Origin of the sequence: Enterococcus sp. AZ197 (assembly GCF_050556405.1) — a bacterium.
Classification (GTDB): domain Bacteria; phylum Bacillota; class Bacilli; order Lactobacillales; family Enterococcaceae; genus Enterococcus; species Enterococcus faecalis.
The window spans coordinates 1,353,874-1,411,544 of the sequence record NZ_CP187873.1; the positions used below are offsets into that span (position 1 = coordinate 1,353,874).

Here is a 57,671-nt window from a genome sequence, read left to right on the forward strand (position 1 = left end):
GGTTGTTTTCACAAGTGTGAAGAGGGTTAATTAAATACAAACAAGATTTCAATTACATTACAGAAATTTTAAAACTCAAAATTTAATACGTTTATTTCTTGTTTCAATAGGAAATTAACGGTAAAATAGAAAAGTGAGACAGTGAGGAGGAAAAATGAATGAGCGAACAGTTAACAAGAAGTAGTAAACATATTCAAAAAGCTCTTAAAAAGCAAAAAGCTTATAAACGTGCTACCGCCGTTGCGGGGACTTCAATGATTTTAGCACCTGTGGTTGGTGCTGCGGTACCTGCCCAAGCAGAATCAAGCCAGCAAGCATTTATTAATGAAATCGGAAATTCAGCAGCAGCCGTTGCCAATAGCAATGATATGTATGCTTCCGTCATGATTGCTCAAGCGTTGCTAGAAAGTAGTTATGGTAGTTCTGGGTTAGCATCTGCACCGAACTATAACTTGTTTGGTGTAAAAGGAAGTTATAATGGACAATCTGTTTATATGCCAACAAAAGAATATTTAGACGGACAATGGGTGACCGTCACAGCAGCATTTAGAAGTTATAATTCTTATGCGGAATCGTTCCAAGATCATGCCAATGTTATTCGTTCCACTGCTTTTGGGGATACATACCATTATTCAGGCGTTTGGAAGAGTAATACTAGCAGTTATCGCGATGCAACAGCCGCTTTAGCTGGAAGTTATGCAACTGATCCAGGCTATGCCGAAAAATTGAATTGGTTAATTGAAGCATATAATTTAACTCAATATGATTGGGGAGCACCAGTCGCTCAAACCACTAGTTATTCAGATACAACGGGAACCGTTGATACAACAATCGATACAGCGGCTTCTGCAACAGCAACAGCAGAAACTGTAGCTAGTCAAAGTTACACTGTCGCAAACGGCGACACATTGTGGGACATTGCTGCACGTTTTGGAACGACAGTTGATAATTTAATGTCACTAAATGGATTAACATTGGATTCTGTTTTATCGGTGGGTCAAACGATCCAAATCGGTTAATTTTGCAATTATTTAGTTGAAGAAGGACCTTACAAAAGCGGCAGTTTTTGTAAGGTCTTTTATCGTGAAAATAGGTAGGGCCAGCAGCAATTATTTGATGAGCATAATCCGTTTTTTTATTTAATTTTTCACAAACTAAAATTCGTTTTTCTGGTAGAAATCGTTTTTTTGAGCTATGCTTAGAGAAAGAATTATTATATTGTTTGTAAAATTGGAGGATGTAGGATTATGACTAAAGGTTATGTAAAATCAGTAACAGAGTTAATTGGTCAAAGCCCAGTTGTGAAATTAAAACGGATGGTACCAGAAGGAGCTGCAGATGTTTTTGTTAAACTAGAGTTCTTTAATCCTGGTGGCAGTGTGAAAGATCGAATTGCTTTAAGCATGATCCAACAAGCCGAAGCAGATGGTCGCCTAAAACCTGGACAAACGATTATTGAGCCGACTAGTGGTAATACAGGCATTGGGTTAGCAATGGTAGGTGCTGCGTTGGGATATCCAGTTAAGATTGTGATGCCAGATACTATGAGTATTGAACGCCGCAAATTAATGCAAGCATATGGGGCTGATTTATTATTAACCCCTGGTGCCGAAGGAATGAAAGGGGCAATTGCAAAAGCCACAGCATTAGCAGAAGAACACGGATACTTCATGCCTTTGCAATTTAATAATCCAGCTAATCCAATGATACATGAACAAAAAACAGGAAAAGAAATTGTTGATGTCTTTGGTAAACGTGGCTTAGATGCGTTTGTTTCTGGTGTTGGCACTGGAGGAACCGTTACAGGAGTTGGCCATGAATTGAAACGGATTTTTCCAGACATTGAAATTGTTGCAGTAGAACCAACGGAGTCGCCTGTTTTAGAAGGTGGCGAACCAGGTCCACATAAAATCCAAGGAATAGGCGCTGGTTTTGTCCCAGAAGTTTTAGACACCACCGTTTATCAAAAAGTTGCCGCTGTTTCTAGTGAAGATGCATTAGAAACTGCTCGTTTAATGGGGCCAAAAGAAGGCATCCTTGTGGGGATTTCAGCAGGGGCAGCAATTAAAGCTGCCATTGATTTGGCAGTTGAATTAGGCGCAGGCAAACGTGTCTTAGCGCTGGTTCCGGATAACGGCGAACGTTATCTTTCGACAGCTCTTTACGAATTTCCAGAATAAAAAACACGCCAAAAAACGAGCATTTCTCTTAGTTTAGTAAAATGCTCGTTTTTTCCACGAGAATCCTACAATAATTCTTGTCAATCGTAATAAGAAATAGTATTATTTAAGAAAGATAGACAGGGGAGGGATACAAAGATGGACAACGTATTGGTTAAAAATGCACTTGCTGAATTAAAAGAAGCCAATATCCGAATTACTCCGCAACGTTATGCTATCTTGGAATATTTAATCGAAAATCATACACACCCAACAGCTGATGAAATTTATCGCGCACTAGAAGATCATTTTCCAAATATGAGTGTAGCAACGGTTTACAACAATCTACGTTTATTTACTGAAATCGGTTTCGTTCAAGAAATGAGTTATGGCGATGCATCTAGTCGTTTTGATTTTAGTTCGAAGAAACATTATCACGTGATTTGTCAAAAATGTGGTAAAATCGTTGATTTTCATTATCCAGGGTTAGAGGACGTTGAAATGGCCGCTAGTAAATTAACAGGCTTCGAAATTAATGAACATCGTTTAGAATTATATGGATTATGTCCAGATTGCCAACAAGCACAACAGGAGAATGTGTAAAAAATTACATACTGTTAAAAATTTATCAAAAGATAAGTCACTTGTCTAGGCAAATTTCACAAGCGTAAGAGTTTTCACTCTTATGCTTGTTTTTTTGTGTGGTTATTGACTTTTAAATTCTTAAAAACAAAAAATTAACTAGCTATTATTAAGAATTAGCAACAGTTTGTGAATTTTTTTATATGCGATTCACAAGCATAGAACTCGAATAAGCTTGATTCCTCTGATATATTTTAAACAGACAGAGGGAGACGTCACCTCTGCAAAACAAAGATTGTGAAAGAAGGGATTTACAACATGAAAGTCGTAGTCGTAGGATGTACCCATGCTGGAACTTCAGCAGTTAAAAGTATTTTAGCAAATCACCCGGAGGCGGAAGTCACTGTATATGAAAGAAATGACAATATTTCCTTCCTATCTTGCGGAATTGCCTTGTACGTTGGAGGCGTAGTTAAAAATGCTGCTGATTTATTTTATTCAAATCCAGAAGAACTGGCTTCTTTAGGAGCAACAGTGAAGATGGAACACAATGTTGAAGAAATCAACGTGGACGACAAAACTGTTACAGCGAAAAACTTACAAACGGGCGCAACTGAGACCGTTTCTTATGATAAATTAGTGATGACAACTGGTTCTTGGCCAATTATTCCACCAATTCCAGGAATTGATGCTGAAAATATTTTATTATGTAAGAACTATTCACAAGCCAACGTGATCATCGAAAAAGCGAAAGATGCCAAACGTGTCGTTGTCGTTGGTGGCGGTTATATTGGTATTGAATTAGTAGAAGCTTTTGTAGAATCAGGTAAACAAGTTACTTTAGTTGACGGGTTAGACCGCATTTTAAATAAATATTTAGATAAGCCATTCACAGATGTTCTAGAAAAAGAATTAGTTGATCGTGGCGTTAATTTAGCTTTAGGTGAAAATGTCCAACAATTCGTAGCAGATGAGCAAGGAAAAGTAGCAAAAGTCATTACACCAAGTCAAGAATTCGAAGCAGATATGGTGATTATGTGTGTTGGTTTCCGTCCAAATACAGAATTATTAAAAGATAAAGTTGACATGTTACCAAATGGTGCAATTGAAGTCAATGAGTATATGCAAACAAGCAATCCTGATATTTTTGCTGCGGGTGATAGTGCAGTTGTTCACTACAACCCAAGTCAAACAAAAAATTATATCCCATTAGCAACGAATGCTGTTCGTCAAGGTATGCTAGTAGGTCGTAATTTGACTGAACAAAAATTGGCTTATCGTGGCACACAGGGAACTTCTGGCTTATATTTATTCGGTTGGAAAATTGGTTCAACAGGTGTGACAAAAGAAAGTGCCAAATTAAACGGACTAGATGTCGAAGCAACTGTTTTCGAAGATAACTATCGTCCAGAGTTTATGCCAACAACTGAAAAAGTTCTGATGGAATTAGTCTATGAAAAAGGAACACAACGCATTGTTGGTGGTCAATTGATGTCTAAATATGATATCACACAATCTGCCAATACTTTATCATTAGCGGTCCAAAATAAAATGACTGTCGAAGATTTAGCGATTTCTGATTTCTTCTTCCAACCACATTTTGATCGCCCTTGGAACTACTTAAACTTATTAGCCCAAGCCGCTTTAGAAAATATGTAATTAATAATGATAGAAAAAGGATGAAGAACAGAAGTTCTTCATCCTTTTTGTTAGTCACTAAGCGCTCCAGTTGTTTGGTTCATTAATGCCATTAATTGCTCTTTCGTTGTTCGTTTGATAGAAAGAGGGGGGAGATTATCTAAAGAAAAATAAGCACAATTCGAGGTTTCAATGTTTTTTTCAAAGGGATGATTTTCTAAAATCTCACAAGAAAAGATCATTTTATAGTACTGAAATAGTTGAGGAATGTCTTTTCGTTTATCTGTATCATAAACAGCAAGCAATTCTTTTGCTGTAACAACTAAGCCAGTTTCTTCCAATACTTCTTTTTCAATATTTTCTTTAGGGGAGCAGCCAATTTCGGCATAGCCACCAGGTAATGACCATTCTTTGGTCCGTAAATCTTCAACTAATAAAAAACGATTCTCTTTTTTTATTAAACCGCGAACATCTACTTTCGGTGTTGGATAACCTTCCTCTTTAGTTAAGATTTTTTCTAAGTCGGGCAAAACAGCCGCTTCGTGTCCGGTTGTGCTAATAAGTTGTAACGTAAGTTCTCGTAGTTCTTGGTAACGTTCTTGATCAAAAGCATCTTTCCCGTAAAAAAGACCTGCATCTGCCAATGCTAGCAACCGCTTATAGGTGTTCAGATAATCCATATACGCACGCTCCTCATAGACTTAATACGTTTAGTTTAACAGAAAAAAACAAAGGAAGGGCAGATTTAGCGAGAAAAGGCGTCGTTTTAAGGAAATAATAAAGAATAAATGACTAACTTACATTTTTAAACTACCTATGCTATTATTTAATAAAAAAGATTGGGTATACAATAATTTTATTATGTAAACAAAGCAAAAAGATTGACGTCATTCGCTAGACAGGTTAATATCATACTATTCGTTTTTACGAATCATTGGGTTTTAAGCGCCTTGAGGTTTTTCCGACATTATGGGAAGCTTGGAATCCTTGTTTAATTTTAATTAAACAGTTGATTTAATCTACAAAGGAGTTTTAGTATGTCAGTATTTATTAGAGAGTGTACCGTCGCAGACGTACCAGAATTAGAGGCCATTTGCCAAGAGACTTTTGCAGATACTTATGGAGATGGAGAAAACGAAGAGGATTTACAGGCACATTATGAGAGGAAATTTAGTCCAGCAGTTTTAGAAAGCGAAATCTTACATAAAGATTCGCAATATTTCTTTGCTTTTTATAATAATGAACTTGCAGGTTATGTGAAATTAAATCACGGTGATGCTCAGATTACCTATCAACATCCACAAGCGTTACAAGTTGAGCGCATTTATATTCGTAAATCTTTTAAGCGTTTAGGCTTAGGCAAACATTTGATTACGAAAGCAATTGAATTAGCAGAAGAAGCAGAAAAAGAGACGGTTTGGTTAGGTGTTTGGGAACATAATCATCCAGCGCAAAAATTTTATCAATCATTGGGCTTCGTAAAAACAGATGAACATGATTTTTATATGGGAAATGAACGCCATACCGATTATACAATGACGAAACAGTTAAAAGAGTCAACGTAAAGCAAAAACAAGGAAACGGACGCAATGAAGCCGACGATTCCTTGTTTTTTTATCTTAAAATTGTGAAGGGGATTTTCCATAATATTTTTTGAATAATTTACTAAAATGATAGGCATCTTCGTAACCAACCGTTTTTGCTACTTCTTTGACACTTAAGGAATCATTTTTCAGCAATTCTTTCGCATGGTTTAAGCGGATTTGAATTAAATAATTGATTGGCCCAACGCCTGTGGCCGCTTTAAAGGTTTTCGACAAATAAGTCGGGGTCACATATAGCATTTCAGCTAACTGTTCCAAAGTAATTTCTTCGTCATGGTGCGTTTCCAGATAATAAATCGTATGATTGACTAAATTTCGTTTTCTTTTTTCCGTTTTCGATAGCCGAGTTTCAATTTTATTTTCTTGATCAACTGCTAAGCTTCTTAAAATATAAACCAATAGTTCAATAACTAAAGCTTTAATTTGTAACGCTGATTCAACTTCTTGATGGTTTAATTCATGAACAATTTGCCAAGCTTTTTCTAAAAAAGCACCATGTAAATGACTTAAATCTAATAAAGCTGATTTATTTGGAAATACGTTTCGCGCTAAGCCTTCTAAATAGAGATTTGAAATGCCAATGTGTAGTTGATGTGAGTAAGTTCCTGCTTTTTGTTGCTCACCATGTTCCGTTCGCGGATTAAAAAGAAACACCGTACCAGCAGTGGCATGGTACTGTTGCCCTTGAACAATATATTCAGATTCACCTTCTAAAAGAATAGATATTTCCAGAAATTCATGATGATGACAATTATAAGGGTGGGTCTCTTCGTTCCAAGGATCGAAGGCATATAAAATTTCAGGATTAAACGTTCGACTATTTGTGTAGTTCATAAAAAATCACTCCTACTTGTATCCGCTTTCTATACTATATTGTACATCAAAATATACAAGAATGCCCATTTCTTTTCCTATAAAAAAACAGTAATCTTATACACGTCCATAAAAACAAGAGAGAGTAGGGGAGAAAATGAATAGTTTTGAATGGATTTGGCAATATGCTAAAAAAAATAAGAATAAGTTACTGCTAGCTGTTATTTTTGTCGTTATTAACGCTATTTTAATTGTTATTATTCCATTGTTATCTGGCAGAATTGTAGACCAAGTAATCAATCAGGGGAAAACTGAAGAGCTTGTCCCAATTCTTGGGATTATGATTGGGGTGACCGTTATTCGGACAGTTGTTCGTTATAGTTATCAAGTCTTGTTTGAATCGGTTGGACAATCTGCGTTATTTGACTTAAGAAAAGATATGTATGTCAAACTTCAAGAATTAGATTTTGATTTCTTTAATCATACACGTGTTGGCGATATTATGGCGCGAATGACAGGGGATACAGACGCTATCCGCCATTTTGTTTCTTGGGTCACTTATAACCTCTTAGAATGTATTTTATGGTTCATCGCAGCCGTGATTGTGATGGGGACGATCAATTGGCAATTGATGCTAGCATTAATTTTAATTACACCTTTGATTTTTCTGTTAACACAAAAAATGTCGAAGGAATCGCATCCGGTATTTTTTGAGATCCGGGAAAGTTTTTCTCGGCTAAATTCGATGGTCGAAGAAAATATTGGTGGAAATCGGGTGGTTAAAGCTTTTTCTCAAGAACCTTATGAAATTGAAAAGTTTAACAAGCACAATGAAGACTATAAAAAATGGAATATGGCTTCTGCAGATGTCTCAAAAAAATATTTACCGTGGTTAGACGGTTTTGCAGGTAGTTTAAATGTTATTGCCTTAGTTCTTGGTGGCCTCTTTGTAATTCAAGGTCGGATGACAATTGGTGATTTAGTTGCCTTTAACGGCTTTCTCTGGATGTTGAACATGCCGATGCGAATGAGTGGCTGGTTGATCAATGATGTGCAACGCTTTACGGCATCGTCCATTAAAATTCGTCAGTTATTAGCAACGAAACCGAAGATTCCCATTGCTCGGGAAAAAGAAGCAGAACCAATCCAAGGTTATGTGACGTTTGATCACGTGTCCTTTCATTTTTCAGATGATCCAGAAACCCCCATTTTATCGGATGTTTCATTTTCAGCAAAACCTGGTGAAACAATTGGTATTTTAGGGGAAACTGGTTCAGGCAAAACCACTTTAGTTAACTTAATCGCTCGGTTCTATGATCCAACAAAAGGCACTGTTTATATTGATGGAAAAGATGCTAAAAGCTATTCTGTTCGTAAATTGCGAGAAAATATCTCCATGGTTATGCAAGATGTCTTTCTTTTTTCCAATACGATAGAAGATAACATTGCTTTTGGTAACACATTGGCTAACTTGGAACAAGTGCAAATGATGGCTGAAATTGCTGATGCCCATAGCTTTATTTCCAGAATGCCCGAAGGTTATGCAACAATTGTTGGTGAACGCGGCGTTGGCCTATCTGGTGGCCAAAAACAGCGGATTTCACTGGCCCGTGCCTTAACCAAAGATCCAGCTATTTTAATTTTAGATGACACAACTTCCGCTGTTGATATGGAAACAGAATCAAAAATTCAAAAAGAACTAGGTCGTTTGACGGAAAAGAAAACGACATTTATTATTGCCCACCGAATTTCTTCTGTGAGAGAGGCCAATTTAATTTTGATGATGGAAAAAGGCCGTGTGGTGGAAAGCGGTACGCATAGCGAATTAGTCGAACAAAGAGGCAAATATTTTGACGTATATCAAAAACAATTAGGTCTGACAAAGGAAGGTGAGTCGCGTGGCTAGAAATACGTTTGATGTAGATGAGACTTTAGAAAAAGAATTTAATTGGTCCCACTATAAACGATTAGGCGCCTATATTAAGCCTTACAAAAAAGCTGTTTTTAAAACATTATTTGTCATCATATTAGCTAATCTGGCAAGTATGTTAGGCCCTTACTTTACTAAAATTGCGATTGACCAAGTAATTCCACAAAAGAATCTCTCGTTACTCTTGATACTAGGGGCTATTTTCCTATTTTCCTTGGTGATTATTGGTTGGTGTATGCGTTATCGGATATATGCCATCACAGAAATTGGACAAGATATTTTAAAAGATATGCGTTTTTCAATTTTTGAGCATCTACAAAAATTACCATTTTCTTACTTTGACAGTCGGCCGCATGGAAAAATCTTAATTCGGGTGGTCAATTACATCAATACGTTAAGTGATTTATTAAGTAACGGATTGATCAATTTAATTTCTGATTTATTTAATGTGATTATTACCTTAATTTTCATGTTATTTATTGATGTGAAATTAACCTTATACAGTTTACTGCTATTGCCTGTGTTGTTCGTGATGGTTCTATTTATTCAAGGGAAACAACGGAAAGCTTACCAAGAGCTTAGCAATAAACAATCAAACTTAAATGCCTATATTCATGAAAGTATTTCAGGAATTAAAATTACACAATCTTTTGCACGAGAAGATGAAAATTTCCAGATTTTTAACGAGGTAAGCGAAGAATATCGTCAATCCTTTATGAAAGCTGTGCGTGTCCAGTATTTATTATGGCCAGCAGTGCAAAATATATCCGTCATTACGACTTGTTTTATCTATTTCGTAGGAATCCGTCAATTAGGTGTGTCCGTTACCACTGGGACGCTAATTGCTTTTATCGGTTATATCAATAACTTTTGGAATCCAGTCATCAATATTGGTAACTTCTACAATTCTCTGATTACTGCAACTGCCTATTTGGAAAGGATTTTTGAAACGATGGATGTTGTTCCAGAAATTCAAGATGCGCCGCACGCTATTGCGTTGCCGCCAATTAAAGGAACCGTCGACTTTCAGCATGTTTATTTCCGTTATGAAGAAGGAAAAAATATTTTGACCGATGTTAGTTTTCATATTGAGCCAGGACAAACAATCGCCTTGGTTGGGCCAACAGGTGCGGGTAAAACAACAATCATCAATTTGTTAAGTCGTTTTTATGATGTGAATGAAGGGGCCGTTAAAATTGATGGTTATGATGTTCGCGATGTGACACTCCGTTCGTTAAGGAAACAAATGGGGGTAATGCTTCAAGATACGTTTATTTTTTCAGGAACAATTATTGAAAACATTCGGTACGGAAATTTAACAGCCACAGAGGAAGAAGTTATCCAAGCCGCAAAAATTGTTCGTGCGCACGACTTTATCAAGGATTTAAAAGATGGCTATGAAACAGTTGTGGAAGAGCGGGGTAGTACACTCTCGGCAGGACAACGCCAATTAATTTCATTTGCTCGTGCTTTACTGGCAGATCCCAAAATTTTAATTTTAGACGAAGCAACCTCCAGTATTGATACAAAAACAGAAGAATTGTTACAAGAAGGACTACAACAACTTCTAAAAGGACGGACATCGTTTATTATTGCTCATCGACTTTCTACCATCAAAAATAGCGATAAAATTTTCTATATTGATGGTGGTCGTATTGTGGAAGAAGGATCTCATGATCAACTAATGGCAAAACATGCGTTATATCATCATTTATATCAATCGCAATACGACTTATTAAAGAGTTAGATGATACAACAGAGAAAATTCTTAGTTGAATCTTTCTCTGTTTTTCTGTATCGTAACCTTAACAAAGGAAAAAATTATGAGGTGCCAAATGAATCGGAATTTTGAAGTAGAATTAACAACATTATGTATGATTAGAAATCAGAAAAATGAAATCCTTGTGCAAGAACGACAAAAAAAGGATTGGCCTGGTTGGACGTTTCCTGGCGGACATGTTGAAAAAAACGAGGGCATGGAAACAGCCATGGTTCGCGAACTCCTTGAAGAAACAGGATTAGTGCTGAAACCACAATTAGTAGGTGTTGCAGAATGGCTGAATGATTGTTCAGGTGCGCGGGAATTAGCCACATTATTCATTGCAGAAACAGCGGATGAACTACCAGAAGAAACGGAACAACCCTTGTTTTGGGTCACTGAAAAAGAATTGCGAGAAGGTCCTTTAGCTGGCAGTTTAGCAGAACTTTTCCCAGTATTTTTTGGCGAAAAGCAATTTTATTTTAAAAATAATACAGCTTAATGATTCAAACCTAAAAGATTAAATCAATCCCACTTATTAAAAGAGAGGAAATCTAAAATTAAACATTGCTATTTATAAGCAATGTTTGCTATTCTTAATAAAAGGGAATTAATTTTTTATATAATGAGGGGGAAAAAGTGTGTTAAAAAGAAAAGTGGGGATTGTCGCAGGCGTTTTCTGTTCAGCTTTGTTACTGACAGGTTGTGGCAAAAGTGCGAAAGATGAGTTCATTCAAGGGATTGGCAATCAAAACGCACAAGAATCTGGGGTTTGGGATTTCTCTATGTCAATTAGTGACATGAAATTTTCACAAGAAGATAGTGCACAAACGAATCCTATGATTGGGATGCTCATCACGCAAATCAAAGACGCATCGCTTTCTGGGAAGATTCAAGTAGATGCCAAAAAAGAAAAAGCATTCAACTTAGAGATGAAATTAAAAGCGATGGGAATGGATGTACCGATTTCATTGGTTGGATCGTTAGATAACGAGGGCAAAGAGCCAAAACTCTATTTAGCAACAGATATGATGGAATATATTGTCGCTGTCGCAGACTCAATGACTGACGGTGCTATCGATAGTTCTCAGTTAGATACAGAAAAACTAAAAGGAAAATACATTGATCTTTTAGCCATGAACGAGGAAAGTACGAAAGAATGGCAAGATACAATCAAAGAGTATCAAGAATCGGAAAAAGAACGAAAACAGTCTGCTAAGGAATACAAAGAGTTTTTAGAAGGATTAGACAAGGATACGTTCGAGAAAAAAGGGGACACCATTACCCATACGTTTACAAAAAAAGAATTACAAAAGTTAATCAAAATTACGACAGAAGCATCTGAGAAAGGTAAAGAACAAGATCCTTTCGAAAAAATCAAAGATGTTTCTGCTAAAGTTTCTGTTAATACAAAAGAAAATAAAACAAATATGTTGATTAATGTGAAACCGCAACAAGACAAGAACGTTGACATGGGACTTGAATCATTATCTAGTAAAATTAGCATTACACAAAAAGCCAAAAAAGCGACGATTTCAATGCCTAAGAAAGAAAATATTTTATCAGAACAAGAAGTTGAAAAAATTTTTTCCGATAGCACCTCTATGACAGGTCTATCGACAGAAGACACGACTGTTGCGATCAATCAATAACGCTGAATGACCAATAAAAACGGTCGCTCAAAAAAAGTAACGAAAGACCTAGCATGATTGGGATGCTAGGTCTTTTTTGAATAAAAAAACAGCATTTTAGTTTTCTTTGAATTATTGGTTGTTATTTTAGATGGTGTAAACAGTTTAAAATTAATACATTTGTTTTTGATTTAAATTCTACTGCTATTTTTAATCATTCTATTAAATAACAAATGTTTTCGAGTGTTTTTAAGCATTATTTTTGTTATGCAGAGTGTTTTTTTTTATACAATGAGTATAATTTTAGATGAAGGAGTGTTTTAGGTGAAAAATCAACATTTAACTACGTCACAAGGAAGTCCAGTTGGCGATAATCAAAATTCGCTAACTGCAGGAGAATTTGGTCCTGTCCTAATCCAAGACGTTCATTTATTAGAAAAATTAGCTCATTTTAATCGTGAGCGCGTGCCAGAACGGGTTGTTCATGCCAAAGGTGCTGGTGCTCATGGGATTTTCAAGGTGAGCCAATCAATGGCACAATATACTAAAGCCGATTTTTTATCTGAAGTTGGCAAAGAAACACCTTTATTCGCTCGTTTTTCAACTGTAGCTGGAGAATTAGGTTCATCAGATACATTGCGTGATCCTCGCGGTTTTGCGCTTAAATTCTATACAGACGAAGGAAATTACGACTTAGTTGGCAATAATACGCCCATTTTTTTCATTCGTGATGCAATTAAGTTTCCAGATTTTATTCATAGCCAAAAAAGAAATCCACGGACGCATTTGAAAAGTCCAGAAGCTGTTTGGGATTTTTGGTCTCATTCACCTGAAAGCCTTCATCAAGTAACAATTTTAATGAGTGATCGTGGCATTCCGTTGTCGTTCCGTCATATGCATGGTTTTGGTAGCCATACATTCAAATGGGTCAATGCTGCTGGAGAAGTATTTTTTGTTAAATATCACTTCAAGACGAATCAAGGAATCAAAAATCTAGAGAGTCAATTAGCAGAAGAAATTGCTGGGAAAAACCCAGATTTCCATATTGAAGATTTGCATAATGCAATTGAAAATCAAGAATTTCCTTCTTGGACATTATCTGTGCAAATTATCCCGTATGCAGATGCGTTAACAATGAAAGAAACTCTTTTTGATGTAACAAAAACGGTTTCTCAAAAAGAGTTTCCGCTGATTGAAGTTGGCACGATGACTTTAAATAGAAATCCAGAGAATTATTTTGCAGAGGTTGAACAAGTAACCTTTTCACCAGGGAATTTCGTTCCTGGTATTGAAGCTTCTCCAGATAAATTATTGCAAGGACGTTTGTTCGCTTATGGGGACGCGCATCGTCATCGCGTGGGCGCTAATAGTCACCAATTGCCGATCAACCAAGCAAAAGCGCCTGTAAATAACTACCAAAAAGACGGCAATATGCGTTTTAACAATGGCAATAGCGAAATTAATTACGAACCAAATAGTTATACTGAAACACCAAAAGAAGATCCTACAGCGAAAATTAGTTCCTTTGAAGTTGAAGGAAATGTTGGTAATTATAGCTATAATCAAGATCACTTTACACAAGCAAACGCTTTGTATAATTTGCTGCCAAGCGAAGAAAAAGAAAACTTAATTAACAATATAGCGGCATCTTTAGGTCAAGTGAAAAATCAAGAAATCATCGCGCGTCAAATTGATTTGTTCACTAGAGTAAATCCAGAATATGGAGCACGTGTCGCACAAGCCATCAAGCAACAAGCATAATTTATATAACGTATGTGACAAAACCAGTCTAGATAAACTAAAGACTGGTTTTGTTTGCTTTTCAATGCTTTTTACTCTACTTTGTATAATGTATATTATGTTAACTAGAATAGAATAAAAAACTTTAGCCGATAAATTGCACTTCTCTTTCGACTAATTAATTTGCCCAACTAACCTTACAAGTTGTTTGCCAAGCTAGTTGGGTTTACTGTTTATTGAAACCTTGGATTGTTCATTTCTTGATGAATTTCTTTGCTCGCTTCATAATGCATAATCGACAATGGGTTTTGGATAATTTTCTCCTAAATGTACATGATATTGCGTTTGTAAGGCTTCGTTCATTAGATTTGGTTGATGAATATACTTTTGTGGCACTTGCTTAAGTTCTGGAACATATTTTTTGATGAACTGGCCGTCATTATCAAATTTTTTTGACTGGATAATTGGATTAAAAATCCGAAAATACGGGACAGCGTCCGTTCCTGTCGAAGCAGCCCATTGCCAGCCACCGATATTATTGGCGGCATCATAATCAATCAACATTTTTTGAAAGTATTTTTCACCCCAACGCCAATCGATGTGTAAATTTTTAACTAAAAAAGAGGCAGTAATCATTCTTAAGCGGATGTATGGTTTACCACCAAATCTAAAATAACTTTTATGTTTCGTTTTTTTGCTTCTTCAATGAGTTCATCGAAGTCTGCCATTGTACCAAAATCGCTAGAAATACCATAATAGTCTGAAATATCATATCCATTGTCAGCCATTGGCGACGGGTACATTGGACTCAGCCAAATCAGCGTAATTCCTAAATTTTCTAAGTAATCCAGTTTTTGAATAATGCCTTGTAAATCACCAATTCCGTCATTATTACTATCCGAAAAGCTACGTGGATAAATTTGATAGGCCACTTCTTTTTGCCACCAATTTCTGTTCATTCTGGTTCTCCTCACTCTTAAACTAGTCCTGTTAATTTTTTCTGTAACCGTTTTTACATTTTGTATGATACTCGTTTTTGCGTAATATGTCAAACGTTTATCATAAATAAATGTAAATTATAATATTCTTTTGATTTAAATAGATTTATATATGTTATACGTTTGACTTTTTTCTGATTTGTTTATACTATTAGACTAACTACTATTTTCTAATAAAGGAGACATTACTTATGTCAAGCATCATGAACCAATGGACGGATGAATTACGTTATGCGCCTTATTCTTCTTGGACATCTGCTCACCTCGAAAATCTAACTTCTATTATCGCGCAATCTAGTTGGCGTTTTAAGTATCATATTCAACCACAGACAGGACTACTAAATGATCCCAACGGTTTTTCGTATTTCAATAACCAGTGGCATTTATTTTATCAAGCGTTTCCTTTCGGGAGTGTTCACGGACTAAAAAGTTGGGCCCACTTAACTTCCTCCGACTTAATTCACTGGGATTATGAAGGAATTGCCCTTTATCCCGACTCTGAATATGATTCTCATGGCGTCTATTCAGGCTCAGCTTTAACAATAGATAACCAACTATGTTTATTTTATACAGGAAATGTTCGTGATCAAACTTGGCAACGATTTGCATATCAAAATATTGCATGGCTGAATTCTTTAGGTGCGATCACAAAGGAATCAACACCATTCCTACCTATTGACCCCAATTATTCTTCCCATTTTCGTGATCCGATGGTATTTCCTTATCAAGAAGGACTTGTTTTATTAATTGGTGCTAGTGATTTAAATGGACAAGGAAAAATTGTGGTCTATTTTTCTAAAGATCGAAATGTACACAATTTTCATCAACTTGGCGAATTGACGTTCACCAACCAAGAATTAGGCTACATGGTTGAATGCCCCAATTTGGTATTTATTGATGGCCAGCCTGTCTTATTATTTTGCCCACAAGGTCTATCTCCATCTGTAAAAAGTTATCAGAATATCTATCCGAATATGTACACATTGGCCGAAACGTTTGATTTGGAGAATCTTTCTTTAGTTCAGGCTGGGCCTTTTGAAAATTTAGATGAAGGATTTGATGTCTACGCCACTCAAGCCTTTAATGCGCCAGATGGTCGTGCACTTGCGGTCAGTTGGATTGGGTTGCCAGAAATCACTTACCCAAGTGATGTGGAGGGTTGGGCAAATGGCTTAAGTCTGGTTAAAGAACTCACAATTCACAACGGGAAACTATTTCAATATCCAGTTTCTGAAACAGAAATGCTTCGTCAATCCGCTACTACTTTATCAAATGGCTGCCATTTCTTATCTACTGCTTCTTTTGAATTAGAAGTGGATATTCCCAAAAATGAGATTGCTTTTATTCGGCTTTTAGCGAACGAAACGGGTTCAAAAGGACTTTTAATTACAATTGATACGATTCATGGTAAAATAACCCTTGATCGAACATTTGCTGGCCAATCTTTTGCTGAAAAGTATGGCACAATTCGTGAAACTAAAATTAGGAAAAATAAGTCAGTTCAGTTAACTATTTTTGTTGATTGCTCTGTTGCAGAAATCTATGTAAATAAAGGTGAAAAAACGATGACTGGTCGCTTCTTTCCAGATAAAGCGCAACAGTATCTTCATCTATCCAAGACGGCAAAAGCTTGTTTTTATGAGCTGGAAAATACGAATAATTAGGAATGATGGTGAATTTTGATGGTGGTTAAATTAACGGATGTAGCAAAGCTTGCTGGGGTGAGCCCGACAACGGTAAGCCGCGTGATTAATAATTATGGTTATCTTAGTCAAAAAACAATTGATAAAGTTCATCAAGCGATGGAAGAATTAAATTATCAACCTAATGGATTAGCCAGAAGCCTCCAAGGAAAAAGTACGCAGCTGATTGGTTTAGTCTTCCCTTCTGTTAGTCATCCATTTTTTGGTGAATTAATTGAAACACTGGAAAGAAAGCTCTTTGTTCAAGGATATAAAGTGATTTTATGTGATAGTGAAAAAGATCCAGAAAAAGAGCGCGCCTATTTACGAATGCTCGCTGCAAATAAAGTGGACGGTGTAATCACTGGTAGCCATAACTTAGCTATTAACGAATATGAAAATGTTTCACTACCTATTGTTTCCTTTGACCGTTTCTTGGCACCTGGCATTCCAATTGTCTCTTCGCAAAACTTTCAAGGGGGCCAAAAAGCCACTGAAGCCTTATTTGCAAGTGGTGCACAAAAGATTGCAATTATTACTGGTGCTAATAACACAGGCGCACCTAGCGATTATCGATTGGCTGGTTATAAACAAACAATGGAAAAATATGGCGCAGAAAAAACGATTCTACAAATTGATAATGGGACCTCAACAACATTAAAAAATCTAGAAATCGAACGTTTGCTTCAAAATAAAACTGTAGACGGCATCTTTTGTACAGATGATTTGACAGCAATTACAGTTATGAATATTGCTCAAAAATTGAAGATATCCATTCCTGAAGAATTAAAAGTAATTGGTTATGATGGGACAAAATTAATCAAAAGAATTGCCCCACAACTATCAACCATTGTGCAGCCAATCGACGAGATGTGTGACGTTATGATTGACTTACTGCTTCGTAGAATGAAGGATCCTGATGTTGCACTTGAGGAAAATTATCCTATTCCAATTCAGCTATCATTGTCTGAATCCTGTTAAAAAAGACACCTGAAAAGGTGTCTTTTTTTATTCTTAATTCCTCATTTGCCCATTTTCCCTTAATTCCAAAGCACAGAGATTAAATAATACAACAACATGATCCCTACAAATACACCGAGCATTAGTAAAACATACCACCAATTTTTGGCGCTATAGGTTTCATTTTTATCTTTTTCGGTTCGTTTCCCGGCAGCCCATTTCCATAAATCGTAGTTATTCATCTCTCTCACCACCTTTAATGGGTTTATTAACTTAAGCCTAACACGGAACGACAAAACTTGAAAACAAAAGGATCACCCGCTTATGCCAACGGATGATCCTTTTTGGTCATTATTCTTCTGGTAACCCATTATTTTTAATCACTGATTGGTACCAATAAAAACTATCTTTTTTAATGCGTCGTAAATCTTTTAACTCATGGTCTTCACGATTAACGTAAATAAAACCGTAGCGTTTTTTGAATCCTTGATGGGAACTTAAAATATCCATGACCGACCAAGGGCAATAGCCAAACAACTCAACACCGTCAGAAATAGCCGCATGACAAGCAGCAATATGATCATGCAAATACGCAATTCGATAATCATCATGAATTTTTCCGTCCTCTGTTAGGTGATCTGGTGTGCCTAAACCGTTTTCTGTAATGATTAACGGCAAACGGTATTGACGATAATAATCATTTAAAACTAAACGTAGACCAGTTGGATCAATTTGGGCACCATACTTAGAGGTTTTTAAATGTTGATTTTTTTCGATTTTAAAATAACCGTATAGATCAAAATCAATGTCCTTTTCTTTCGTACCCAATGGGTGTTGTTCATCTGTCGGTAAATAGCTAGCAACTAACGTCCGATAATAATTAAGGGCGATAAAATCTGGTTTAGCGGCTTTCAGAATTGCTTGATCTTCTGGCTGTGTTTCGGGATAAATGCCGCATTTGGTCAAATACTCTTGATAGTAACCAGGGTATTCGCCAAAACAATACATTTCTAGAGCGTAATTCGTTTTAAAGTTATCATTCATACGAGCTGCCCAAACATCTTCAGGCTTATTGGAACTAGGATAAGTCATCGTTGAGGAAACAGAGGGACCGACTTTTCCCCCAGCAACCAATTGGTGACAATCATTCGTCGCTAACGCATGGGCAACAAACATATGGTAATCCATTTGTGCACGAATTTTTTCAACATTTTCTGGTGCAACATCGTACATATTCATTCGTTCATCAACACGAATCATTAAGTTTTGTTCGTTCGTAACTTGCCAATTTTTGACTCGATCACCAAACGCTTGATAACAGACTTGCGCATAGCGTTGAAATGCGGAAACGCAGCGACGATCCGCCCAACCATTGTATTTTTCCACCAACGCAAAAGGTAAATCAAAATGATACAGTGTGACAAACGGCAAAATATCGTTTTCTAAAAGTGTATCAATGACAGAATTATAAAAATCGATGCCGGCTTGATTGATTTCGCCATCACCTGTTGGAATGATTCGTGCCCATGAAAGAGAAAAACGATAGGTTTTTAAGCCTAATTCTTTCATTAACGCAATGTCCTCTTTGAAACGATGGTAAAAATCGCTGGCGACTTTCGTATCTGCTTGTACAGCTGACTTTTTAAAAGAATTGTAATCAGCGACTGTTAGGCCTTTGCCGTCCTCATTCCAAGCGCCCTCAATTTGAAAAGCGGAGGAAGAAGCTCCCCATAAAAAATCGTTCTTAAATTGTTTAACCATTAGTTTTGCTCCTTTACTTGCATGAAAAATAAATTTGTTTGTGGTGTAATCTCTGTTTGTTTGGTTGTCTCAATTATAGCCATTTCCGCAGTATTTGTTACGATGACTAAGACGGTTGGATCATAACCAGCAGCTTGGATGATTTGTTTATCAAAAGAGAGCAGTTTTTGTCCTAGTCTGACCCTTTCTCCTGCTTTTACGAACCTCTCAAATCCTCGTCCTTTTAATTCAACTGTATTGATTCCAATGTGAAGGAGGATTTCAGCACCATTGTCTAACTTTAAGCCAATTGCATGATGAGTTGGATATAAAGCCGTCACCTGCCCATTTCCTGGAGAAACAATTTGTTCCTCTATCGGATAAATAGCTAGTGTTTTTCCCATTTGTTGAGAAGCAAAGACTTCATCGTTGATTTGGTCTAAAGATACGAGTTGTCCTTGAACAGGTGCTTGAATCCGTTGTTTTTCTTTGACTGTCCCTGCCTCTGTCTTGAAGCCGGGTTCTTGACGTGACTCGTCAAGCGGTAAATCATTAAAGCCTAGAAAAATCGTTAATAGAAATGCACCAAAAAAAGCAATGCCACAACCTAATAAATAACAAATAAAGGCTTTGGTTCCTGCTTCTGCGTAAACTGGGATGGTCAAGAGTCCTTGGTTAGCGAAGGCTGTCCCGTAGGAACCGCCCCAGCCCATTAAGGCCCCACCTGCTGCTCCGCTAGCCACCGCATAAATCATCGGTTTTTTTAGCCGCAAGTTTGCACCATAAATGGCTGGTTCTGTGATACCAAATAATGCAGTCACTGTTGCAGATGCAGCAACGGCTTTCAAGTCTTTATTTTTTGTGCGGACAAACACGCCAAATGCGGCGCCCGCTTGAGAAAAGTTTGCTGCACCAGCAAACGCTAGCAAATTTTGCCGCCCTGTTCGAGCGACATCATTAATCCCAATTGGCACAAGTCCGCGGTGAGCCCCAAAAATGACTAAGACACACCAAATTCCGCCGATAAAACCGCCTAACAAGATGGGACTAAAATTCATTATATAATAATACAACCAATTCACGCCGTCACCTAAATAAATCCCTATCGGTCCAAATAATAATAAAGTGGCTGGAATCATTAAAAGTAATGATAGCGTAGGAACCATAATAATTTTTAGAACTTCTGGAATAACTTTTTCCAAAAAGCGTTGCACATAAGCTAACATAAAAATTGCAAGAATAATAGGAATTACTGTGGAAACGTAATTGGCTTTGGTCACATGTAATCCAAACAAGGTAACCGCTGATTCTTCAGTCATTAATGAAACGATGGTTGGATAACATAAGGTGGCACCAATTACCATGGCGATATATTCGTTTGTTTTGAAAACCTTAGCAGCTGAATAACCTAAAATAACTGGCATAAAATAAAAAAGTGCATCGGAAGCGGCGCTTAAAATAATATACGTATTCAAAGGTTTTAAATCGACCTGGTAAAAATTGTTTGCGACCATCACAGCAATAGCTAGAATTCCTTTTAACATGCCAGAAGCGGCAATTGCTGGTACGACAGGCGTGAAAATCGCGGCAACAGTATTTAAAATTCGATTACCTAATGAATTTTTTTCTTTTGTAGATGTTTTGGTCGTAAGTTGCTGAGCCAACAAAGGTTCTAGAGCATTATAAACATGCGCGACTTTATTGCCTAAAACCACTTGATACTGCCCGCCACTTTCAACAACAGAAATGACACCTTCTGTTTGTAGTAAGGCTTCTTTGTTCGCTTGTTTCGTATCTTTCAATACGAAACGCAATCGTGTATAACAATGTGTGACATCCACGATATTGTCTTTGCCACCTACGTCTTTCAAAATTTCTTTTGCTATTGCTTGGTAGTCCATGGTGACCACTCCTTATCTATAAAATAACAGCTCAATAAAAAAGACCAAATCACACATGCACGTTTCAGCAAACACACTCAATATTTGCTCGTCGTGAATGTCCCTTTGATCTGATCTACGTAATAACTATGTTTCTCACGATAGAATAGCTGATTGAATTTATTTTTAATTTACCATTATTTAGAGGGATTATCAATGAATTAGGTGTACGAACCTAAAATAAGCAGATGAAGATGAAATTGTCGTGCACTACACTCTATTTTAATCTTTTTCCACATAGCAAATACCATAGCAAACTGATTTTTTATGACCAGTTACTATGGTATGTTATTGTGTAATTATAAAACAGAGCTATCTATCTGCATGTTTAATTTAGCTAATAGTTTGTCTGTTCTATAATAATTTACTTGAAAATGGGTAAACCGACCTTTGTCAATAGAATATAGGTTATAGCCATAATTTTCTTCAAACCTTACAATCCCCTGACCTTCATCTTCGCCAACAAAAGACATGCCAGCTACCGTATAATAGGGAATCCCGTTTATGTGGTGTAAATACGGATGATGTGTATGGCCAGTTAATACACCTAAAATATCAGAACCTTTTAATAATTGAATGGTTTCCTCTGCTTCTGGCAATGTCGGCATACTACTTTGTTCCCTTAACAAATGATGATGCATGACTAACAGGATAGGCTTATCTGACAATTTTTTTAAAGTTGTTTGTAACCAATCTTTTTGTTCCTTATTCATATGGCCATCAGGATTGTCATGTTCTGAATTATCTAGACTAATAATGTGAAATTCTGGATAAGTTTGTACAACGTTATACGGTCGTTCAGTTCCTATTTGATTAAGCCAACCAATTCGAAAGTTTTTCTTTATATCATGATTTCCTAATGTCACAATCATCGGAATTCCCTGTAAGATAGTTTGTAACTTTTGTTTTAAAAAAGCGTAGTCTTCTGGCTCACCGTCTTCTGTGAGATCACCACTGATAATTACTAAATCAATTTTTTTTATTTTTAATAGACTGGTTAAAGAGGACTCTAAGCGAATCAACGGATTTTCCATTTTGGTTAACATTCCTTTATAACCATCTTTTGCTTTTTCATAATTTCTACGAAAATGAATATCTGATAAATGTAAAATATCCATACTATCTCAATTTCTTTCTAATTAATTCTGTTACTTGATCTAAAACAAAAATTGTCAATACAACACCTATTAATAGAATACTCACTTTACTCCAATTTCTTGTTTGGATCGCAAAAATTAATGGTGCTCCAATGCCCCCAGCACCTACTAAGCCTAAAGTAGCTGCACTTCGAATAGCAATTTCAACATGATTTAATATCAGAGAGCTATAAATAGGTAGTAAAGAAGGGATTCGCACATAAAATAACTTTTGCCAAAAATTTGCCCCCACAGCATCCATACTTTCGATCAATTTTTCATCCATACTTTCTAATTCTTCTGTGAACAACTTACTCAACATCCCAATTTGGTGAACACCAATTGCCATTACTCCAGCAAATGGGCCGGGCCCCAAGACTTTTACAAAAATAATTGCTAAAATTAATTCTGGAAAAGCGCGTAAAATATGGCTACCAAGCTTGCCAATCTTTGTTAAAAAAGGTGCAGATGGCCACAAATTAACGGCACTAAATAAAGTTACTGGTATTGCTAATACAGTTGCAAAAGAAGTACCCAAACAAGCAATTGCAACCGTTAAAATAAGTAAACTTACTAAATCTTCCCCACTCCCATCGTAGACAAAGGACCAATCTGGATGCCCCAATCCAATAAATACATCTATCGCCATTTTTAAAGAAAATGTTTGAAGTCCTGTATAATCGATTCGTGTAAGTGTAATGAAAAATAGTAAAATTAGTACTACTGTTGATACTATTTTCTTTTTACTTATTTCTGTTATGATCATAATAACGTTCTCCTAACATATGCACTCAACCAATCAACAACTATTTCCATTACCAAAATGACTAGAATGATGATACCCACGCGATCATATTTAGCTAAAGAAAGGGAGGTGTTTAAAATAATCCCAATGCCTCCAGCACCTACATAACCCAATACTGTGGATGCACGAACATTTACTTCAAAGGCGTAAAAAGCATACCCAAAAAATTGACTGGCTACTTGCGGGAAAATAGACCATACAGCAATTTGTAATTGAGTGGCTCCTGTTGCTTCGGTAGCTTCAATTGGCCCTAAATCAATTGTTTCAATTGCCTGAAACATTAATTGTGATAACATACCAAAAGTAAAGATGGTAATTGTCAGGACACCTGTTGCTTCACCAATACCAAAAATCGCCACCATTAATGCCGCAAGTAAAAGTGTCGGAATTGTCCGAATCAAACTTAGAAAAAATCTTAATATTAACAACCCTATTCTGTTTTTTGTGACAACATTTGAGGCTAAAAAGCTAAAAGGAACTGCTAAAAGGAATCCTAGTATCGTGCCTAAAAAAGAGATTTCCAATGTCTTGATTAAAGGTGTAATAATTTTGGGTAAAAATGAAAAGTCTGGTGGGAAAAATTGCTGCAAAAAGCGACCAATTTGGCTGAAATTAGTAAGAATTTCAGTAAAATCCGCACCAGTAACAGCAATACTACTTTCTATACAAATAAATATAATAAACAATATAAATAGTTTTTTATACCATAGAAAATGGATAGTATCTTTTATCTTCATACGTTGTTCTCCGCCATTTCTACTTCTTCAAAGATTGCCATGCCGTAAATTTCTTCTAAACGAGTATCAGTCAATTGTTCTGGAATCCCATCAAAAACAACTTCACCACTTTTTAAAGCAATAATTCTTGTGGCATACTCCCGTGCTAAAGAAACAGAATGTAAATTTATAACGATAGTTTTCCCTAGTGTCTGATTAATCGTTTGTAAATCGTTCATCACTTTTTTTGTCATAATAGGGTCCAATGAAGCTACGGGTTCATCTGCCAAGATGATCGGCGCCTGTTGAACCAACGCACGTGCAATAGAGACACGTTGTTGCTGTCCGCCACTTAATTCATCACTACGTGTATGCAGTTTATCCACAAGTCCGACAGCATTTAAAGCTGCCGTTGTTTTTTGATAGTCATCCTTAGTAAATAAGCCAAAGATACTTCTCCAAGTAGAGTAATAGCCCAAACGCCCAGAGAGAACATTTTTTTGTACAGAGCTGCGTTTTACCAAATTAAAATTTTGTGAAATAAGACCAATTTGTCGGCGAATCAAGCGCAGCTTTTTTTTCTTAGCCTGAGTAATTGACTGATTGTTTATATGAATTTCACCTTCCGTTATTTCCACTAGTCGATTAATCGACTTCAAAAAGGTGCTTTTCCCAGCACCACTCAAACCAATAATGGCAATAATTTCGCCTTCCTTAATTGTCAAGTTAATATTTTGTAATCCTTGTACCCCGTTTGGATAGGTTTTAGATACATTAGTAAAAACAATCATTTTGATACTCCTTTAATTGATTAGATTAGTCTTAGTGATTATTCTGCTGCTTTTTCTGTATATGCACGGATTGTATTATATGCATCATCTGCTGCTTCTTCATAACCTAAATGCCCCCATAAATTCATAGCTTCTTTTCCTTCAGGGTCATTTTTCATCTCTAAAAATGTTTCTTTGATCTTTTCTTTTAGATCAGTTGACATTTTTGGATTGACTGCAATTGCATCGTTAGGGATATCACCTTTTGTTAAATAAAGGACACGTAATTCTTTGGTTAAATCTTTATCTGGAAAGGCTGCATTAAAAACATTTCGCGCTCCTTCAAAAACAAAGGCTGCATCCATTTGGCCGTTTAAAACGGCAGTAATTTCGCTGGGAATATCATTTACCGTCGTTAAAGTAGCTTCTTGTACGGGATCAATTCCTAAATCTTTTAACTCAGCGACAGGATAAATATAGCCGCTTGCAGAATTAGGATTCAATGTTGCGATTTTTTTATTTTTTAAATCTTTTAATTCTTTTAAATTACTATCATTACGGACTAAAACTTCACCTTTAAAGGTTGTCGCTAAAACATTGTCTAAAGGCTTCCCTGTTTTTTGATCATAATCTTTCAACTGTGAAGTTAAAATCGCTTGCGCCGCGTGCATATCTTTTGCACGTACGTAGGCTGCAGGTGGCATGATTCCTAAATCTACTTTTCCAGAATCCATTGCTTCAGAAATCGTCGAGTAATCTGTTGCTAAGGTTACTTCCACTTCACGATCTAATTTTTTTGACAAATATTCTGCAAAAGGTTTTGTCTTCGCTTCCATACTGCCATCATTATTCGTAGGCACAAATTGAACAACTAATTTATCTGATGTTACTTCTTTTTTCTTTGCTTGACTCATGCCACAACCGCTTAACCCTAGAATAAGTAAACTTCCCAAAACAATTGATGTCACTTTTTTTAAACGCATTTTTTCTCCTCCTAAAAATAAATGTTTCGTTTACAAAGGAAATCATAGCAAACTTTTAAAGTATTAAATAGAGACACAAGTCCTTATTTACACTTTATTTACATACAATTAACAAAAATAACAAAAAAATATTCGTTTTTTATCTAGAAATATTTTATAATGAAGCTAACAATAAATAAAGGTGCTGACAGTTTTTATGAAATATTTGAAAAATAGACAGAAATTACAAGAATATATTGATTTATATCAATTGCAGAGTTACATGGATACACCATTAGCAGAAATTGGCCAATTAGTAACATTTGAAAAATCCGAACATTTAATTGAACTCGATCAATCCTCTAACCATTTATACTTTCTTTTGGAAGGAAATGTTATGATTTATACGCCTACATTAGAAGACCAGAAAGTTTGCATCAGCTATACTCACCCAATTGCGCTCTTAGGCGAAGCCTCTTCTTTATGGAAAAAATCACCAAAAAGTAATGTTTTGGCTAATACTGCGTGTCTTTGTTTATGTATTCCGTTAAATGAACACCGCACAGCGTTACAGAATGATTTACTTTTTTTACAAACCATTTGTCTTACCTTAAGTGAGCGACTTAACTCTGGTGCACTTCTGGCTTCCTCTTTGATAGAGCCTGTTGATGTTCGCTTAGCAAAATATATTTTGGCGCATCAAAAGAATAGTTATTTCAATTGTAAACTAACCACTTGTGCAACCACATTAAACGTTAGTTATCGTCATTTAACACGCCTCATTACACAATTTAAAAAAGAGGGCCTCATTCAAAAAGAGCAACAAGAGTACCTCATCCTTAATCCAGAAAAATTGACAGATATAGCAAAAATGAAACGATAAAAAAAACTAAGAAATTAGATTTTTATCTAATTTCTTAGTTTTTTATTAGTTAATCATTCTTTGACTAGCGTACAGCTGTTTAAAAGATATTTTTTACAAGACTGGGGACAACAAGCGTGAAAAGTTTTGCTTGAAACGTAGCCAGTACCCTTGTTTTTTAATTATCTCATCGGTTAGTAAGACACTTTTTTCTATATCTTCTTCAAAGACTTGCGCTAACATCCACGCAATGTCGGGATTGTAAATAAACGTACTTACCTCAAAATTCAATGAATAACTGCGAATATCTTGGTTTGTTGTCCCAACCATAGCTAATTCATCATCAATTACCATTGTTTTTGCATGAATAAACCCACTATCATAAATATAAATTTTAATGCCGCGTTTGTGTAAGTAATTCGCGTAATATTGTGTTGCGCGGTAAATAAAGGGATGGTCAGGCATGCAAGGAATCATAATTCGCACGTCGACACCTGAACGAACCGCCACTAACAACGCATTAATCATACTATCGTCAGGGATTAAATACGGTGTTTGAATCCAGACACTCTTTTCTGCAGAAAAAATCATCCGAACAAACCCGCTTTTCAAAATTTCTTCTTCTGAATCAGGACCATCTGAAACAACTTGTAAGGACAAATGCTCCACTTCATGATCTTCTGGTAATTTAAAATATTTTTCATGATACGTCATACGTTCTTCAGGATATTTGACTGAAGCATTCCAATCCATGATAAATATCTCTTGCAATGAAAATACGGCCGTCCCGACCAAACGAATATGGGTATCTCGCCAGTAACCAAATTTTTCGGTGACATTCAAATATTGATCCCCAACATTGAACCCGCCGGTCCAGCCAATTTTCCCATCGATGACAACAATTTTCCGATGCAAGTGATAATTTAGACGTGTTTTACGGATCATATCGCGAGAAGTAATAAAGGGAGCTACTTTTCCTCCAGCGTCAACGTAACGAGCAAAAAACTTTTTATTTGCGCCGGGTGAACCCCAAGGATCGTAAATTAAGTAAACTTCCACGCCTTCATGCAACTTTTCGATTAATACATCTAAAAATTGATTGCCAATCGTGTCATTAAAAAACGCATAATATTCCACATGAACGGTTTCTTTCGCTGCACGAATATCTTCAAATAATGCTTGGAATTTTTCTTGGCCATCTGTGAATAATTGCAAACTATTTCTTTTGGCCAACGGTGATGCGTCCATATTCCGGAAATAACGATTTAAAACTTTCGCATCATAAAGTAAATCATAACGTTTATCGCGCCCTGCTTTTTTGTTATCGATGTCCACTTTTTCTTTAATTCGTTGAACCATTTGTTTTTCATCATCAGACAATTTAAAAACTTCTTGTCCATCGATACCTCGCCCACAGAATAAGTAAATAATAAAGCCGATACCAGGCAAGAAAATCAACGTCATCATCCATGCTAAAACGCTGGAAATACTACGAGGTTTTCTAAAAACAGTAATTAAGGCAGCAATAACGTTAATTACTAATAAAAATAACAAAATCCAAACAAAAATTTTCATCGCTTACCTCCTTTTTACTTCATACTAAGATTATATCAAATAACAGTTAAATTAGGCGAATAATATGAGCGAGTATTCAAAAAAGAATTCATTTCTATAAGTGTTTCGCCTTTGATTCTCAGTTTTTCTGTACTATAATGAGGGCTGGATGTAAAGATTTTGAAAAGAGGTACTTATTTTATGGTCGTTGATTTGAAAATGTTAGCTATGATTTTTATCATTAATTTTGCGTATATTACCTTAAATACTATTCGTTTTATGTTAACGATGAAAGGTTATCGGGTTATTGCACCGCTGGTTAGTATGGCTGAAATAACAATTTATGTCTTAGGGCTAAGTATGGTTCTGAATCGGTTAGACAATCCTTTAAATTTACTTGTTTATGCGCTTGGTTACGCTGTTGGCATTAGTGTAGGAATTAAAATCGAAGACTATTTGGCCTTGGGTTATATTATGGTATCAGTTATCCTCCCTTCTACTACTGAACAATTTCATTTACCAGAAACACTTCGTGAACACGGCTATGGTGTTACGCAAAGTGTCGCCTACGGACGCGAAGGAGAACGAATGGTTTTAGAAATTCTTTCCCCAAGAAAAAACGAACGTACATTGTACAAATTAATCAATCAATTAGAGCCGAGAGCATTTATCATTTCCTATGAGCCTAAGTTCATTTCCGGTGGTTTTTGGACGAAAAAAGTTCGCAAAAGAAATGACGCCATTTCTCACTAAGAAGCGGCGTCATTTCTTGTTATTGATTTTTAGTTTACATAATAAAATTATCGTAACTTTAATTTATTCTAAGATAACTTAGAGAGTTCGTACCTAGTTGCTCAATCAATTGTTGCATAAAAACTAAGCGTTCGATGGCCGATCGGTTAGCAATTTTTTCATAATAAAATGCTAGAATATTCGACTGTGCTTCTAAAGGCTCGGCTTGTTCCGTTGCTACTGGTAAAAGGAGTTTTAAGTGGTCCTGGTCAATCGTAATCACTTGGGTCAAGTGCAAACTTTCTTGAAAAATATTAGGCACAGTACTGACTTTGCGGCCTCGCAGAGCTTGTTTAATGACTCTTCTCGCTTGCGAAAGATAGTATTCAGGATTTACGTCCCCTAGCAAGTCATATAAAGCGCTGAAGGCTTCTGGCAAGGATTGCTCTTTGCCCAAGTAATCAAAATAACGAGGCATTGTTGGAACCTCTGTCTTTTCTTTTTCAAGCGTAATTATAGATAGTTGTGCCGAGGCCAATCTTTGTTTTTGATAAAATGTGAGGCCACCGCTCACGCCAAAAAAATAGTCTTCCTCTTCTGGAAACACTTGTGGCCAAAAAGATTCAGCTAGCCAAAATAATTGCTCTGTTACAGTTCCTTTAAACTTAGGAAGTTCGTCTTCAGCCAAGGGCAAACTCGCAACTTCAGCTGCCGTATAGATAGGAAAATTCAAACGATATTGACGATTTTCCCGAATGATTAACTGACAATCAATCATTTCTGATAAAAATTGTTCTAACTTGGCTTCTGTTGCAAAGGCCGCTTTTAATTGTCTTAAAATGACTCTTTCTTCCCGATGTTCATACATAAAAGTAACAAGAGGGAAAAAAAGTGATTGGTTGAGCAAATGATTGTATTGTTTCGTTTGTTGCGGAGAATGATAGTAAATTGCTAAATCATTCATGTTAACGCCCCTTTACTATTGAAGCGCCTAAGCAACAAGGAATTTATCGCGTTGCTTAGGCGCTTACGGTTTTAGTTAAAGACTTCTGTTAATTGTGGTACTACTTGTTTTTTACGAGAAACAACGCCTGGTAAGAACGCACGATTGTTAACTAATGTTACATTAAACGCTGCTTCAATTTTGGCTTGTTCCGCACCAATCGCTAATAATTCAGAATCACTGTCTAGGATATTCGTAATAATTAAGACAAACAAGTCATAATTATTGGCTGCATTTTCTGCGGCCATAGCTGCTTCTAATTCAGCTTGACGATCTAAAACTTCTGCTAAGTCGACGGTATTTACTTGGGCAACGCGAACTGTTTTGCCGTTCATTGGGAAGCTCTTAGCATCTAAATCTAAAAGAACTTCAGCTGATTTATCGCTTAAATTTGTTCCTGCTTTTAATAAGTCAAGACCATAGCCTTCTAAATTAATTTCAGCAATATCAGCTAGGGCGTGCGCTGCATCGATGTCTTCTTGTGTGCAAGTTGGTGATTTAAATAATAATGTATCAGAAATAATCGCTGAGACCATCATACCAGCAATTTGAGCTGGAATTGTCACGTTATTTTCTTTAAACATTTTATAGATGATTGTACTGGTACACCCTACTGGTTCTGCACGATAATACAATGGATCTGCTGTTTCGAAGTTGGCAATCCGGTGATGATCCACTACTGCTAAAATGTTTACTTCAGCGATATCTGAAATGCTTTGTTGGAATTCGTTATGATCCACTAACATGACTTGGTTTGTTTCGCTAGCTGCTTCAGTGACAACACGTGGTGCTTCAATATTGAAGTAATCTAAGGCATATTGAGTTTCTTCACTTGGTGTTCCTAAAGCGACAGCTTCTGTCTCTTTTCCTAATTCTTTTTGTAAGTAAGCAAAACTAATTGCTGCTCCGATAGCATCTGTATCAGGATTTTGGTGTCCAAAAACTAAAATTTTTGACATAATACACACTCCTTGGTTTTGATTCACTCTTAATGATAACAAAAAATAGAAAAGAAACAACAAAAAAATTGTCTTCTTTTCTATTTTTTCGTTTGTTAACGTGCTAGATAACCTTGATAGTCCTCGACATGTAGTAGTTTTTTCGCATTTTCAACACGATCATTTTTAGGAGGCTCAATTCCTTCTAATGGATAAGGAATACCTAGTTCTTCCCATTTGTACTTGCCCATCGTATGATAAGGAAGCACTTCAACTTTATCTACATTGTTTAATGTTTTTATGAAGGCATCCAGACGGATTAAATATTCGTCGTAATCACTACGTTGAGGCACCAATACGTGGCGAATCCAAACAGGTTTGTCAATTTCAGATAAATAGGTAGCCATTTCCAAAATATTATCATTTGATTGCGTTGTTAACAGTTTATGCTGCTCGTTATCAATATGTTTGATGTCGAATAAGAGTAAATCTGTGTACTTCATCAATTCATCAAATTGACTAATGAAGGGTTCTTCCCGAGTAAAAGGTTTGCCACACGTATCTAAGGTTGTATGAATGCCTTGTGCTTTGGCTTTTTTAAATAAATCGATTAAAAAGTCCATTTGCAATAGCGGCTCACCACCACTGACAGTGATACCACCCTTTTCGCCCCAATAAGAGCGAAAACGTAATGCTTCCTCTAATACTTCGTCAGTCGTCACCACACGACCACCGGAACCAATTTTCCAAGTATCTGGATTATGACAGAATTGACATCTCATGCGACACCCTTGTGTAAATACGATAAAACGGACACCTGGACCATCAACGGTACCAAAATTTTCTGTTGAATGAATTCTACCTGTAACTGGTGTTGTCATAATGATCCCTCTTCTTTCAAACGAAAAGGATGACACGTTAAATGTCACCCTTTCAGTTAAATAATGTAAATGTTTTTTATAGTCTGTCGTGTGAAGTTCTTGAAATAACGTCTGCTTGTTGTTCAGGAGTTAAGTCACGGAATTTCACGGCATATCCAGATACACGGATAGTTAAGTTTGGATATTTTTCTGGATGTGCTTGTGCATCTAATAATAATTCGTTTGTAAATACGTTTACGTTTAAGTGGTAACCACCTTTATCGAAGTAGCCATCTAATACGTTACGTAAGTTGTTAATTCTTGTGTCGTCGTCTTTACCTAAACCATTAGGGTTGATGGTTTGTGTATTAGAAATACCATCTAAAGCGATTGTATATTCTAAACGAGCTGTTGAGTTTAATGAAGCTAATAAGCCATTTTTCTCACCTAAGAATTTACCGTCTTGATAACTTGGGTTCGCACCTGGTGCAAGAGGTTTGCCGGCACGACGTCCGTCAGGCGTGTTCCCTGTTGCTTTACCATAAACAACGTTTGAAGTGATTGTTAATAATGAAGTCGTTGGTTTAGAGTTACGGTATGTGTGTTGACGTTTAATTTGTGTCATAAAGTAATCTAAAATCCAGTTAGCCATTGCATCGGCTTCTTCGTTATCGTTTCCGTATGTTGGGAATTCTTTTGTTGGTACATAATCAATTGCCATACCATCTTCGTCACGGATTACTTCTACTTCACCGTGTTTAATTGCCATGATACTATCAGTCGCATGAGAGATTCCGGCAATACCAGTTGCGAATGTCCGTTGTAAATCAGTATCCATTAAAGCTAATTGTGGTGCTTCATATGCATATTTATCATGCATGTAATGAATAATGTTTAATGTGTTAACGTACAATTCAGCTAACCAGTCTAAGATGTCTTTATAGCGTTCCATGAATTCGTGGTAATCTAATTTGTCACCAGTCATTGGACGATATTTTGGTGCTACTTGCATTTTAGTTTTTTCGTCGACCCCGCCGTTAATTGCATAAAGAACAGCTTTCGCTAAGTTCGCACGAGCGCCGAAGAATTGCATATCTTTACCCATAACTGTTGCAGAAACACAACATGCGATTGCACAGTCGTCAGAACCCCAGTTTTCACGTAATAAGTCATCGTTTTCAAATTGGATAGATGAGCTTTCTTTCGCGATTTTAGCTGCATATGTTCTGAAGCCTTCTGGTAAGTGAGAAGAATACAATACAGTTAAGTTCGGTTCTGGAGATGGTCCCATGTTTGTTAAGGTGTGTAAGATACGGAAGTCATTTTTGGTAACTAATGAACGACCGTCAATACCCATACCAGCAATAGATAATGTTGCCCAAATTGGATAACCAGAGAATAATTGATTGTATTCTGGTGTCCGTGCAAATTTAACCATACGTAATTTCATGATTAAATGGTCAATCATTTCTTGTGCTTCAAATTCAGTGATTAAACCAGCTTCTAAGTCACGTTGGATATAGATATCTAAGAATGCTGAGATACGACCAATTGACATTGCCGCACCATTTTGAGATTTAATGGCACCTAGGTAACCAAAGTATAACCATTGGATTGCTTCTTGCGCATTTGCAGCAGGACGAGAAATATCGAAACCATAAGAAGCAGCCATTTGTTTTAAGTCATTTAACGCACGGTATTGTTCAGAAATTTCTTCACGTAAGCGAATAACATCGTCTGTCATTTCTTTGTTACCAGTGTTATCATGATCTTTTTTCTTTTGTTCCATTAAGTAGTCGATACCATATAATGCGATACGACGATAGTCACCGATAATACGGCCACGGCCATAAGCATCTGGAAGACCAGTAATGATTTTGTTTTTACGTGCTAAACGCATTTCAGCTGTGTAGGCATCAAAAACACCTTGGTTATGTGTTTTTCTGTATTCTGTGAAGATTTTTGTCATTTCTTCGTCAGTTTCATAACCATTTGAAACTAAGGCATTGTTCGCCATTTTAATACCACCGAATGGCATAAATGCTTGTTTTAATGGTACATCTGTTTGTAAACCGACAATTTTTTCTTCTTCTTTGATTAAGTAACCAGGTTCATGTGACGTAATAGTTGCTGGGATATCGCTATCCATGTCATAAACGCCATTTTTTTCATGTTGGATTTCAAATAATTCTTGTAGTTTTGTCCATAATTTGTCAGTGCTCGGAGCGATTGGTTCTAAGAAACTGTCGTCGCCTTTGTACTCTGTGTAGTTGTTTTGAATAAAATCACGAGTGTCAACGCTTGTTCTCCATTTGTCGCCTTTAAAGCCTTCCCATTGTTTCATGAAGTGTTTGCCTCCTTAGTTAACTGCTACTTGATTGTATGTAACAGCTTTATGTGATTAGTATAACACATAACCTTTTAGATGCAAGCGTTTTTTTATTATTTATTGCACTTTCTTAATAAATAAATGGGGATCAAAGATTCTAAATGCTGATATATAAACATTTATACTTGTGAAAATAAGAACGATTTATAGTTGTTATCACTTGTGAAATATGTACTTCTGTATTAAAAACAGCAGCCATCTGTATTAATACAGATGGCTGCTGTGGAGATATTTATAACACAGTTTAGTTTGTTTGTTCTTCTTCAATCACTGCAGAATGCATCTCATGGACTTCCATTACTTGGCCATCTTTTTGTTCATCGATGACAAAGGAACCGTTGGATGTTCGTTCACTGATTGGATAGTTTTTCGACTGAATAACTTCTTGTGTGCCTTTTTGCGTAGTAACTAATAAATCTAAATCGGTACTTTCAGACATAAAGACAACACGATGTGGATTTTTCTTCAATTCCCGTAAGACCATTAATCCACGTTTTGCTCGTCCTAATTGTGTTAATTCTTGGGCTAACATGCGTTTAACACCGCCACGTTGGGTAACGATGACAATCGGTGTATCCCCTTCAGAATGAACCAGCAAACCATTAACGACATAATCGTCTTCTTTGAGGTTCATTGATTTAACTCCAGCCGCTTTACTACCCACGACTGGTACTTCATATAATGGATAACGTAAGCCAAAACCGCGATTGCTAACGAGGAAAACATCCAATAAGTCTTGATCATTTGTTAAATAAACATTGGTAATTTCATCTTGGTCTGATTTTAATTTCATACAAGATGTCGGGCGGCTCTTATAAGTGCGCCAAGGCTCAAAATCAGCCATTTTGGTTTGTTTAATCATGCCAGCTTTTGTAATGAAAACAAAGGTTTTTGTCGGACTTAACTCTTTATAAGGATATACAGCAATAATCGATTCATCGATAGCAAGATTTAAAATGGTTTGAGAAATATGTTCGCCAATTTCTTTCCAGCGTAAATCTGGCAACTCATGGACGGGGCGATAGATCATATTCCCTTTATTTGTTACTAGTAAAAGATGATCTAATGTATTGACTTCGCCAGCATATAATAAAAAGTCGCCTTCTTTCATGCCGATTTCTTCTGGTTTTGATGCTGTATAAGAACGAATACTACTCCGCTTGATATAGCCTTCGTGCGTCACGGTTACGACCACGTCTTCCTGCGCAACTAACACGGCTGTTTCAATCTTGATTTCTTGGATTTCCTCTTCAATTTGAGTTAAGCGCGGATTGCCATATTGCTTTTTAACTTCGCGAAGTTCTTTTTTCATGACTGAGAATAGTTCTTTTTCATTGTTTAAAATGTTCAATAACTCAGCAATTTGTTGTTCTAAAGTTTTCGCTTCTTCTTGTAAATCAGTAATATCCGTATTGGTTAAACGGTATAGCTGTAAAGTAACGATTGCTTCAGCTTGTTCTTCAGTAAACGCATAGTCGGATACTAAGTTCTTCTTCGCATCTTTTTTATCTTTACTGCCACGGATTGTTGCAATCACTTTATCTAAGATAGACAATGCTTTAATTAAACCAGCAACAATGTGCTCACGTTTGCGAGCTTTGTCCAACTCAAATTGACAACGGTTAATGATAACTGATTTGCGGTGAGTAATGTAACTTTCTAAAATCCGTTTTAGGCCCACTTGTTGCGGGGTCATGTTGTCGATGGCTACCATGTTAAAGTTGTAATTGATTTGCAATTCAGTGTTTTTAAATAGATAATTTAAAATACCTTCTGCATTGACATCTTTTTTTAGTTCAACAACAATTTGCAAGCCAGTTCTGTCACTTTCGTCACGAACTTCGGCAATGCCGTCTACTTTTTTATTTAAACGGATTTCATCCATCTTCTTCACTAGCGTTGCTTTGTTGACTTCATAAGGAATTTCAGAAATGACAATTTGTTGTTTGCCGCCTTTTAAGGGCTCAATCTTTGTCTTCGCACGTAAAATTACTTTACCACGGCCGGTTTCGTAGGCTTTTTTAATTTCTGCTTTTCCTTGTAGGATCCCACCTGTTGGAAAATCTGGTCCTGGAATGTATTCCATTAATTTCTCTAAACTTGCATTAGGATGATCAATTAAATACACGGTTCCATCAATAATTTCCGCTAAATTATGCGTAGGAATTTCTGTTGCATAACCTGCTGAAATCCCCGTTGAGCCATTTACCAATAAATTAGGATATTTGGCTGGTAAAACAGTGGGTTCTTTTTCTGTATCGTCAAAATTCCAGACGAAATCGACGGTATTTTTGTCGATATCTTTTAACAACTCACCACTTAACTGTGATAAACGAGCTTCTGTATAACGCATCGCCGCTGGTGGATCGCCATCCATACTTCCGTTGTTTCCGTGCATTTCAATTAGTACTTCCCGTAATTTCCAGTCTTGACTTAGACGGACCATCGCTTCATAAATACTACTGTCGCCATGGGGATGATAATTCCCCATAATGTTTCCGACAGATTTTGCTGATTTACGAAAGCCTTTATCAAAGGTATTGCCGTCTTTATTCATTGAAAAGAGAATGCGGCGTTGTACTGGTTTTAGCCCATCTCGAATATCTGGTAGGGCCCGTTCTTGAATGATGTATTTGGAATATCTTCCAAAACGATCGCCCATTACTTCTTCAAGGGTTAATTCTTGAACTTCTTGGCGTTTTTCCAAAATTGTCACTCCCTACTCTATGTCAAACAAACTGATTTCAGTGTCATCGGTTTGTTCTGCTTCTTTTGTTTTTTCCGCATCTAAAAGACTTTCTCCTGTTGGTGCAGAAGTGTCTTCTTCTGAACGATCTAAAATACTGCCATCTTCTTCCAACGTAAATTGAACATGTTGCTCAATCCATTTTCGACGAGGTTCGACTTTGTCGCCCATTAATGTGGTCACACGGCGTTCTGCTTGAGCTGCATCATCAATCCGAACACGAATTAAGGTTCTAGTTTCAGGATCCATCGTTGTTTCCCAAAGTTGTTCTGCATTCATTTCCCCCAGACCTTTATAGCGTTGGAGCATATAGCCTTTACCAACTTTATCAATCACTTCTGCCAATTCACCATCGGTCCAAGCATACTCAATGACTGATTTTTTTCCAGTTCCTTTAGAGACTTTATAAAGTGGTGGTAAGGCAATGTAGACTTTGCCGGCTTCAATTAATGGTTTCATATAACGATAGAAGAACGTTAATAGCAACACTTGAATATGGGCACCATCGGTATCCGCATCGGTCATGATGATGATTTTATCATAATTACAATCTTCAATTGAAAATTCAGGACCGACGCCTGCGCCAATTGTATAGATCATAGTATTGATTTCTTCGTTTTTCAAGATGTCTTGCATTTTCGCTTTTTCCGTATTAATGACTTTTCCTCGTAGCGGTAAAATGGCTTGAAACTTCCGGTCGCGTCCTTGTTTTGCTGAGCCACCGGCCGAGTCTCCTTCGACAAGATATAGTTCATTTTTCTTAGGATTTCTAGATTGAGCCGGTGTTAATTTTCCAGAAAGTAACGATTCACCTTTTTTCCGTTTTTTACCGTTCCGGCTTTCTTCACGAGCTTTGCGAGCCGCTTCACGGGCTTCACGGGCTTTAATCGCTTTCCGAATTAATGATTGACTCATTTCACTGTTTTCTTGTAAATAGAAGCCCATTTGTTCGCCTACGACGTTATCGACAACGGTTCTTGCTAAAGGTGTACCTAATTTTCCTTTGGTTTGACCCTCAAACTGTAGTAAGTTTTCTGGTACTCGAATAGAAAGGACGGCTGCTAAGCCTTCACGGAAGTCGCTACCTTCTAAATTTTTATCTTTTTCTTTTAATAGTCCTACTTTACGTGCATATTCATTGTACGCCTTTGTCATTGACGTTTTCATACCGACTTCGTGGGTACCGCCATCTTTTGTGCGGACATTGTTAACGAAAGATAAAACATTTTCAGAATAGCCATCGTTGTATTGATAGGCTAATTCAACTTCAATACCTTCTTTGGCTCCTGAAAAATAAACAACGGGTGTTAATGTATCTTTTTCTTCATTTAGATAGGCAACAAATTCTTTAATGCCTTCTTCGTAGTGAAAGACTTCTTCTTTGGGTTCTTCTCCACGTTCATCTGTTAAAGTAATTTTGACGCCTTTTAATAAGAAAGCTGATTCTCTCAAACGTTCTGCTAAAATTTCGTAAGAAAAATTTGTCGTAGAGAAAATGGTGTCGTCAGGTAAAAAAGTAACGGAGGTGCCGTTGCGTTTTTTTGTTTTGCCGATTTTTTTTAAGGTACCAACTGGTTTACCGCCGTCCTCAAATCGTTCCATGTATTCTACGCCATCACGAACAATATGAACTTCTAACCACTTAGATAAGGCATTAACAACACTGGCACCCACCCCATGGAGTCCGCCTGAAGTTTTATAGCCACCTTGGCCAAACTTACCACCCGCATGTAAGACAGTAAAAATTACTTCTACTGTTGGGATACCAGAAGCATGCATCCCTGTTGGCATTCCGCGGCCAGAGTCTGCAACACAAATACTATTATCTTTTTGGATAGTTACGTTGATTTCATTCCCGTAGCCAGATAACGCTTCATCGACTGCGTTATCGACAATTTCATAGACTAAGTGATGGAGTCCACGGCTATCGGTTGAACCGATATACATACCAGGTCTTTTCCTCACTGCTTCCAATCCTTCTAGGACTTGGATAGAGGCATCATTGTACTCATTGTTAATTTTTTTAGCCAAAGAAAAAACTCCTTATACTTAGATTCTCGTTTAGTTAATAAGCGTACATTAACTATTTCTTAAAGAATTAGAAGAAGAGTGAGCCGGTTTCTTGCGTTTTCCGTTCGCTCCTTCTAAAACCATCATTACAATAATACTCTATCTGGGTCAAAAAAAAAAGAGCTTTCCGTTCAGGACGCTCTTTCTTTATAAAATTACACGTGTTTATTCAGCATCTGCCATTTTTGCCAATTCAATTTTAATACAACGGTCCATAATAACTTGACGACCTTCATTTAATAACAAGTTCGCTGCCTCTTCGTTTTCCAAACCTAGTTGGGCCCAAAAGACAGGCGCTTCTGTTTTCAATGTTTCTGCGGCCACTTCTGGCAAAAATTCACTCCGCCGAAAGACGTCAACAATATCAATCTTTTCAGGAATCTCTGTTAATGTCCCATAAACCGTTTCGCCAAGCACCGTTTCACCTTTTAAAACTGGATTGACAGGCAATACACGATAGCCATGTTGCTGTAAAATTTCCGCAATTTTGTAACTCGTGCGGTCGGGCTTGTTACTCAAACCAACTACCGCAATATTTTTTGCTTGTTTTAAAATATCAAAAATTTGATTTTGACTTGGATTCTCAAATGTCATTCACTCAACCCCTTTTTTCGTTCTTATTTATTATAACGCTGAGTAAAGGGTTTTGGCAAAATTATTCTCTGAATACCGACAAAATAATTATTGGCTTTGCCAATCTGCTGGATAAGTCACGTAGACAAAGCGGGCATCACCCGTCACTGAAAATTGAATTTTGCTACTTTTCGGGATTAAAATAATTTCACCGGCTGTTGCAGAAATTTTACGTCCGTCAATCAGTATATCCAGTTGTCCTGAAATAATATAATCAATTTCATCGTATTCTAGTGTCCAATCGAAGGTGGTATCTTTCATCACCATTAAACCGCAACCAAGGCGCGGGCTTTCTTCTAAAGAAAACAGATCTTTTGTGTAAACAATGTCCGCTGGGTTGCCTGTATCTAAACGATCGTCTTCTGTTACGTCGATTTCGGGTAATTTGATGGACATAATTCCACTTGGATCCACTTGTTTAGTCGGCATTAATTTTTCTGTGACAATTTGTCGAACAAGCGTTTCAATCATTTCACGATTTAATTCTGTCATATTTACACCTCATTATTTCACTTCTGTTTCGGGTTTCCCTAGCATTCGATTTGCCATAAAGATAGCCACAAAAATGGCGGTAATCCCTCCAACTAATTTGCCAACAATCATTGGAAAAATCATTTCTTTTGCTACGCCTGCAGTAAAACCAAGGTGGTCACCTAAAACGAAAGAAGCCGAAACAGCAAAAGCGATATTAATAATTTTTCCTCGATTATCCATGTCTTTTAACATTTGGAACATGGGAATATTGTTAGCTAATGTAGCAACCATTCCTGCAGCCGCTACTTCATTCATTCCTAAAACTTTTCCTAGTTTCATCAATGGTTTATTAAAGACTTTCGTAATCACTGCTACTAAACAGAAAGCGCCAGCTAAAGTTAAAGCAATCCCACCAACGACTTCAATTCCTTCAGTAACTGGTGCAATACCAGGAATCACTGTAATTCCTAATAATAGTTGAATCGCCCCCACAACTAAACCAAAGATAGCGACAATCACTACGCCTTGACCAAAAATTTGGAAGCCTTTAATCATGCCCTTTGGCGCTAACCATAAACCTAAAATAATTAAAGCGGCAACAATAATAATTGGAATTAAGTTAGGAATAATCAATGACAATGGCATGCCAGCTGTTAAACCACCTGCTAATAAACCAAAAGGAATTGTAATAATCCCGCTCAAAACACCCGTTGCTAAGAATTGTTGGTCGTCTTTTTGGATAATGCCAAGCGCTACTGGAATTGTAAAGACTAACGTTGGCCCCATCATTGCGCCTAAGATTGCCCCCGCAAATAAACCAGCTTGTGGATCATTGGCTAATTGTTGCGCTAACGCAAAGCCGCCCATATCATTAGCCAATAAGGTTGTGGCAAACATTGCTGGATCAGCCCCTAGTAATTCATAGACAGGAACGACAATCGGGCTTAAAAGATTGGCTAAGACAGGCGCTAAAGTGATAATCCCTACCATAGAAAGCGCTAGAGAACCCATAGCCATAATCCCTTCCTCAAATTGCTCCCCTAAACCTAGTTTGTTGCCAATACATTTATCGATTCCTCCAATAATCATGAAAAGAACCATAATATACATAATAATTTCATTAATGCTCATGTCTCGTCCTCCCTATTCTTCCTCTGTAGAATCAATGACACCAACAATCATTGCATCAATTGGGACATTCGGATCTTCTGCCGAAATACGGGCAGCATTGCCTTGACTAATTAACACTTTGTCCCCGACACCAGCTCCAGCGTTGTCAGCAGCAATTAAAAATCCTTGCTTTTCGTCCTCTTGATTCAAAATATCAACCATCATAAATTTCCAGCCATTTAATTTTTCATCTTTTCTTGTTGACCAAAGGCTACCAGTCACTTTTCCTAAAAGCATCGTTTTTCCTCCTTACGTCAGCAATTGATGTTTCCTAGCATAATCTTTCGCTAACGGGGTTAAATAGGCGTTTTTACTTAAAGAAACACCTGATTCTGTCATTCTTATCAATTGTTTTTCAGTAATGTAGGTTCGTTTGGTCTCAGCTAAAGAACGAAGTTGTTTTTGACAGGCCGCCTGAAACACAGCGTAATTTTCTGAATCATGATAAAAAATCATCCCAAACTGTTGGCACGTGTCCACGTTTTCCTGAATCGTTCGTTTCAAACGATACTTCAATCGTGAATTTTTAGTCACTGAAGGTATTGGGGTTAAAACCAATACCGGCTTACCTTCAAATAAGAATGCTAAGATGTTTTTGACTAATTCATCCGTTTCCTGTAAATGCGCAATCGCATTTACTTGGGAAATCGTTAGCCTCTTTACAACCAAGCCTCGTGCTAGCTTCTGCTCCTTGGTTACCCAATTTACATCAGGAAAACGAACAAACATTTCTTCAGGAAATGCTTCTTTTGCTTCTGCTAAAGCCACTGAATAAGACGACGACAGCAATTGTTGACAAATTTGATCAGTAATCTGTTGAATCAAATTTTCCATTTCAGAAACGTTCATTGTCCTTCCTCCTTTTACTTAAGAATATAGCCACGAGCTCCTTTGGTTAAGCCGCAAGCGTTGGCTTCATCGTAGTCAATGTGCATGTACGTTGCAAATCGCGGACTGATTCGCACAACTACATCATCAAAGATTAACGGACGTGTGCCTTCCACTTTGACTTGCACAATTTGGCTATTGCTTACTTTATTTTTTAAGGCATCTTCTGGTGTCATGTGAATATGACGTTTGGCAACAATTAAGCCGTGACTTAATGTCACAACTGCTGATCCGTTCATCAACGTGACGCCGGGTGTCCCTTCTGTCTTGCCACTCTCTCTAACCGGGGCGTTAATTCCTAAAATACGTGTATCCGTCATAGAGACTTCAACTTGTGATTCGCTACGTTCAGGGCCTAAAATAACCACATTTTGAAAAAGTCCTTTAGGTCCAGCAACCGTAATTCGTTCTTTACAAACGAACTGTCCAGGTTGTGATAAATCTTTCACTTTTGTTAGTTGATATCCTGGTCCAAATAATGCATCAATCTCTTGACGAGACAAATGAACATGTCGGCCAGAAGCTTCAACTTCAAAAGTATTTTGTTGTTGTTGCTGAATTCGTTTAACAACTTCTTCAACAATTTCATTCATTGAATCCAATTTGTTCATCTCCTAGTTTCGTGATATTTCAGCCATGGTGCTAATTAATTCTGTAGCCCAAGCTTGAAAAAGTCCGAACAGTTGTGATTCTCCTTTTAACTGGAGAATAATTTTATCTAGTTGTAATTGAATTTCTTTTGAGGAATAGCGCCATTGTCTCTGTTGGTTAGTTAGAATAGTTACCTTTGATTCCAAAATGACTGGTTCCATTACAAGCGACTGTTCTAAAATAAATTTCTCTAACCACTGTTGTTGTTGTTCGAAATATAACCAACCTTCTGTTGATAACGCTTCATTCGTTAAGAAAGGCAAATACAATAGATGGCTTAAGTGCCGAATCTCATAAATTGTTTCTTTTGATAAATGTTCTTGTTTTTGTTTTTGTGAGGAGGCCTTCACTGAATGAACCTCAGAAAGCAATGGGTTTGTTGAAGAGAAGCTGCTATTAATCCGATGCTCGCGTAGATAGCTTTTGGCGGCTGGCGTCAGAAAACTGCCTACAGGAAACACAAAATCCGTGCCATCTTCTAGTTCTTTTTTAAGCCTTTTGATGCGAAGCATATCTTCTGTAATAACTGTCATAACACCCCTCCTCAATGAAAGTTTAGGACAGAAGTAATGAACCTACCTCTGCCCCAAAAAATCAAAATTATAATTCAGTTGTTGCGTGTGGTAAAATAGCGTCTACTTCTGTATGTGGACGTGGAATTACATGGACAGATAATAATTCGCCAACACGTTCTGCTGCAGCAGCACCAGCATCTGTTGCTGCTTTTACAGCACCAACGTCACCGCGAACCATTACTGTAACTAAACCGCCACCGACTTGTTCTTTTCCAATTAAAGTAACGTTTGCCGCTTTCACCATTGCATCGGCTGCTTCAACAGCACCTACTAAACCACGAGTTTCGATCATTCCTAAAGCATTTGTACTTGACATTATAATTTCCTCCTAAGATGTATGTTTTATTTTTAAAAATTTGGGACAATTAGCAATTTGACTTAGGTCCCAAACCCTAAATCCAATAATTTATTTGTTTTACTCTTACTCGCTCGTTTCTTGTTAGTTTAAGCGAGCTAAAACTTGAGCTACCACGGCATTTACTAGTTCTTCTTGATTGGTTGTTTCGCAAGAAGTAGCCACAGATGTGGTTGATGTTTGACCAAATTCTTGACGAATCTCTTCTAAATCACGCACGCCATATGCAACACGACGTAAATTGAACAGATTTTCAACCCCAATATTATCAGAAGTTGAGCTGCCACCAACTGCGCCACAGCCAAGTGTTAATGCTGGCACTAAGTTAGTTGAAGCACCAATGCCGCCAAGTGTACCAGAGGTGTTAACAAGCAAACGAGAGACGGGTTTTCTTAAGCCAAATTCACGAATGACTTCTTTGTTTTCTGTGTGAATGCCCATTGTATGACCCGCACCTTCACCTTTCAAAATTTCAATTGATAACGCGCAAGCTGCTTCCCAGTTTTCAACTGTATAGAAAGCAATAATCGGTGCCAATTTTTCTCTTGAAAATGGATATTTCAAGCCTACATGTGTTTCTTCGGCAACAATTAAGCGGCGATCTTTTGGAATAGATAAACCAACTAATGAAGCAATATGTTGAACGGAACGTCCCACGATTTGCGGGTTCATTGTACCGTTTGGTCGTAAAATAAATTTAGCTAATTTGTCGGCTTCGGCTGGACTTAAGAAATACGCTCCCTGCTTAATTAACTCTTCTTTGACCGCTTCACGGTTGACAGTTTCAACAATAATTGATTGTTCCGATGCACAAATTGTACCGTTATCGAAAGTTTTTGAATCCATTATTTGTTTCACTGCATGAGGAACATTTGCGCTTCGTTCGATGTAGGCTGGTCCATTACCAGGCCCAACACCGATTGCTGGTGTTCCAGAAGAGTACGCTGCTTTAACCATTGCGTTTCCACCAGTAGCTAAAATTAAATTTGTTTCTTTATTTTTCATTAATTCGCTGGTCGCTTGCATGGTTGGCGTTTTGATGACCGAGACACAACCTTCTGGTGCCCCTGCAGCAATAGCCGCTTTTTGGATAATTTCCACTGTTTCAATAATCGATTTCAACGCATTGGGATGTGGTGAAAAAACAATGCTGTTGGCAGCTTTTAATGAAATTAATGCTTTGTAAATGACTGTTGATGTCGGGTTGGTAGAAGGAATTAATCCTGCAATTACACCCACTGGGACAGCAATTTCAGTGACTTTTTTGGCAGCATCATCATGGATCACACCAACTGTAGCTTTGTCCTTCATTTCGTCATATACTACTTTTGAAGCGAAAGCATTTTTGATAATTTTATCTTCATAGATACCAAATCCTGTTTCTTCATTGGCCATTTTCGCTAACTTTTCTCGTTGGTTAAATGTAGCCTCTGAAACTGCTTGGACAATCGCATCGATTTGTTTTTGCGAAAATGTTGCTAATACTTGCTGTGCCTCTTTGGCTTTTCTGATTAAATTTCTTGTTTCTTGGATGGAACGTAAGTCTTTATCTACTAATTCCACTCGTCTTCACTTCTTTCTATTTCAGCCATGATTGCTTGAATTAAAGCTTCTTTATTGGCAAATTTAATCTCACTTTTCTTTAAACTACTTAGGTTCATTTTGTAGGCTTGTTTGCGTAAATCAACCACGCGTTGTGTTTCTAATTTTTGGCGTGTGCCAGTGTGTTCTTCCAAATCTGGTGTTTCAATCTCTTCTTCAATTACTTCTATTTGTTCCATCGGTTCAGGTGCTGACTTGGGTTCTGGATCTGATAAAATTACTTCCGTTTGAGCATCAACCCGTGAGATCACATGATGAGCAATTAAACAATTTAATTCTTTAGCTACTTCCGTGCCTACTTCAACGGCAGCTTGGACCGCGGCAACGTCACCAATCAGTTCCACAGTTGTTAAACCGCCATTAATAATTTCAGCTTTTAACAAAGTAACGTCGGCGGCTTTCAATGCCGCATCGGCCACACTAATGGCACCTAAAAATCCTTTGACTTCGACCATTCCTAATGCTTTCATTCAGGTCACATCCTTAATAACTCAACGGATTGTCAGCGATATTTTGAATGACTTGTTCAAACGCACTGCAAGCAGCTTTACATGCAGATTGACTACCTGTCAATAAGGCGCCGCCAAAGTTCGTTTCAGAAGGTGGGCCATAAAAGACACCCATTTGAACATCGGCAGCTTTCATTGCTGCATCTAAGCCAACCATTGCTTCTAGCGGTGGTGCAATCAGATAAGCAATCGCTTCACCTTCAGGAATATTCGCTTGTTCAGATAAAAAGCTACCCGTTCTTGATACTACATGTGCAAAATAAACAATGCTGTCATCTTCGTTAGCACTATAGAAGCTGGCTTCTTCTTCAATGACTTGCGTAATGACACTCAAGCCACTATTGACTTCGGCAGGACTCGGACCAGCAATAATGCCAATCACTTCACCGGCTAATTTGGTTGAAGCATTTGCTGCGCCAGCATACATACTTTTACCGTAAACTACAGTAACATCGGCGGCTTTGGTTGCTTCATCTAATGCAACATAAGTGACATCATCACAATCTGAAGTAACAATTCCTAATGAGCGATGTTCTGGTTTCAATGATAATTCTTTTGCTAATGCCGGATCGACATTGGGAATGACTTTCATACTTAGGACATTTGCGCCTAGACGATCATTTTTCATGAGAAATCCTCCTTTATTCAGCTTCTTTTAAATCAATACCAGATTTTTTCTTGTCTAACATTTTTTTGATAATTTCGGCAATGTAGGCCCCTGCTTCAACAGCCGGTGTCCCACCTTTGTGAATATTTGAAATAACTGTCCGCCGTGCTTCTGGCATACCGACAGTTGGTTTGTAGGCAATGTAGGCACTCATAGATTCTGCTGTTACTAAACCAGGACGTTCGCCAACTAGCAAGCAAACAACATCAGCATCAGTGATTTCACCAATTTTATCCATTGCTGGCACACGACAATATTTAACAAAAACTACATTGTCGAAATCTAAGTTGTACATGTTTAATCCTTGTTTAATTGCTGGTAGGACTTCTTTAATATTCGCTTCGATAGCAGCTGAACTAAGGCCATCCCCTACGACCATTTGGATTTTGGCTTTTGGTGTCGTATTTTTCCGAATGATTTCACTATTTTCTTCATCAAATTGACGACCATAATCTGGACGTGTTAAATATTCATCTTTACTGTTACAGATTGTTTTTGTAGAAATAAAATTCATTTCTTTTACCAAGTCTTCACTTACGTCTGAAAAGACCGCATCTTGTGCTGCCGCATGGTCTGCTCGGAAACGTAATGTTGAACTAGTCATATAACGCGTCCCTGCACGACCAACGCCTAAACGAGCTGGCGAGAAAGCTTTCATTTTTAATAGTGCTTCAGGATCTACGGCATTTTTCAATAGTAATTGTTTACGTAAATCTACTTCAGTAATGTCAGGAATTAGGCCTTCTTCAATTTCTGTCGTTTCAGTGACGTGTGTTGTGACTGGTTTTTCTTCAGCAGTCACAGTGGCAGTCGAAACCGCTTGATTGTCAGCGACCATTTCTGTTAAAATTCCGGCAATCATTTCTTTTAATTCTTTTTCGTTCATTTGTATTCTCACCTCGTTTATTTAATAAATACAGATGCATCGCCAGCGCGACTTGTTAATTTTCCGTTTTCCATTAAGCCCATTTTTTCCATCCATTCTTCAAATTCTTTAATTGGACGTAAGCCTAATGTTTCACGAATCGTCGCAGTTTCATGGAACCCAGTTGTTTGATAATTTAACATGACATCATCGCCATGAGGAATCCCCATGATATACGTACAACCAGCTGTTGCTAATAACATTGCTAAGTTTTCCATATCATTTTGATCAGCTTTCATATGGTTGGTGTAGCAGACATCACAGCCCATTGAAATTCCAGTTAATTTGCCCATGAAATGATCTTCTAAACCAGCGCGGATGACTTGTTTTGAATCGTAAAGATATTCTGGTCCAATAAAGCCGACAACAGTATTTACAATATACGGATCAAATTTTTTGGCTAAGCCATAACAACGCGCTTCCATTGTGACTTGGTCTGCGCCAAAGTTCGCTTCAGAAGAAAGTTCTGAGCCTTGACCTGTTTCAAAATACATCACATTAGGACCAGCTGCTTGACCACTGTGAAGCGCTAAATCTTGTGCTTCAGCTAAAATTTCTGCATTTAAACCAAATGCTGTGTTCCCTTTTTCTGAACCAGCGATGGATTGAAAGACTAAGCCAGTTGGCGCGCCTTGACGCATGGCTTCCATTTGTGTCGTTACGTGAGCAAGCACGCAAGTTTGTGTTGGAATTTCCCATTCGCTGCGGAACTCTTCAAATTTGTTTAAGATCCGTTTAACACTTTCTGTAGAATCATCAACAGGATTCAAACCAATTAAGGCATCACCGGCGCCATAAGAAAGACCTTCCATAACTGATGCCATAATGCCATCGACATTATCGGTTGGATGGTTTGGCTGTAAACGATTCGAAAAAGTTCCGGGACGGCCAATCGTTGTGTTGGCGGTTTTTTCAATATTGATTTTTTTTGCGCCAACAATTAGATCCATGTTGGACATTAATTTACAGACAGCAGCAATCATTTCTGAAGTTAGTCCACGGGAAATTCGTTTGATATCAAAATCGGTTGTTTCCGAAGATAAGATAAATTCGCGTAATTCTGCGACTGTCCAATGTTTAATACTTTCAAAAATTCGCATATTGACTTGGTCAATAATAATGCGTGTCACTTCGTCTTCGTCATAATCAACGACGGGATTGTTAAACAAGTCATTTAAGGACAATTCCGATAAAACGACTTTTGCTGCCACGCGTTCTTCGGCTGAATTAGCAGCTACGCCAGCTAACTTGTCGCCAGACTTTTCTTCATTGGCTTTGGCTAAGACTTCTTTAACGGATGTAAATTGATAGACTTTGCCAAATAGTTTGGTTTTTAAAATCATCTTTGTGTCGCTCCTTTTTAATTAAATACTAAGGTCTTAACAATGACTGGAAGGACGGCTCCTTCTGCCACTGGTAAACCGATATCTACATAATCACCGTTTTCTACTTTGACCGAATCAAGACAGATAAACGGATAGTCTTTTGGTAGATGGGCACTTAAGGCATGCCCTAAAGCTTTCGCCATGTCTTCATCCACCATAACAATAATTGGAATTTGTTCAGCAACTAAACTAGCTAATCCTTCCACAATCCCTTGACCATAGCGTTGAATATCAGCAAATGTTGGATTGCTCATGCCTCTAATTGCTAGGGCAATCTGGGGTGTTTCTTCAATACGATGCCAATTGAGTTTTTCTTGGATTCGCTGGCCTAATTCTGTCACAGTAAGGGTTTCATCCTCTTGCGCTAATTTTAGAATTGGGATATTTTTTACCGGCAAAATTTGCTCACGATAAGCGATCGTGCTTCCGCTAATTTCAGCAGTGTGTGAACCTGCTCCGACGACCGTCGCTCGGATTGTTTCTGCGCTTTCTAAGACTTCTTTTTCCGAAAAAACCAGTGACTTTCTCAGATATTTTCCTAAAAGCAAGCCGATGTCTCCATATTTAAAGAGATTCGTACTTGTCGTATTTAAGCAATCAGCCACACCACCAGAAAATGTTACAATTGGTAATTCCTCACCTTTTCGTAGTGGATGGTTCGTTACTAATAACTGGTAGAACGGACTTTGTGTCCCCAAGCCAATGCTATTTTCTAACACGGCAACTAATTCCGAAATAATTGGCAGTAAGTTTTGTTCGGTGGCTTGGTCACCAAGGTGCAAGGTTAGCCCTTTTTTATTTATAATTTCTTGAATCTTCGGAGCTATATAGGTGATTTTTTGTTGTTGATCTAATTTAATTAAGCGTCCGCCAATGTCAAAACAAGCCGTGTCAATCACTTCGCCATCTTTAAAGACAGCTAAATTTGTCGTTCCACCACCAATGTCTAAATTAACCACTGGTTTGCGTTTCGTTTCAGAATAAGTTTGAGCACCAGCGCCTTTCCCGGCAATGATACTTTCTAAATCAGGACCAGCCGTAGCAACGACAAAATCACCTGCATAGCCACTAAGTGCTCGTAGCACATTGTTGGCATTGCTTTTTCGAGCAGTTTCACCTGTGATAATTACCGCACCCATTTGAATATCTTGTTTATGAATGCCTGCTTGGCTATATTGCTCCGCTACAAACGCTTTGATAGGTTCTGCATCAATTTCTGATTGGTTAAGTAAGGGTGTAAAGATAATGTCACTTCGGTAAATGACTTTTTTATCAGAAATGCTGATACGTGGTACTGTAAACGCAGAGGCAAAATTTTCAACAGTTAATTCTGACAAGACTAATTGGGTTGTAGACGTCCCTAAATCAATCCCTACGGTTAAAAGTGTTTCCTTCGACATCGCCTGACTCGCCTCCTTTTGCATACAAAAAGGCACTTAAAGAATCGTTAGAAAATTTCTTTCTACTTTTCTTTAAGCGCCTTTGCTTAATCAATGAACAACATCACTGGTGTTCTGTTCGAAATAGAAACAGGTTTTAGTTCCCTGTTTATTGGATTCAATTGTAATTTTTCCTTTTAATTTATCTTTTACGTAGCTTTTGACAATCATCAAACCTAAACTGGTCTCGTTACTTTGATGAACGTCATAGCCTTTACCATTATCTGTAACAGTAATGGTAATCATCTTATTATCTAATGTTCCACTAAGTTTAACAACGCCACTTGTTTGTGGCTCAAATGCATGATCAAAAATGTTTTGTAATAGTTCGTTGACAACAAGGGAAATGGTGACCATTTGTTCGCTAGAAACCATAATGGCTGGATCAACATCCATCATCATCTCAATGGGTTGTGCGCCTTGAAAAAGATGTCTAAAATTATACATCACTGCTTCCAATGTTTGCCGTAAAGCAACGTCATCTTTGACTTGTTTTGACAGCAATTCATGGGTGGCTGCAATCGCCATAATTCGATTGACACTTTCATGAAGGACTTTCTTTGCTTCGGGGCTTTGCGTTCGCCGTTCTTGAATACGCAATAAGGAAACCACCGATTGCAAGTTATTTTTAACACGATGATGAATTTCACGAATCGCAACAGATTTGGAAATAATTTCCGCTTCTTTTTCTTTAAATTCTGTATTGTCTTGAATAATCATAATCAGTTGTTCTTCTGATGCCAACCACACTTTCCGAACCTTAAAATAATAATTAAGGTAGGTCGTTTTGCTTTCAATTGGTTGATTACTCATTTTATATTTCATTTGATACAACACATATTCAAAAGTTGTATAATCGATGGACAAATTGTCATAATTCATTCCAATGATATTATCCCGATAACCAAGTTTGCGATAAAGCTCTTGTGCATTGTGATTGGTAATTAATAAGTGACCCGCCGCATCAAAAATCAAAACGGCTTCTGCCAATTGATCAATAAATAATGCGTCGACTTGACTAGTTGATTTCGCTACTTTTGCTAACTGGCAGTTATTTAGCTCCTCTTTTTGTAAGTCCGCTTGAATCTCTTCATCTGCCGCAATCTCGACAATAATGACACCAATCGTTCGATGTTCATTGCGAATGGGATAGATATTTTGCTTAATCAAACGATTTTCCTGAGTCACTGCTAACAAACCAATGCTATTTAAGCTAGTTTGCATGGTACGCAGAACACCAGGTTCATTTTTTAATAAAGCTTCCATCCCGACGACATCTCCGCTATATAAAGAAGTTGTCTTCGCAGGCGGCTTATGATAAACGACTAGTGCTTGCTGTGACATTTCCTTATACACATCAATAAAAACATCTGCACTTTGATACAGTGTCGTCGAAGAAAGATAACGTGCTGTACGTTGTAATTCTTTAATGTCTGATTCTGAAAGATTGGTATATTGGTGACATAATTGCTCTAATCGTTTCATTTATTCATCATCCATTACAATCAATTCTGCAATTTCACTCATACGTGCGCGTTTGTTCATACTTAACGTACGCAACATTTGGTAGGCTTCTTCTTCCGATATATGATTTTCTTTTACAAGAATACCTTTGGCTTTTTCGATAATTTTACGTTCTTCTAATTTTAAACTTAATTTATCGATTTGATTTAGTAACAGCTGCGTTTGTTTGCCTCGTTCAATGCTCATTTCAATTGTAGGTATTAATGATTTTTCATCTAGAGGTTTAACTAAATAACCCAGTGCGCCTAATTTTTTAGCTTTGTCCGTATTTTGTACGTCACTGTATGCAGATAAAAAGACAATACTACTGGCTAGTTGGTCTTGAACAATTTTTTTACCTGCTTTTAGACCATCTAAAATTGGCATTTGAATGTCCATTAATACTAGATCAGGTTGTGTTTTTTTACATACTTCAATTGCTTCAAAACCATCAGCTGCTTCACCGACTACTTCGTACCCTGCTTCTATCACAATATCACGAATATCGAGTCTCGTAATAGGTTCATCATCGACTATTACAATTCGTCCATCCATTTTCTTCACGCCCTTGTCCTTTCAACGCTATGTTCTGGTAATTTTACAAGTTACAGAAAAGTTTAAAATCTGTTGTAAACCTTCAATCACCGCTTGTAAGGCTGCTTCCACTGAGCTTACGTCACCAGAAATGACTACCGATCCAGAAAAACGATCAATAAAACCGATTTGGATATCTCCGCTTTTAGTCGCAATATCAACAGCGATAATTGCCGCTTCGCTCGGAGTGATTGTCAAAATACCTAGTGCATTGCTGGTGCCTTCTGGCAACCCTAATTTTGTATAAATTTCTTTATTAGGACTAGCAATGATGTGCGCTAACGTTACTTGTTTCCCAGGAACATATTCTTGAATCATTCGTTGTTTTTCTTCCAACCAGACTCGCTCCTTTAATTTAGCAAATAAAAAATCCTCAATAAAAAACGTAAAGGTTCCACTTTCGCTTTCTACTAAGGAGCTTCTTTGCTCTTAAATTTTGAAGCACGCCGTTGTGCTACCCACATTATATGTTATCGATTTCATCCTGTCAATCGCTTATAAGATAGAATTTAAAATTTTTGTCACTTCTGCTGCTGTTGGTTGGACAGGATTTGTTTTGGTGCAGCCATCCATCAATGCGCCTTCAGCTATTTTTGGGATCGCAGCTTGGACTTCTTCTTTTGGTAAACCATAATCACTAAAAGTGGCAGGCATGTCTAATTTTTGACGGAGTTGCTTGATTTGTCGAATAAATTGTTGAACACCAATCCGTGCATTGGTTGTCTGTGTATCATTTAGACAATTTGCTAACTGCGCATAACGTTTAGCTGTTGGTTCGTTGGTGACTTTGCCATTCGCTAAGCCACTGTTATATGCAATGACTTCAGGTAAGAGCATTGCATTCATTCGTCCATGTGGCACATGTAAACGCGCACCGGCCGCATGAGCAATACCGTGATTCAAGCCTAACGAAGTAACATTAAACGCCATCCCTGCCATACATGAAGCTAAATGCATATTTTCACGGGCTTGTTGGTTGCTACCCTGATTAAAGGCTATTTCTAAATTGTCGAATACCAGGCGAACGACTTTTTCGCACAACGCATCTGAAATCGGATTTGCTTCTGTTGAAACATACGCTTCAATAACATGCGTTAAGACGTCCATTCCTGTATCCGCTGTGATTTTTGGTGGCACACTCATCACTAAATTTGTATCTAAAATCGCAATTTCTGGTTGAATTTCATCTGTTACAAGCGGGATTTTGGTGCCAGTTTCAGCAACCGTAATCACTGAAAAATTCGTAACTTCTGAACCAGTTCCACTAGTTGTAGGAACCGCAATAAACTCAGCAATCTGAGTTTGCAAAGTACGTTTGCCAAAAAATTTCATTGCTTTGGCCGCATCAATAGCGGATCCCCCACCTAAAGCTAATATCGTATCTCCTTGAAATGTCGCTAAATGCTTAATTCCCGCAGCAATCTTATCAATTGGTGGATCGGGGATGATATCACTAAAAATTTGCCATTCACTTTTTGTTAAATGCTTTGTCACTTCATTCACAAATCCAGAGTCAACCATGAATGGATCTGTGACAATGAAAACACGTCTATCATGAAGTGTTTCCAAATTGGCTAATGCGCCTTCTCCTACCCATAGTTCGGTAGGGAAATGAATTGTTTTCATCTCAATTCCTCCTTAATAAAATACAAAAAGACACTTCAAACAAACGAAAAATCATCTGTCTGAAGCGTCTTTGCTTCCTTATGTATACGCCATTGTACACGAAACCTTATCCATAGAGTACAACGCCTTTAATTAATTGTCAATAAAAAAAGGGAATATAGCAGTACGTCATTGTACCTGAAATCTCCTTCAACATTGAAAGACCAGCCCGAAATTCCCAAAAGCACTTCCTCGTGCCATTAATTGGATTAATACAAATATCTTGGGCTGGATTTTCAACACAAGCGTTGTTAAGAAACATCCTGTTTTGCCTCGAAACAGCATGCCCAATAATGAAAAAATGAAAAGACCTGACTTAAAAGCAACCTTGCTTCTTCACAGTGGCGGGACCGTGCCAGATTCTCACTGGCTTCCATTCATATTTTTCATAAAATATTCGTTTAATCTATCTGAAATTTACCATAAGTTTTTTAGAAAAGCAACTGTTTACAATCCATCTTCTTTAATTTTATGGAAAACCTTTTCGCTTCGTTCATAAAAAACATCAGGTCGTTGTGCTTGAACATTTAAATAGCGAGCCAACGCATAAAAATAATCTGATAAACGATTGGTAAAAATTAATACCTCTTCGTTAATTTTGGCTGTCCAATTTAAACGCACAATGATGCGTTCTGCGCGCCGTGCAATCGTCCGAGCCACATGAACCATACTGGCTGCTGGGGTTCCGCCAGGTAAAATAAAACGATCAATATCTGGTGATTGTGCAGTGTAGAAATCAATCCGCTGTTCTAGCCAATGCACACTTGCCTTTTGTAATTTAAATGGTCGTTGTGCTTCAATCGGTGTTGACAAATCTGTTCCCGCATCAAAAAGTAAATGTTGTAAAGCTTCTAGTTCTCCTTTAATTTCTTGATTTTCTTGTGGAAGTTGGCTGATAATATAGCCGACCCAAGAATTCAATTCATCAATCGTTCCATAACTTTCAACTCGATCAGAATCCTTAGAGACGGTTGAGCTGCCGACTAATTTCGTCATTCCCTTATCGCCAGTTTTTGTATAAATTTTCATTCTGCTTCATCCTCCTCTAAATAATCTACTAATTCTTGCAAGCCAATTTTTTCAACAGAAGAAATTTCAAAAATTCTTGTTGCACCCGCACTTTTTAATTGTTGCCGAACAATCTCTAACTGCTGAGAATCTTGTGCTAAATCAATCTTGGTTAAAATACCAATGATTTCTTTCGGGAAAATACTACCAAATCCTGGTGAAAAAACTTGTTGTGTTTCTACAGCACTTTGAACCAAACCAATCACATCTGCTTCTGCCGCTGTGACGTTTAACGCATTATAATATTGTCGATGCAAAATAAACTCGCCTGGTGTATCAATCATTTCTGTATGAAATTCCACCGCCTGTGTTTTATCATAAATTAATTCTTTGCCTTGCAGAGCTTGACATAACGTGGTTTTGCCACAACCGATAGCTCCCATTAAAATGATTCGTTTCATCGCTACCTCCATAAAAAAGGAGCCCAAAGCAAGTACCATCACGTACTTAGTCTTGGGCTCCTTTGCCGATTTGTTAAAACACGCCATTGTGTTTCTGATTCTTTGCCTTTATCTTACCTGTTTCCAAAAAACTTGTCAAAATTATTGAATAGTTTCCCAAACTTTATGTTGTTTCTGAAAATAGGAGACAATATCTGTTTCAAAAATTGTTTGTAAAAATTCTTTGGAAGCCAACGTTTGAAAATCACCTTGCGCGGCCACTTTCCCTTGCTTCATAAACACAATTTTTTCACTTAGCGTTAACGCTAAACGGATATCATGAAACACCCCGATTAACGTTTTCCCTTCTTGCGCACTCCACTCATTTAACTGCTGAATCAATTCTTGTTGATACCGAATATCCAAATGATTATTGGGTTCATCCAATAAAATAATTTCTGGATCTTGTACAAATAATTTAGCCAAAAATACTCGTTGTTGTTGTCCTCCTGAAAGCTGATTGACAACTTTATCTTTTAAAGGCAATAAACCCGTGCATTCTAAATAATAAAGGACTCGTTCTTTTTCTTGTTTAGAAACAATAGGTAAAAAACGTTGTGCTTGTTGTCGATACGCCCCCATCAAAACTGTTTCGTAAACCGTATAATCAAAAGCAACTGTCGTGAATTGACTCATCATCGCTACTTTCGTTGCCAATTCCTTCCGCTTTTGTCCATGAACTTCTTGACCATCAATTAAAACAGAACCACTATAAGGGACAAGTCCGGCAATCGTTTTTAAAAGTGTCGTTTTACCGCAACCATTTGGACCTAAAATACAAGTTTTACTACCTGTCGGAAAAACGAGGGAAATATCTTTTAAAATGGGGGTTTGTTGGAGTGTTACAGCTGTTTTTTTTAATTCAATCATGCAGCAACGCCCCTTTTTTTAAAGTAAATATACAAGAAGAATGGCGCTCCAATCAAGGCTGTTACGGCCCCGATGGGAATTTCTCTTGGTGATAAAATCGTGCGGGCAATTGTGTCCCCTATTACCATGATGGTCCCACCTAAGATTGCTGAACCAGGAATCAGCCAGCGATGAGTCGCCCCTAGATAGCGACGGACAATATGTGGTGCTATTAAATCAACAAAACCAATCACACCGACAAATGAAACCGCACTTCCTGCTAGTAAACTAGCCAAAAGAATAATGCGTAGTTTTGCTGTTTTGACTTCTACTCCCGCTAACATCGCATGTTCTTCTCCTAAACCGAGAACATCCAATGCGTTGGCATCAAACCAAAGAAACAGACTGCTGACAAGCAAGATTGGACAATAAATAGCAATTTTTTGCCAATTACTGCCAGAAAAACTACCCATTTGCCAAAAGACTAATTGTTTCAAATAATCTTGGAAAAGTGCTGTAATCAACGTCAAAATAGCACCGACAAACAAGGTCATAATCATTCCCACTAAAACAACTGTTTGATTGGACATTTGACTATCCATTGTTTGCGTAAATAACAAAACTAAAAAGACCGTTGCTAAGCCAAAGATAAAACCAGTTAAAGGCAATAAAAATGCCCCTAAGATCGAAGCAGTTACTCCAGTTACCATGATTAACGCAGCGCCTAAAGATGCTCCCGCTGATACGCCCAAAGTATACGAAGAAGCTAAAGGATTACCTAAGAGTGATTGCATCACCGTGCCACTTACTGCTAAGCCTGCGCCCACAAGATAGGCCATCACGACACGCGGTAACCGAACATTCCAGATGATTCCCTCTAAAATCCCGTCTTCTGAAACCGTCTTTTTCACTAAAATTTGAAGCAAATCCGTTAACGAAATCTGAACACTTCCAATTTTAATACCCAAAAAGAGCATGCTCATACTGATCAAGAGCATCAGTATGAGACACGTTTTTTTACTCATCTTTTAAATCCTTGTATTCCTCTGGATAAACAGCTTTTGCCATTTGTTTTAATGCTTTGGTAATGTGGTTATTTGGTAAAGAGCTAGACATGTTATCGATTTCGAAAACTTCTTTGTTTTGAACTGCAGGAACGTTTTCCCAGTTTTTACGAGCTAAAATTTCTTTGGCGGGATCTTTCATATAGTTAACATTGGTTAAAATGACTTCTGGTTTTGCAGCAATGGCCGCTTCTTCTGTCACTGGTAACCAGCCTTTTTCATTTGCCAAAACATTTTTTGCCCCAATTGTTTCAATCATTTCATTTAAAAATGTCCCATTACCAAAACTATAAATGTCTGGTAAGGCAGCCACTTCAAACAAAACAGTTTTTGGTTTTTTAATAGTTTTCCCAATTTTGGCTACTTCGTCGATTTCTTGATCCATTGTTTTGATTAACTTTTGTCCTTTTTCATGTTCAGATAAGCTATCCGCGATGAATTGGACGTCTTCTTTGATTGCTTTGATGCTTGTACTAGTGGGGATATTAACGACTGT

54 protein-coding genes, 3 pseudogenes and 1 riboswitch (1 of these 58 running past the window's edge) are annotated in these 57,671 nt (G+C 37.4%); of the genes and pseudogenes, 15 read left to right on the forward strand and 42 right to left on the reverse strand.

The features are described from left to right. Positions 1-158 precede the first annotated feature (158 nt). The 4 genes from IGK82_RS06615 to IGK82_RS06630 all read left to right on the forward strand — a co-directional run bounded on the left by IGK82_RS06615 (position 159) and on the right by IGK82_RS06630 (position 4,400). Positions 159-1,019 (forward strand): glucosaminidase domain-containing protein, encoded by an 861-nt coding sequence (locus IGK82_RS06615; RefSeq protein WP_002357562.1) that lies wholly within the window; start codon positions 159-161, stop codon positions 1,017-1,019. 228 nt (positions 1,020-1,247) lie between these two features. Further along, the gene (gene cysK / locus IGK82_RS06620; protein ID WP_002380307.1) at positions 1,248-2,180 is read left to right on the forward strand and encodes a cysteine synthase A; all 933 of its coding nucleotides are present in this window, start codon (positions 1,248-1,250) and stop codon (positions 2,178-2,180) included. A 138-nt stretch (positions 2,181-2,318) separates the two neighbouring features. Further along, a complete protein-coding gene (locus IGK82_RS06625; RefSeq protein WP_002357560.1) occupies positions 2,319-2,762 on the forward strand; it encodes a Fur family transcriptional regulator in 444 nt (147 codons plus the stop codon). 297 nt (positions 2,763-3,059) lie between these two features. Continuing rightward, positions 3,060-4,400 carry an NADH oxidase gene (locus tag IGK82_RS06630; protein WP_002361833.1) on the forward strand — a complete coding sequence of 447 codons (1,341 nt, stop codon included), beginning with the start codon at positions 3,060-3,062 and terminating at the stop codon, positions 4,398-4,400. A 50-nt stretch (positions 4,401-4,450) separates the two neighbouring features. On the opposite strand, the gene IGK82_RS06635 is transcribed toward IGK82_RS06630, so the two are convergent. Next, positions 4,451-5,059: an NUDIX hydrolase N-terminal domain-containing protein gene (locus IGK82_RS06635; RefSeq protein WP_002361834.1), complete on the reverse strand. Its 609-nt coding sequence runs from the start codon at positions 5,057-5,059 to the stop codon at positions 4,451-4,453. 233 nt (positions 5,060-5,292) lie between these two features. Between IGK82_RS06635 and IGK82_RS06640 the strand changes: the two are divergent. Both IGK82_RS06640 and IGK82_RS06645 read left to right on the forward strand, forming a co-directional pair. Beyond that, a pseudogene (locus IGK82_RS06640) lies at positions 5,293-5,397 on the forward strand (GNAT family N-acetyltransferase); the annotation flags it as partial. A gap of 19 nt (positions 5,398-5,416) precedes the next feature. Next, entirely contained in the window at positions 5,417-5,944 is a 528-nt protein-coding gene (locus IGK82_RS06645) for a GNAT family N-acetyltransferase (RefSeq protein WP_002357555.1), read from the forward strand. Positions 5,945-5,998: 54 nt separating this feature from the next. Here the strand turns inward: IGK82_RS06645 and IGK82_RS06650 are convergent, their stop codons facing one another. Continuing rightward, on the reverse strand, positions 5,999-6,817 hold the full coding sequence (locus IGK82_RS06650) for a helix-turn-helix transcriptional regulator (protein ID WP_002357554.1): 819 nt from the start codon (positions 6,815-6,817) through the stop codon (positions 5,999-6,001). A 136-nt stretch (positions 6,818-6,953) separates the two neighbouring features. Between IGK82_RS06650 and IGK82_RS06655 the strand changes: the two genes are divergently transcribed. The 5 genes from IGK82_RS06655 to IGK82_RS06675 all read left to right on the forward strand — a co-directional run bounded on the left by IGK82_RS06655 (position 6,954) and on the right by IGK82_RS06675 (position 13,877). Beyond that, positions 6,954-8,702, forward strand: coding sequence for an ABC transporter ATP-binding protein (locus IGK82_RS06655; protein WP_010708179.1), 1,749 nt, complete (start codon positions 6,954-6,956; stop codon positions 8,700-8,702). Next, on the forward strand, positions 8,695-10,473 hold the full coding sequence (locus tag IGK82_RS06660) for an ABC transporter ATP-binding protein (protein WP_002363967.1): 1,779 nt from the start codon (positions 8,695-8,697) through the stop codon (positions 10,471-10,473). Before IGK82_RS06655 ends, IGK82_RS06660 begins: the two co-directional genes overlap by 8 nt. Positions 10,474-10,561: 88 nt before the next feature. Beyond that, positions 10,562-10,987, forward strand: a complete 426-nt coding sequence (locus tag IGK82_RS06665; protein ID WP_002385906.1) for an 8-oxo-dGTP diphosphatase — start codon at positions 10,562-10,564, stop codon at positions 10,985-10,987. Between the two features lie 139 nt (positions 10,988-11,126). Then, positions 11,127-12,137 (forward strand): hypothetical protein, encoded by a 1,011-nt coding sequence (locus tag IGK82_RS06670; protein ID WP_010708177.1) that lies wholly within the window; start codon positions 11,127-11,129, stop codon positions 12,135-12,137. Positions 12,138-12,440: 303 nt separating this feature from the next. Continuing rightward, positions 12,441-13,877 (forward strand): catalase, encoded by a 1,437-nt coding sequence (locus IGK82_RS06675; RefSeq protein ID WP_430605167.1) that lies wholly within the window; start codon positions 12,441-12,443, stop codon positions 13,875-13,877. 212 nt (positions 13,878-14,089) lie between these two features. Here IGK82_RS06675 and IGK82_RS06680 read toward each other — a convergent pair. Next, a pseudogene (locus tag IGK82_RS06680) lies at positions 14,090-14,501 on the reverse strand (FAD-binding domain-containing protein); the annotation flags it as partial. Beyond that, positions 14,501-14,815 (reverse strand): annotated as a pseudogene (locus tag IGK82_RS06685) (alpha-amylase family glycosyl hydrolase); the annotation flags it as partial. The pseudogenes IGK82_RS06680 and IGK82_RS06685, both read right to left, overlap by 1 nt. A 242-nt stretch (positions 14,816-15,057) precedes the next feature. Between IGK82_RS06685 and IGK82_RS06690 the strand changes: the two are divergent. Both IGK82_RS06690 and IGK82_RS06695 read left to right on the forward strand, forming a co-directional pair. Further along, positions 15,058-16,518 carry a sucrose-6-phosphate hydrolase gene (locus IGK82_RS06690; RefSeq protein WP_002382334.1) on the forward strand — a complete coding sequence of 487 codons (1,461 nt, stop codon included), beginning with the start codon at positions 15,058-15,060 and terminating at the stop codon, positions 16,516-16,518. 18 nt (positions 16,519-16,536) lie between these two features. Then, positions 16,537-17,517 (forward strand): LacI family DNA-binding transcriptional regulator, encoded by a 981-nt coding sequence (locus IGK82_RS06695; RefSeq protein ID WP_002363973.1) that lies wholly within the window; start codon positions 16,537-16,539, stop codon positions 17,515-17,517. 59 nt (positions 17,518-17,576) lie between these two features. On the opposite strand, the gene IGK82_RS06700 is transcribed toward IGK82_RS06695, so the two are convergent. From IGK82_RS06700 to IGK82_RS06735, 8 genes are all read right to left on the reverse strand, one after another. Continuing rightward, on the reverse strand, positions 17,577-17,738 hold the full coding sequence (locus IGK82_RS06700; protein ID WP_002361843.1) for a hypothetical protein: 162 nt from the start codon (positions 17,736-17,738) through the stop codon (positions 17,577-17,579). Positions 17,739-17,847: 109 nt separating this feature from the next. Then, positions 17,848-19,257, reverse strand: coding sequence for a glycoside hydrolase family 1 protein (locus IGK82_RS06705; RefSeq protein WP_016622406.1), 1,410 nt, complete (start codon positions 19,255-19,257; stop codon positions 17,848-17,850). After that, on the reverse strand, positions 19,257-21,137 hold the full coding sequence (locus IGK82_RS06710; RefSeq protein WP_016622405.1) for a beta-glucoside-specific PTS transporter subunit IIABC: 1,881 nt from the start codon (positions 21,135-21,137) through the stop codon (positions 19,257-19,259). Before IGK82_RS06710 ends, IGK82_RS06705 begins: the two co-directional genes overlap by 1 nt. Positions 21,138-21,475: 338 nt before the next feature. After that, positions 21,476-22,294: a metallophosphoesterase family protein gene (locus tag IGK82_RS06715; RefSeq protein ID WP_002389125.1), complete on the reverse strand. Its 819-nt coding sequence runs from the start codon at positions 22,292-22,294 to the stop codon at positions 21,476-21,478. 1 nt (position 22,295) lies between these two features. Beyond that, positions 22,296-23,078 carry a PhnE/PtxC family ABC transporter permease gene (locus tag IGK82_RS06720; RefSeq protein WP_002381897.1) on the reverse strand — a complete coding sequence of 261 codons (783 nt, stop codon included), beginning with the start codon at positions 23,076-23,078 and terminating at the stop codon, positions 22,296-22,298. After that, entirely contained in the window at positions 23,075-23,854 is a 780-nt protein-coding gene (gene phnE, locus IGK82_RS06725) for a phosphonate ABC transporter, permease protein PhnE (RefSeq protein WP_002360273.1), read from the reverse strand. Before phnE ends, IGK82_RS06720 begins: the two co-directional genes overlap by 4 nt. After that, positions 23,851-24,624, reverse strand: coding sequence for a phosphonate ABC transporter ATP-binding protein (gene phnC / locus IGK82_RS06730; protein ID WP_010709432.1), 774 nt, complete (start codon positions 24,622-24,624; stop codon positions 23,851-23,853). Before phnC ends, phnE begins: the two co-directional genes overlap by 4 nt. 38 nt (positions 24,625-24,662) lie before the next feature. After that, the gene (locus IGK82_RS06735) at positions 24,663-25,586 is read right to left on the reverse strand and encodes a phosphate/phosphite/phosphonate ABC transporter substrate-binding protein (protein ID WP_002381894.1); all 924 of its coding nucleotides are present in this window, start codon (positions 25,584-25,586) and stop codon (positions 24,663-24,665) included. A 196-nt stretch (positions 25,587-25,782) separates the two neighbouring features. On the opposite strand from IGK82_RS06735, the gene IGK82_RS06740 reads away from it, so the two are divergent. Beyond that, positions 25,783-26,448 (forward strand): cyclic nucleotide-binding domain-containing protein, encoded by a 666-nt coding sequence (locus tag IGK82_RS06740; RefSeq protein WP_002398759.1) that lies wholly within the window; start codon positions 25,783-25,785, stop codon positions 26,446-26,448. A gap of 93 nt (positions 26,449-26,541) precedes the next feature. Here the strand turns inward: IGK82_RS06740 and cls are convergent, their stop codons facing one another. After that, a complete protein-coding gene (gene cls / locus IGK82_RS06745; protein ID WP_002381891.1) occupies positions 26,542-28,002 on the reverse strand; it encodes a cardiolipin synthase in 1,461 nt (486 codons plus the stop codon). 180 nt (positions 28,003-28,182) lie between these two features. Between cls and IGK82_RS06750 the strand changes: the two genes are divergently transcribed. Next, positions 28,183-28,734 (forward strand): DUF2179 domain-containing protein, encoded by a 552-nt coding sequence (locus IGK82_RS06750; protein ID WP_002361848.1) that lies wholly within the window; start codon positions 28,183-28,185, stop codon positions 28,732-28,734. 58 nt (positions 28,735-28,792) lie between these two features. Here the strand turns inward: IGK82_RS06750 and IGK82_RS06755 are convergent, their stop codons facing one another. The 29 genes from IGK82_RS06755 to IGK82_RS06895 form a co-directional block, all read right to left on the reverse strand. Beyond that, on the reverse strand, positions 28,793-29,677 hold the full coding sequence (locus IGK82_RS06755; protein ID WP_002397324.1) for a DUF1803 domain-containing protein: 885 nt from the start codon (positions 29,675-29,677) through the stop codon (positions 28,793-28,795). Positions 29,678-29,748: 71 nt separating this feature from the next. Further along, on the reverse strand, positions 29,749-30,675 hold the full coding sequence (locus IGK82_RS06760) for a manganese-dependent inorganic pyrophosphatase (RefSeq protein ID WP_002360265.1): 927 nt from the start codon (positions 30,673-30,675) through the stop codon (positions 29,749-29,751). A gap of 95 nt (positions 30,676-30,770) precedes the next feature. Next, positions 30,771-31,535, reverse strand: coding sequence for a pyruvate formate-lyase-activating protein (gene pflA, locus IGK82_RS06765; RefSeq protein WP_002357530.1), 765 nt, complete (start codon positions 31,533-31,535; stop codon positions 30,771-30,773). Positions 31,536-31,611: 76 nt separating this feature from the next. Beyond that, positions 31,612-33,858 carry a formate C-acetyltransferase gene (gene pflB / locus IGK82_RS06770; protein ID WP_002357529.1) on the reverse strand — a complete coding sequence of 749 codons (2,247 nt, stop codon included), beginning with the start codon at positions 33,856-33,858 and terminating at the stop codon, positions 31,612-31,614. A gap of 289 nt (positions 33,859-34,147) precedes the next feature. Further along, the gene (gene parC / locus IGK82_RS06775) at positions 34,148-36,610 is read right to left on the reverse strand and encodes a DNA topoisomerase IV subunit A (RefSeq protein WP_002357527.1); all 2,463 of its coding nucleotides are present in this window, start codon (positions 36,608-36,610) and stop codon (positions 34,148-34,150) included. Positions 36,611-36,622: 12 nt separating this feature from the next. Continuing rightward, a complete protein-coding gene (parE, locus tag IGK82_RS06780; RefSeq protein WP_002381887.1) occupies positions 36,623-38,680 on the reverse strand; it encodes a DNA topoisomerase IV subunit B in 2,058 nt (685 codons plus the stop codon). A gap of 204 nt (positions 38,681-38,884) precedes the next feature. After that, positions 38,885-39,313 (reverse strand): CoA-binding protein, encoded by a 429-nt coding sequence (locus tag IGK82_RS06785; protein WP_002365680.1) that lies wholly within the window; start codon positions 39,311-39,313, stop codon positions 38,885-38,887. A gap of 87 nt (positions 39,314-39,400) precedes the next feature. Beyond that, positions 39,401-39,844 (reverse strand): ethanolamine utilization protein EutQ, encoded by a 444-nt coding sequence (locus tag IGK82_RS06790; RefSeq protein ID WP_002357522.1) that lies wholly within the window; start codon positions 39,842-39,844, stop codon positions 39,401-39,403. Between the two features lie 12 nt (positions 39,845-39,856). Further along, positions 39,857-40,957 (reverse strand): ethanolamine utilization protein EutH, encoded by a 1,101-nt coding sequence (eutH, locus tag IGK82_RS06795; protein ID WP_002357520.1) that lies wholly within the window; start codon positions 40,955-40,957, stop codon positions 39,857-39,859. A 12-nt stretch (positions 40,958-40,969) separates the two neighbouring features. Continuing rightward, on the reverse strand, positions 40,970-41,233 hold the full coding sequence (locus IGK82_RS06800) for a EutN/CcmL family microcompartment protein (RefSeq protein WP_002357519.1): 264 nt from the start codon (positions 41,231-41,233) through the stop codon (positions 40,970-40,972). A gap of 12 nt (positions 41,234-41,245) precedes the next feature. Continuing rightward, complete coding sequence (locus IGK82_RS06805) at positions 41,246-41,845, reverse strand: TIGR02536 family ethanolamine utilization protein (protein WP_002394470.1); 600 nt, start codon at positions 41,843-41,845, stop codon at positions 41,246-41,248. Between the two features lie 14 nt (positions 41,846-41,859). Next, positions 41,860-42,495 (reverse strand): ethanolamine utilization phosphate acetyltransferase EutD, encoded by a 636-nt coding sequence (gene eutD / locus IGK82_RS06810; protein WP_002357516.1) that lies wholly within the window; start codon positions 42,493-42,495, stop codon positions 41,860-41,862. A 3-nt stretch (positions 42,496-42,498) separates the two neighbouring features. Beyond that, positions 42,499-43,068, reverse strand: a complete 570-nt coding sequence (locus tag IGK82_RS06815) for a hypothetical protein (RefSeq protein WP_002378263.1) — start codon at positions 43,066-43,068, stop codon at positions 42,499-42,501. Between the two features lie 67 nt (positions 43,069-43,135). Then, positions 43,136-43,426 (reverse strand): BMC domain-containing protein, encoded by a 291-nt coding sequence (locus IGK82_RS06820; RefSeq protein WP_002357513.1) that lies wholly within the window; start codon positions 43,424-43,426, stop codon positions 43,136-43,138. A 123-nt stretch (positions 43,427-43,549) separates the two neighbouring features. Beyond that, a complete protein-coding gene (locus IGK82_RS06825; protein ID WP_002357511.1) occupies positions 43,550-45,028 on the reverse strand; it encodes an acetaldehyde dehydrogenase (acetylating) in 1,479 nt (492 codons plus the stop codon). After that, entirely contained in the window at positions 45,019-45,537 is a 519-nt protein-coding gene (locus tag IGK82_RS06830; RefSeq protein ID WP_002360254.1) for a BMC domain-containing protein, read from the reverse strand. Before IGK82_RS06830 ends, IGK82_RS06825 begins: the two co-directional genes overlap by 10 nt. A gap of 13 nt (positions 45,538-45,550) precedes the next feature. Beyond that, a complete protein-coding gene (eutL, locus tag IGK82_RS06835) occupies positions 45,551-46,204 on the reverse strand; it encodes an ethanolamine utilization microcompartment protein EutL (protein ID WP_002357509.1) in 654 nt (217 codons plus the stop codon). 13 nt (positions 46,205-46,217) lie between these two features. Further along, complete coding sequence (gene eutC, locus IGK82_RS06840; RefSeq protein WP_002363986.1) at positions 46,218-47,129, reverse strand: ethanolamine ammonia-lyase subunit EutC; 912 nt, start codon at positions 47,127-47,129, stop codon at positions 46,218-46,220. 17 nt (positions 47,130-47,146) lie between these two features. Beyond that, on the reverse strand, positions 47,147-48,511 hold the full coding sequence (locus tag IGK82_RS06845; RefSeq protein ID WP_002357506.1) for an ethanolamine ammonia-lyase subunit EutB: 1,365 nt from the start codon (positions 48,509-48,511) through the stop codon (positions 47,147-47,149). 17 nt (positions 48,512-48,528) lie between these two features. Further along, positions 48,529-49,977 (reverse strand): ethanolamine ammonia-lyase reactivating factor EutA, encoded by a 1,449-nt coding sequence (eutA, locus tag IGK82_RS06850; protein WP_016622403.1) that lies wholly within the window; start codon positions 49,975-49,977, stop codon positions 48,529-48,531. A gap of 66 nt (positions 49,978-50,043) precedes the next feature. Next, positions 50,044-51,477, reverse strand: coding sequence for a sensor histidine kinase (locus tag IGK82_RS06855; RefSeq protein ID WP_002366726.1), 1,434 nt, complete (start codon positions 51,475-51,477; stop codon positions 50,044-50,046). Beyond that, complete coding sequence (locus IGK82_RS06860; protein WP_002357503.1) at positions 51,478-52,050, reverse strand: ANTAR domain-containing response regulator; 573 nt, start codon at positions 52,048-52,050, stop codon at positions 51,478-51,480. Between the two features lie 27 nt (positions 52,051-52,077). Beyond that, a complete protein-coding gene (gene eutS, locus IGK82_RS06865) occupies positions 52,078-52,425 on the reverse strand; it encodes an ethanolamine utilization microcompartment protein EutS (protein ID WP_002345864.1) in 348 nt (115 codons plus the stop codon). Positions 52,426-52,584: 159 nt separating this feature from the next. After that, positions 52,585-53,715: a 1-propanol dehydrogenase PduQ gene (locus IGK82_RS06870; RefSeq protein ID WP_010709435.1), complete on the reverse strand. Its 1,131-nt coding sequence runs from the start codon at positions 53,713-53,715 to the stop codon at positions 52,585-52,587. 292 nt (positions 53,716-54,007) lie between these two features. Next, positions 54,008-54,157, reverse strand: a riboswitch (adenosylcobalamin (AdoCbl) riboswitch). Between the two features lie 44 nt (positions 54,158-54,201). Continuing rightward, positions 54,202-54,783, reverse strand: coding sequence for a cob(I)yrinic acid a,c-diamide adenosyltransferase (locus IGK82_RS06875; RefSeq protein WP_016622401.1), 582 nt, complete (start codon positions 54,781-54,783; stop codon positions 54,202-54,204). After that, positions 54,780-55,223 (reverse strand): EutP/PduV family microcompartment system protein, encoded by a 444-nt coding sequence (locus tag IGK82_RS06880; RefSeq protein ID WP_002363995.1) that lies wholly within the window; start codon positions 55,221-55,223, stop codon positions 54,780-54,782. Before IGK82_RS06880 ends, IGK82_RS06875 begins: the two co-directional genes overlap by 4 nt. Before the next feature lie 141 nt (positions 55,224-55,364). Continuing rightward, positions 55,365-56,132 (reverse strand): ABC transporter ATP-binding protein, encoded by a 768-nt coding sequence (locus tag IGK82_RS06885; RefSeq protein WP_010709436.1) that lies wholly within the window; start codon positions 56,130-56,132, stop codon positions 55,365-55,367. Next, positions 56,129-57,136 (reverse strand): FecCD family ABC transporter permease, encoded by a 1,008-nt coding sequence (locus IGK82_RS06890; protein WP_002361862.1) that lies wholly within the window; start codon positions 57,134-57,136, stop codon positions 56,129-56,131. The genes IGK82_RS06885 and IGK82_RS06890 overlap by 4 nt, the downstream gene beginning before the upstream one ends. Continuing rightward, positions 57,129-57,671 carry the 3' portion of an ABC transporter substrate-binding protein gene (locus tag IGK82_RS06895; RefSeq protein ID WP_002384486.1) on the reverse strand. Its footprint extends 486 nt past the window's final position, so only the last 543 of its 1,029 coding nucleotides appear in the window; the start codon falls outside the window, past its right edge; it ends in the stop codon at positions 57,129-57,131. The genes IGK82_RS06890 and IGK82_RS06895 overlap by 8 nt, the downstream gene beginning before the upstream one ends.

Coding starts and splice junctions, on each gene's coding strand:
- eutC (WP_002363986.1), bottom strand. CDS start 47,129: ATGAACGAAAAAGAATTAAAAGAAATGATTGCCGGAATTTTAACAGAA.
- pflB (WP_002357529.1), bottom strand. CDS start 33,858: ATGAAACAATGGGAAGGCTTTAAAGGCGACAAATGGAGAACAAGCGTT.
- IGK82_RS06650 (WP_002357554.1), bottom strand. CDS start 6,817: ATGAACTACACAAATAGTCGAACGTTTAATCCTGAAATTTTATATGCC.
- IGK82_RS06635 (WP_002361834.1), bottom strand. CDS start 5,059: ATGGATTATCTGAACACCTATAAGCGGTTGCTAGCATTGGCAGATGCA.
- IGK82_RS06820 (WP_002357513.1), bottom strand. CDS start 43,426: ATGTCAAGTACAAATGCTTTAGGAATGATCGAAACTCGTGGTTTAGTA.
- IGK82_RS06750 (WP_002361848.1), top strand. CDS start 28,183: ATGGTCGTTGATTTGAAAATGTTAGCTATGATTTTTATCATTAATTTT.
- eutD (WP_002357516.1), bottom strand. CDS start 42,495: ATGAACAAATTGGATTCAATGAATGAAATTGTTGAAGAAGTTGTTAAA.
- IGK82_RS06870 (WP_010709435.1), bottom strand. CDS start 53,715: ATGAAAACAATTCATTTCCCTACCGAACTATGGGTAGGAGAAGGCGCA.
- IGK82_RS06655 (WP_010708179.1), top strand. CDS start 6,954: ATGAATAGTTTTGAATGGATTTGGCAATATGCTAAAAAAAATAAGAAT.
- IGK82_RS06615 (WP_002357562.1), top strand. CDS start 159: ATGAGCGAACAGTTAACAAGAAGTAGTAAACATATTCAAAAAGCTCTT.
- eutA (WP_016622403.1), bottom strand. CDS start 49,977: ATGCAAAAGGAGGCGAGTCAGGCGATGTCGAAGGAAACACTTTTAACC.
- IGK82_RS06720 (WP_002381897.1), bottom strand. CDS start 23,078: ATGATCATAACAGAAATAAGTAAAAAGAAAATAGTATCAACAGTAGTA.
- IGK82_RS06790 (WP_002357522.1), bottom strand. CDS start 39,844: ATGACAGAATTAAATCGTGAAATGATTGAAACGCTTGTTCGACAAATT.
- IGK82_RS06845 (WP_002357506.1), bottom strand. CDS start 48,511: ATGATTTTAAAAACCAAACTATTTGGCAAAGTCTATCAATTTACATCC.
- IGK82_RS06710 (WP_016622405.1), bottom strand. CDS start 21,137: ATGGACTACCAAGCAATAGCAAAAGAAATTTTGAAAGACGTAGGTGGC.
- IGK82_RS06705 (WP_016622406.1), bottom strand. CDS start 19,257: ATGGTTAAACAATTTAAGAACGATTTTTTATGGGGAGCTTCTTCCTCC.
- phnC (WP_010709432.1), bottom strand. CDS start 24,624: ATGATTGTTTTTACTAATGTATCTAAAACCTATCCAAACGGGGTACAA.
- IGK82_RS06800 (WP_002357519.1), bottom strand. CDS start 41,233: ATGCTTTTAGGAAAAGTGACTGGTAGCCTTTGGTCAACAAGAAAAGAT.
- cls (WP_002381891.1), bottom strand. CDS start 28,002: ATGAAAATTTTTGTTTGGATTTTGTTATTTTTATTAGTAATTAACGTT.
- IGK82_RS06625 (WP_002357560.1), top strand. CDS start 2,319: ATGGACAACGTATTGGTTAAAAATGCACTTGCTGAATTAAAAGAAGCC.
- IGK82_RS06630 (WP_002361833.1), top strand. CDS start 3,060: ATGAAAGTCGTAGTCGTAGGATGTACCCATGCTGGAACTTCAGCAGTT.
- IGK82_RS06830 (WP_002360254.1), bottom strand. CDS start 45,537: ATGAAAGCATTAGGAATGGTCGAAGTCAAAGGATTTTTAGGTGCCATT.
- IGK82_RS06890 (WP_002361862.1), bottom strand. CDS start 57,136: ATGAGTAAAAAAACGTGTCTCATACTGATGCTCTTGATCAGTATGAGC.
- IGK82_RS06735 (WP_002381894.1), bottom strand. CDS start 25,586: ATGCGTTTAAAAAAAGTGACATCAATTGTTTTGGGAAGTTTACTTATT.
- IGK82_RS06690 (WP_002382334.1), top strand. CDS start 15,058: ATGAACCAATGGACGGATGAATTACGTTATGCGCCTTATTCTTCTTGG.
- IGK82_RS06740 (WP_002398759.1), top strand. CDS start 25,783: ATGAAATATTTGAAAAATAGACAGAAATTACAAGAATATATTGATTTA.
- IGK82_RS06755 (WP_002397324.1), bottom strand. CDS start 29,677: ATGAATGATTTAGCAATTTACTATCATTCTCCGCAACAAACGAAACAA.
- IGK82_RS06875 (WP_016622401.1), bottom strand. CDS start 54,783: ATGAAAATTTATACAAAAACTGGCGATAAGGGAATGACGAAATTAGTC.
- IGK82_RS06700 (WP_002361843.1), bottom strand. CDS start 17,738: ATGAATAACTACGATTTATGGAAATGGGCTGCCGGGAAACGAACCGAA.
- pflA (WP_002357530.1), bottom strand. CDS start 31,535: ATGACAACACCAGTTACAGGTAGAATTCATTCAACAGAAAATTTTGGT.
- IGK82_RS06695 (WP_002363973.1), top strand. CDS start 16,537: ATGGTGGTTAAATTAACGGATGTAGCAAAGCTTGCTGGGGTGAGCCCG.
- IGK82_RS06715 (WP_002389125.1), bottom strand. CDS start 22,294: ATGGATATTTTACATTTATCAGATATTCATTTTCGTAGAAATTATGAA.
- IGK82_RS06805 (WP_002394470.1), bottom strand. CDS start 41,845: ATGAACGTTTCTGAAATGGAAAATTTGATTCAACAGATTACTGATCAA.
- eutL (WP_002357509.1), bottom strand. CDS start 46,204: ATGAAAAATGATCGTCTAGGCGCAAATGTCCTAAGTATGAAAGTCATT.
- eutH (WP_002357520.1), bottom strand. CDS start 40,957: ATGAGCATTAATGAAATTATTATGTATATTATGGTTCTTTTCATGATT.
- IGK82_RS06880 (WP_002363995.1), bottom strand. CDS start 55,223: ATGAAACGAATCATTTTAATGGGAGCTATCGGTTGTGGCAAAACCACG.
- IGK82_RS06885 (WP_010709436.1), bottom strand. CDS start 56,132: ATGATTGAATTAAAAAAAACAGCTGTAACACTCCAACAAACCCCCATT.
- IGK82_RS06760 (WP_002360265.1), bottom strand. CDS start 30,675: ATGTCAAAAATTTTAGTTTTTGGACACCAAAATCCTGATACAGATGCT.
- IGK82_RS06665 (WP_002385906.1), top strand. CDS start 10,562: ATGAATCGGAATTTTGAAGTAGAATTAACAACATTATGTATGATTAGA.
- phnE (WP_002360273.1), bottom strand. CDS start 23,854: ATGAAGATAAAAGATACTATCCATTTTCTATGGTATAAAAAACTATTT.
- IGK82_RS06645 (WP_002357555.1), top strand. CDS start 5,417: ATGTCAGTATTTATTAGAGAGTGTACCGTCGCAGACGTACCAGAATTA.
- IGK82_RS06855 (WP_002366726.1), bottom strand. CDS start 51,477: ATGAAACGATTAGAGCAATTATGTCACCAATATACCAATCTTTCAGAA.
- IGK82_RS06815 (WP_002378263.1), bottom strand. CDS start 43,068: ATGACAGTTATTACAGAAGATATGCTTCGCATCAAAAGGCTTAAAAAA.
- IGK82_RS06860 (WP_002357503.1), bottom strand. CDS start 52,050: ATGGATGGACGAATTGTAATAGTCGATGATGAACCTATTACGAGACTC.
- cysK (WP_002380307.1), top strand. CDS start 1,248: ATGACTAAAGGTTATGTAAAATCAGTAACAGAGTTAATTGGTCAAAGC.
- IGK82_RS06785 (WP_002365680.1), bottom strand. CDS start 39,313: ATGACATTTGAGAATCCAAGTCAAAATCAAATTTTTGATATTTTAAAA.